We start from the raw sequence: 57,671 nt of genomic DNA, 5'->3' as shown, positions 1-57,671 counted from the left end.
GGCCCTGTGGGATTTGCGCGGCCGGCTGGCCGGCAAGCCGGTAGCCAGCCTGATTGGCGGCGCGCCCGGTCGTCTGCGCGCCTACGCCTCCTCGATGCGCCGCGACATCACGCCGGAGGACGAGGCGATCCGCTTCCAGCGTTTGCGCGACGCCCATGGTTTCGATGCCTTCAAGTTCCGCGTCGGCTCCGAATGCGGGCGCGACCGCGACGAGTGGGAAGGCCGCACCGAAACCATCGTCCCGGCCATCCGCAAGGCGCTCGGCCCGGACGTTGCGTTGCTGGTCGATGCGAACTCCTGCTATTCGCCGGCCCGCGCCATCGAAGTGGGCCGCATGCTCGAGCAGAATGGCGTCGAACATTACGAGGAGCCCTGTCCCTATTGGGAAATGGAACAGACCCGCGAAGTCACCGCCGCCCTATCGGTTAACGTGAGCGGCGGCGAGCAGGACTTCGATATGCAGCACTGGAAGCGCATGATCGCCATGCGCGCCGTGGACATCATCCAGCCCGATATTCTTTACCTTGGCGGCATGGCACGCACGCTGGAAGTCGCGCGCATGGGCGCTGCGGCCGGCCTTGCCTGCACCCCGCACGCGGCCAATCTCGGCCTGGTGACGCTGTTCACCATGCATCTGCTGCGCGCGATCCCCAACGCCGGAAAGTACCTCGAATTCTCCATCGAGGGGCCGGACTACTATCCGTGGCAGCAAGAACTGTTCGTCGAGAACCCCTATGATGTCACGGACGGCATGGTGACCGTCACCGACCGCCCCGGCTGGGGCGTCGAGATCAACCCTGAGTGGCTGGCGACGTCCAGCTATCAGCAAAGCGAGGTCGCGGCATGAACCAGAACGCCGAAACACTGGCAAAGACCTATTTCGCCGAGGGCAAGCTTCCGGGATTGCCGGACGGCCATTTCATCGGCGGGAAAATCGTTGCCGGCAGCGACGGCGAGTTCCTGGAAAGCTACGACCCCGGCAACGGCCAGGCTTTCGCCCGCTTTGCCGCCGGCAAGAACGAGGACGTGCTGCGCGCCGTCGAGGCGGCGGAAAAGGGTTTGTCCGTGTGGAGCGCCACGCCGCCGGCAACCCGCTGCCGTATTCTCAACAGCGCCGCCGTGCTGATCCGCGAGCGCGGCGACTATCTTGCCGTGCTCGAAACTATCGACTCGGGCAAGACGCTCGCCGAAGCGCGCGGCGACGCACAGTCCTGCGCACGGCTTTTCGAATATTACGCCGGGGTCGCCGACAAGCTGGAAGGCCGCTCCATTCCGCTCGGGCCCGGGCTGACGAGCTGGACCGAGCGCGAGCCGGTCGGCATCACCGCGCAGATCATTCCGTGGAATTATCCGACCTCGACTTTTGCCCGGGGCGTCGCCCCCGCAATGGCTGCCGGCTGTGCGGTCATCGCCAAGCCGGCCGAAACGACGCCGTTTACCGCACTGGTGCTGGCGCAATGGCTGCATGAGGCCGGCGTGCCCGACGGCGTTGTCAACGTCGTTACCGGCCTTGGCCCGGATGCCGGCGCGCCGCTGGTGCGCCACCCCTCGATCGCCCATGTCACCTTCACCGGTTCGGTTGCGACGGGCGTGGGCGTGATGCAGGCCGTCGCCCCCAACGTGACGCAACTGACGCTGGAGCTTGGCGGCAAGTCGCCCTTGCTGGCGCTGGCCGACTGCGAGGTCGACAAGGCCGTCGACGGCGCGCTATGGGCGATCTTCTCGAATGCCGGGCAGATATGCTCGGCCGGCTCGCGCCTGATCGTCGACCGCTCCATCCACGCCGAGATGATGGAAAAGCTGGTCGCCAAGGCGCGCGCCCTGACGCTGGGCCACGGGCTGAACAACCCCGATGTCGGCGCGATCAATTCGCGGCTGCATCTGGACCGCATCGCCAAGCATGTCGACGCCGCGCGCGCGCGCGGCTGCTCGATCCTGACCGGCGGTAACGTCACGCACGACCCGGCCTCCAATTCCGGCTGGTTCTTCGAGCCCACGATCATCGACGATCTGGCCTCGGTCGATCCCGCAATCCAGCAGGAAATATTCGGGCCTGTCCTTTCCGTCCAGGTGGTGGACGGGGAAGACGAGGCGCTGGCCATGGCCAACTCGACCGAGTTCGGGCTGGTCGCCGGCATCTATACGCGCGATATCGGCAAGGGCCTTCGCCTGGCCCGCTCGATCGACGCCGGGCAGGTCACCATCAACGATTACTGGGCCGGCGGCATCGAGGTGCCGTTTGGCGGCAACAGGAAATCAGGCTTCGGACGCGAGAAGGGCCTCGAGGGAATAGACGCCTATGTCCGCACCAAGGCGATCACGATCCGGCACTAGGGCCACGGCGCTGCGCCGTACCTGGAAGCCGTCAACCAGACCAAGACGTAACGACGAAACAGGGCAAGAGGGAGTGAAGTAATGAACGAACAAATGAAACGATCGCTGGCACAGGGCCATATGGATCGCCGCAGCTTCATGGCGGCAGCACTAGCCGCCGGCGTCACGCTGTCGGCAGCCTCGCTGATGGCAGGAGAGGCCATGGCCGCCGAACCCAAAAAGGGCGGCAAGCTGCGCGTGGGTTATACGCAAGGGGCGACCTCCGATTCGATGGACCCGGCGACCTTCAACAATGACTTCATGTTTGCGCTTGGCTATGCCGTTTTCAGTTCGCTGGTCGAACTCGGCCCGGATGGCACGGCCCAGCCCGATCTGGCCGAACATTTCGAGGCGACCCCCGACGCCAAGACCTGGACCTTCCGCCTTCGCGACGGCGTGAAGTTCTCGGACGGCAAGACGGTGACGGCGCGCGACGTCGTGGCCTCGATCTCGTACCATATGGGTGAAAACAGCAAGTCGGGCATCAAGCCCCTGCTCGTCCAGATCGTCGAGATGAAGGCGGACGGCGACAACACGGTCGTCTTTACGCTCAACGAAGGCAACGCCGACTTCCCCTACATCTTCAACGACTATCATCTGGGTATCCGCCCGGCGCAGGCCGATGGCTCGATCGATCCGGCGACCACGATCGGCTCCGGCGGCTACACGGTCGAAGCGTTTGAACCCGGCGTTCGTGCCGTGCTCAAGCGGCGCAATGATTACTGGAAGCCGGGCCGGGCGCATTTCGATACCGTCGAACTGATGGCGATCGCCGATGCGGCGGCGCGCATGAATGCGCTGATTACCGACGAGGTCGACCTGATCGACCGACCCGACCTGAAGACCATTCATCTGCTCAAACGCAACCAGGATATCAAGATCCACACGCAGAACGGTACCCTGCATTATGTGTTGCCGATGCAGACGGATGTGGCGCCCTTCAGCGACAACAATGTGCGTATGGCGCTGAAATATGCCATCAACCGCGAGGAAATCGTCAGCAAGGTGCTCAAGGGATATGGCGTCGTCGGTAACGACCAGCCGATCGCTCCGTCCATGCCGTTCTACAACGCCGATCTCAAGCCGCGGGCCTATGATCCGGACAAGGCCAAGTCTTATCTGAAGAAATCCGGGCTGACATCGCTCGACGTCGGCCTGCATACCGCCGACGCGGCTTTCAATGGCGCCGTCGATACCAGCGTGCTGTTTTCCGAGTCAGCCAAGGCAGCCGGCATCAACATCAAGGTCGTTCGCGAGCCGGATGACGGCTACTGGTCCAATGTATGGCTGAAAAAGCCTTTCTGCACTTCCTATTGGGGTGGACGCCCGACAGCCGACCTGATGTTCTCGTCGGCCTATGCGGCAGGCGCCGACTGGAACGAATCGCACTTCAACAACCCACGCTTCAACGAGCTTCTGGTCCAGGCACGTTCCGAACTCGATCAGGCCAAGCGTGGAGAAATGTATGGCGAGATGCAGAGCCTGGTTTCCGACGAGGGCGGCACCATCGTCCCTGCTTTCGGCCAATATGTTTCGGCCATGAACAAGCGCGTGCAGATGCCGGATGCCGTTACCCAGCTTTGGGACCTGGACGGCGTGCGGTTCATCGAACGCTGGTGGCTGGCATAAGGACAGGTCCGGCCAAACAGCAACGCGTATCGGCGAAGATAGCCCGCATCCCGGCTTTGGGGTGCGGGCTTTAGAGCAATTCCAGGGTCCGGAATTGCGTAAGAACAAGGAGGCAGAGCATCTCCGCGATTCGAAGAAAAGCGGAAAGGCTCTAGAGGGTCAGCAGTGTCACGATTGCAAAAACTTATCCTTGGGCGGATCGGGCTTGGCATTGTCACGCTCGCCATCGTTTCGATGCTGATCTTCGTCGGCGTCGATCTTCTGCCGGGCGATCTCGCACAGCAAATCCTTGGCCAGTCGGCTACCCCCGAAACCCTCGCGGCATATCGCCTGCAACTGGGATTGGATCAGCCCGCCTATGTCCGGTACTTTGATTGGCTCGCAGGCGTGGTTCACGGCGATTTCGGGCACTCCCTGGCCAATGGCCGCGACGTTGCCGAATTGATCGGCCCGCGCCTTGCCAAGACTATGTTCCTGGCCGGCTACGCGGCGGTGATCGCCGTTCCCGTGGCCCTGACGCTCGGCGTTCTGGTCGCGCTCTTTCGCGGTACTCTCTTCGACCGGATTACCAATGTCCTGGCTCTCTCGGCGGTGTCGCTGCCTGAATTCTTCGTAGGCTACCTGCTGATCCTCCTGCTTGCCGTGAAGGTTGCAGCGTTTCCCTCGCTTGCTCGCCTTGACGACGCGGCAACATGGGGGGAGGCCCTCTATCGCACTTTCCTGCCGGCGCTGACGCTGATCCTGGTCGTGCTCGCCCATATGATGCGGATGACCCGCGCGGCCATCATCAATGTGCTGGCGTCCCCCTATATCGAGATGGCCAGGCTCAAAGGCATGCCGCCGATAAAGATTGTCCTTCGCCATGCCTTGCCCAACGCGCTGGCGCCCATCATCAACGTGGTGGCGCTAAACCTTGCCTATCTGGTCGTGGGCGTCGTGGTGGTCGAGGTCGTCTTTGCCTATCCGGGGCTTGGCCAGCTTCTGGTCGATGCGGTGGTGAAACGCGACTTCCCCGTGGTTCAGGCCGTCGGGCTGTTTTTCGCGGCAACCTACATCGTGCTCAACCTGATCGCGGACGTGCTTTCAATCCTGGCGAATCCTCGCCTGCGCAGTGGGCGTTGAGGCCATGCTGAACTTCTTCAGGCAAACACCCCCGACAGCCATCTTCGGCATGCTGGTCATCCTGACCACTGCCGTTCTCGGCATCTTCGCGCCCTGGATCGCACCGTTCGGCGAAACCCAGATCGTCGGTGCCGAGTACCTGCCCTGGGGCGACAGCGGCTACATTCTGGGTACGGACAATCTGGGGCGTGATATGCTGTCACGCATGATCTACGGGGCCCGAAACACGGTCGGGCTGGCGATCCTGACCACGGCGATCGCCTTTTCGATCGGGGCCTTCCTTGGCATTTTCGCGGCGCTCAAGGGCGGCTGGATCGATCAGGTCATCAGCCGCACCATCGATGTGCTGATGGCCGTGCCGCCGTTGATCCTGGCGTTGATCCTGCTGGCTATCCTCGGCTCGTCCCTGCCCAACATGGTCGGCGTCATCGCCGTGATCTACGTCGCGCCGGTGTTTCGCTTGTCGCGCGCTGCCGCCATGGACATCGTGCAACTCGACTTCATCCAGGCCGCCAAGCTGCGCGGCGAAGGCGCGCTCTGGCTGATCCGGCGCGAGATACTGCCCAACATCACCTCGACGCTGCTGGCCGAGTTCGGCCTGCGCTTCTGCTTCGTCTTTCTGTTCATCGCGGCGCTTTCCTTCCTGGGGCTGGGCATCCAGCCGCCGACCGCCGACTGGGGGTCGATGGTCAAGGAAAACGCCACGCTGATCTCCTTCGGCGACATCACGCCGCTGATCCCGGCGGCGGCCATCGGGCTGGTAACGGTAGCGATCAATTTCGTGGTCGACTGGATGCTCCACCGCGCCAGCGGCCTGAAGGAATGAGGCGGCGGCCATGAGCGAACTCCTGACCATACGGGGCCTCAAGATCGCAGGCCGCAACGGCTCCAGCTGGAGCGAGATCGTCAAGGGCGTCGATCTCGATCTGAAGCGCGGCGAAGTGCTGGGGCTGGTCGGCGAATCCGGCGCGGGAAAGTCGACGCTCGGACTGGCCGCGATGGGCTATTGCCGCGACGGCTGCCGCATCACCGATGGCTCCATCCTGCTGGACGGCGAGGATTTGCGGCTCGCATCTCAGCGTCGCCTGCGCGACCTGCGCGGCCGCTCCGTCGCCTATGTGGCGCAGTCGGCGGCGGCGTCCTTCAACCCCGCACACCGGCTGATCGAGCAGTTCATCGAAGGACCGCTACAGCACGGGACGAGCAACCGGCAAGCCGCCGCAGCGGACGCCGTGGATCTCTACCGCCAGATGCAGTTGCCGCACCCCGAGGAGATCGGCTTTCGCTACCCGCACGAGGTTTCGGGCGGCCAGTTGCAGCGCGCCATGACCTGCATGGCCATGGCCTGCCGGCCCGACCTCATCATCTTCGACGAACCGACCACGGCGCTGGACGTCACCACCCAGATCGAGGTTCTGGCGGCCATCCGCAAGATCGTCGCCGATTACGACACCGCCGCGATCTACATCACCCATGACCTTGCAGTGGTGTCGCAGATGGCCGACCGCATCATGGTACTGCGCCATGGAGAAGTGGTTGAGGTGGCCGACACGGCGACGATGCTTTCCGCCCCGCAGCAGGCCTATACGAAATCGCTGTGGGCGGTGCGCAGCCTGCATCGCCCGTCGCGGCCGCTGCCGGCCGGCGCGCCACTGATTTCGGTGGATGGTGCCACCGCCCATTACGGCAAGGCCAAGGCGCTCGACGCTGTCAGCTTCAGCATCCAGAAGGGGCGCACGCTCGCCGTCGTCGGCGAAAGCGGCTCGGGAAAATCCACCGTGGCCAAGGTCATCACCGGCCTGCTGCCCGCCACCGGCGGGGCCGTGCGCTGGAAGGACAAGGTCTTGCCGCCGCGGCTGGAAGCGCGCGACCGCGGCCTGCTGCGCCACATCCAGATGATCTACCAGATGCCGGATACGGCGTTGAACCCCAAGCAGACGATCCGCGAGATCATCGGGCGCCCGCTGTCCTTCTACCTCGGCTTGCGCGGCGCTGAAAAGGAAGTGCGGCTGCGCAGCCTGATGGAGCAGATCGAACTCGATCCCGGCATCTATCTCAATCGGCCGGTGACCGCTCTTTCCGGCGGCCAGAAGCAGCGCATCGGCATCGCCCGTGCGCTGGCGGCGGAGCCGGAATTCATCATCTGCGACGAGGTCACGTCCTCGCTGGACCAGTTGGTGGCCGAAGGCATCCTCAAGCTTTTGATGAAACTCCAGGCGGATCTCGGCCTGACCTACATGTTCATCACGCATGACCTGGCCACCGTCAAAGCCATCGCCGACGATGTCGTGGTGATGCAGCATGGCAAGGTGGTCGAGAAAGGAACGCGCGACGAGGTCTTCAACCCGCCGCATCCGCCCTACACGGAACTTTTGCTGTCGTCGGTTCCAGAAATGGACGCCGGTTGGCTGACGCGCCTGCTCGAAAAACGCTCATTCCCAGCCGGCGGTGAGATAGCGCCGCCCCGCTGATCGATACATATCTGCAGACAATGGAAGGCACTCTCATGCATTACGGCTTTATCGGCCTCGGCAATCTCGGCGGACATCTGGCGGCCAGCCTGCTTGGCGCGGGCTTCAAGGTGACGGTCCACGACAAGGACCGCGCGGTGGCGGACCGGCTTGTCGGGCTTGGCGCGACCTGGGCCGACAGCCCCGAGGCGCTTGCCGGGCAATGCGATGCCGTCCTGACTTGCCTGCCTTCGCCAAAAGTGTCGGAGCTTGTGCTGGGCCAAATCCTCCAGACGATGCGGCCCGGTTCCACCTGGATCGAAATGTCGACGCTTGGCCGCGATGAAATCCTGCGGCTGGCCGCTATTGCCGCCGAAAAGGGCGTGCGGACAATGGAATTGCCGGTAACCGGCGGCGTCCATCTCGCGGCTCAAGGCAAGATCACCATGCTGGCCGGCGGCGACACCGATCTGTTCGAACTGCATCGCCCGGCGCTTGAAGCCATGGGCGACAAGATTTTCCACATGGGTCCGCTCGGCAGCGCCTCGGTGATCAAGGTCATCACCAACATGCTGGCCTTCATCCATCTCGTCGCCGATGGCGAAGCCCTCATGCTGGCCAAGCGCGGCGGGCTGGACCTCGGCCAGGCCTGGGCGGCGATCAAGGCCAGTTCCGGCAGCAGCTTCGTCCACGAAACCGAAGGCCAGCTCATCTTGAACGGGAGCTACGACGTTGCCTTCACCATGGACCTTGCGCTCAAGGACCTTGGCTTCGCCATGAATTTCGGCCGCGAATTCGAGGTTCCGCTCGACCTGGCCGGTCTCACCAATCAAACCTTCGTCAAGGGCAAGGCCGCTTATGGCGGCAATGCGCAATCGACACAAATCGTCAAGCTGCTCGAGGACGCACTTGGCACGGATCTGCGAGCGCCCGGGTTTCCCGCCCGCCTCGAATAGGAGTCAAGGAGCACTCGGCCTATCGTTCCGGTAGAATTGCCAGCGCGACGAGCATCAGGACAATCGCCGGGCCGGTCTTGACCAGCGCTCCGAGTGGTTCGATCCAAAGGGCGGGCGTAATCAGCGCAGCACTCGCCATGTAGAGCAGGGACAAACCGATGCCGGCAAGAAGACCGGTTCGGGATGTCCGCCGCAAGGTGATCATCGCGCCAATGAGGATATCGGCCAGGCTGCTTGTGACCGTGACAGCCTGAGCGGAAAGCAGGGTGAAGCCCCGCTCGGTCAGGATCGCGGTCGCTGTATTGAAGGCGACCGTCAGCGCGATCAGGCCGGACAGCATCCAGAATGCCGCAAGGCACCCGAAGATCAGCGGTTTGAGGAGATAGAGCCGGGAAAACCACTTGTCCTGTAGGGTGGCAGGCCGGCGGGCAAGCATCTGCTCAAGAGCAACCGGGTGGACGCCGGTGGCCGCGATCCATGGTTCCGGGTCGCCTTCGACGCCGCGTTGCATCTCGGCCAGTGCGGTGCTGCGTATCGGCGGCGACCAGCCCAGATAGGCAGCGATATCCCCGGCCTTCGCGCCCAGAACCATCAACCATGGCGAGAGGCGCAGAGTGGTCGCCGGCCCGCCGAGATGGCGTCGGAAAATGGCTACGACTTCGCCAAAGGTTGACGGCTGGCGCTCCATGACGTCCCATACGGCATTCCACTGTCGTTCGCCTGCCTGCCAGCGTCGCGCGACCATGGCGACCGCACGGGCGATGTCGGCTACATCCGTTGCCGCGAACGGACGCGCGGTTTGCTGCTCGGGTAAATGGAGCGGCAGGCTGGCCAGCGCACGGATCAACGCGCTGCCGCCATAGGCCGCGTCCGCCACGACAAAGCCGGGGCGCAAAATGACGAACGGTGCGGCGCCCGAAGCAATTGTGCGCTCGGCCTCTCGCTTGGTGCGGCTGAACTCGGTTTTGTCGTCCTCGTCGCGGCCCGGAACCGATAGATGGACCAGCATGCATGGCCTTGCATTCGAGGCGATCGCGGCGACCAGACGTTCCGCGAAGCCTCCATGCACATCCTTGGCGCGGCCGCGCTGAATGCTGTCCTGGAGAACGCCGATGCAGTTCACCACCAAATCTGCCTTACTGTCCGAAATCAGCCTGGCCAGGGCGTCAGCCCCAAGATCGACGATGGCGGTTTCGACGGCCACGCCGGCGAACGCGGTGCGCTGGGCGGCCGTGAAGCGGCGTGCGACCGGGGTGACGGCAAAGCCTTCGTTTTGGAGCAGGTTCGCCACGGCTTCGCCGATCAACCCGGAGGCGCCGATCACCATGATGGTCGGGAGAGGCGCGTCCATCAGCCGAAGCCCGGCTTTGCGATCATCAGCCAGATGATCAGCATGACAGCTCCGAAGCCGGGGAAGCCGAAGGCGAACCAAATTCGGAAAAGGCGGTGATAGGCGGCCGGTAATTGTCCGCCAGTCGCGGCTGCCGAAAGCGCCAGATCGCGCATGCGCGCCTGGATATAGACCACCGGGACCCAGAAGACGCCAGCGATGACGTAGAGGGCGAGGGAGGCGACAATCCAGGGTTCCATCAGGGACAAGCCCGTTTCACGGACCAGAAGGTAGCCGGTGAGCGGCTGGGCTATCACGGCGGTTGCGGTGAAGACCATGTCGGCCAGGACGACGATGGCGGCGGTCTTGCCGATGAAAGCGGTGTCCCGGCTGAGATGCGCCATCAGCATGAAGAACGCGATGCCGATCCCGGTGCCCATGATCACCATGGCGCCGATCACGTGCACATATTTGAGGATCAGATAAGCCAATGGTCGCGGTGGTTCCAACGGGAAGCCTATGCCTAGCGGCAACTCTTATAGAATGCGTAAAGATCGCCCCGCTTCCAACCCGGCCAGCACCTGTCGCCGATCACTGAGAAACTTAGTCGATCGACGAAGTATCGCTTGCCCATGGGTTGCATGCGTGATAGTTAGATACATGGCTAAGCATGATCCGGATCTGTCGCTCCTCTTCCATGCATTGTCGGACCCGACCCGGCGGTCGATCCTGACGCGCCTTGCCGAGGGACCTGCGCCGGTAACGGAACTCGCCAATCCGACCGGGCTGCGTCTGCCGACGGTGATGCGGCACCTTTCGGTGCTGGAGGAGGCGGGTTTGATCGCCACCTTGAAAGACGGGCGGGTGCGCACCTGCGCCATCGTTCCCGAGGCGCTGGCTCCCGTCCGGACATGGCTGGATCAACAGCGGGCCATCTGGGAAAGCCGGCTCGACCGGCTGGACGATTATGTGATGAAGCTGATGAAGGAACGCGCCAAATGAAACTGGACCTGGACCCGACGACCGACTTGAGTTTTACCCGCACGCTGGCGGTGCCCCGCCAATTGATATGGGACTGCTGGACGAAGCCGGAGCATATCCCGCATTTCTTCATTCCCGCGCCGCACAAGGTGACGTCCGTGGATATCGACCTGCGGGTCGGCGGACGCTTCAACACGACCTTCGATGTCGAAGGCGATGTGATGGACAACAAGGGCGTTTATCTGGAGGTGGTGCCGGGCGAGAAGCTGGTCTTCACCGATACCTACACCGAAGGCTGGAAACCCGCGACCGACCCGTTCATGACCGCGATCCTGCTGTTGGCGGACGCACAAGGCGGTGGCACCAGCTACACGGCGATCGCCCGCCACCGCAACACCGACGCCCGCAAGACGCATGAGGATATGGGCTTCTTCGACGGCTGGGGCACGGTGGCGACGCAGCTCGAGGCCTATGCGAAGGGGCTAGTGAAATGAGTGGGCGGTTTGCGACACTGACCTTCGAGCGCGAACTGGCCGCGCCGATATCGGTGCTGTGGCAGGCCTGGACGGCACCGGCGGCGCGGGCGGTGTGGGCAGCACCCACGCCTTCGGTCACGGTGGAGTTTCTGGAGGCCGACACCAGGGTGGGCGGGCGAGAGGTCTCGCTGTGCAAGGTTGCGGGCCAGCCCGACATCCGCTGCGAGGGCGGCTGGCTGGAATTGCAGCCAGCACTGCGCAGCGTCAACTACGAGGTGGTCTCGTCCGAGGGCGCGACGCAGTCGGCGGCGCTGGTGACGGCGGAGTTTGAGGGGGCGGGCGAGCGCAGCCGGCTGGTCGTGACGGTGCAACTCTCCTCGCTGGCCGAGGATATGGAGGCGGGCTACAGGCAGGGTTTCGGCGCGGGTCTGGACAATCTTGTCGGCGTGGCCGAGCGGACCATGGTGCTGCAGCGGGTGATACAGGCACCGCGAGCCGTGGTCTGGGGCGCGTGGATGAATCCCGAGACGCTGCCGCAATGGTGGGGGCCGGACGGGTTCTCCTGCCGGACGCAAAGGATCGATTTGCGGGCGGGCGGCGAATGGGTGTTCGACATGATCGGGCCGGACGGCACGGTGTTTCCGAACCACCATCTCTATGGTGAGGTCCGGGCCGAGGAACGGATCGGCTACGCGCTTTTATGGGGCGAGAACGGCCCCAAACATGCCGATGCCTGGGCCTCGTTCGAGGATAAGGACGGGGCAACCAAGGTTACGCTGGGCATGGTCTTCAGCACCGCGGCCGAGTTTCAGGACGCGAAGGGTTTTGGCGCGGTGGAACTGGGGCTGCAAACGCTCGGCAAACTGGCGCGCTTCGTCGGCTCCGAGTGAACAGGCTACGGAAGTGTTCGGCCCTGAAGGAATGCGCGGTCAGGATCGTGCGATCAGTTTCGCCATCGAACTTGCCGTCTCGGGGTTGGCCGCGAAGAAGGTCTCGATCGTCACTTCCGACAGCGTCACATCGATAGCGGTTCCGAACACGGTCGTGGTGCTGATGAAGGAGAGGGGGCCTTCTTCGCTTGAAAGCCTGAGCGGCACGACGATCCCGCCCTCGACGACCGGACCGGCGCGCGTCGAGACCGCGTGCGGCGGCATGGGGTAGGATTTCAGTTCCTCCAGCAATGCCATCAGGCGAGGGGCGGCCGAGACGTCGATCTCATGGGCAAGGCGCGCAAAAATATGGGCGCGCCATTCGCGGAAATTGAGAATGCGGCTCGCAAGTCCTTCCGGGTGCAGGCTGAGCCGCAGCACGTTGATCTCGCCGGCGACCAGATGCTCCGCGACTCCCGCCATCAGCACGCCGACTGCCTTGTTTGCCGAGAGCAGCGTCCAGTTTCGGTCAACTGCAAGGGCGGGATGCGGCTCATGTCCTTGCAGGATCTGATCGATCGCGGCGCGGGCAGCCCCGAGTTCCGGCGCATCGAGCGGCCGTTCGCGATAGATCGGCGCGAAGCCCGCCGCCGTCAGGATCATGTTGCGCTCGCGTAGCGGAACCGAAAGCCGCTCGGTCAGGCGCAGCACCATCTCACGGCTCGGCTGCGATCTTCCCGATTCCAGGAAGCTCAAATGCCTCTGCGAAATCTCGGCATCGACGGCAAGCGCCAGCTGGCTGAGCCGGCGGCGTTGGCGCCAGTCGCGCAAGAGGTCTCCGGCGGATGGGTGTTCTTTCAGCATGGTCCGAACCTAGCAGCCCAGCCATGCCTCCAGCAATTACCTCGCACGTAATCGACGCCAGATCGAAACCCGGCAAGGATCAGGCATCGCTTCGCCAAAGTTTGCGGACGATCAACAGCAATGAGGAATAGCAATGACAAACAGCAACAAACTTACTTCACTGAAGCCCCTGCTGGCGCTCGACGCTGCTACATGCGCAGCGATGGGGGCGGTCCTTATGCTTGGTTCAACGCCGGTCGCCGGGGTGACGGAGATTCCAGCCGACCTTCTGTTCTGGGCCGGTGCAAGCCTGATCCCGATCGCCGCCTTCATGGCGATCAGTTCACGCACGACGCCGGTGCCAGGCTGGGCGGCCACGTTGGTGGTGGTCGGCAATCTCTCGTGGGTAGCCGCCAGTATTTTCCTGCCGTCAGCGGGATTGATCGCGCCAAACGCTCTCGGATGGGCGTTCCTCGTCGGTCAGGCCGGTGTCATCGCCATTCTGGCCAAGCTGGAATTCGATGCGTTGCGCAGCCGAACCATCCCTGCCTGAACCCTGCAAACACAAGGAACTTGCCAATGACCAGCTATGCCATCGGCCATCTTCGCAACGTCAGGATGGGGCCGGATATCGTCGCCTATCTCGAAACCATTGATGCCACGCTTGCTCCGTTTCAGGGGCGTTTCATCATCCATGGCGGCGAGAAGGAACAACTGGAAGGCAGCTTTCCAGATGACCTGGTCGTAATCGCGTTCCCGGATCTGCAGGCGGCGCGCGCCTGGTACGGCTCGCCTGCCTATCGGGCGATCCTCGCCAAGCGTACAGGCAACTCGCAAGGGGATATCTTCCTGATCGACGGTGTCGATGAGGATCACCGTGCGACCGATATCCTGCTGCCGCACGGCCAACCGGCGCGCCTGTCAAAGTGATCGCTCTGACGCGGGGGAGCTTTTGTGTTCCCCTCAGTCCCGGCCGACGCGGATGACGCGTTTGCCGAAGTTTTTGCCGGTGAGCAGGCCGATGAATGCTTCCGGGGCGTTTTCCAGGCCGTCGATGATCTCTTCGCGGTATTTGATCTTGCCGCTTGCGACCCAGCTGCCCATCTCCCTGGCGAATTCAGGGTAGAGATGGCCGAAAGTGTCGAAGATGATGAAGCCCTGCATCCTGATCTTCTTGCGCAGGATCTGGCCCATCAGCCAACCCATCCGGTCCGGCCCTGCGGGCAGTTCGGTCGCGTTGTATTGCGATACCAGTCCGCATACGGGCACGCGCGCATGCGGGTTCAGTAGCGGAATGACCGCGTCCAGCACCTTGCCGCCGACATTCTCGAAATAGATGTCGATGCCGTCCGGGCTGGCCTTGGCGAGTTGCTCGGCAAAGTCGGAGGCCTTGTGGTCGATGCATGCATCGAAACCCAACTCGCTGACCGCATAGGCGCATTTGTCGGGCCCGCCGGCAATGCCTACCACGCGGCAATCCAGCAGCTTGCCGATCTGCCCAACGGTCGCACCAACCGGACCGGCTGCTGCCGCGACAGCGATTGTCTCACCCCGCTTGGGTGCGCCGATCTGCTTCAGGCCAGCCCAGGCCGTGAAGCCGGGCATGCCCAGAATGCCAAGCGCCCAGGAAGGATGCGCCGGCGATTGGCCAAGGTTGGTCACCCCCTTGCCGTGCGAAAGGGCGTAGTCCTGCCAGCCATTGTAGCTGAGCACCCAATCGCCTGGCGAAAACCCCTCGACATTCGAGGTGACGACCCGCGCAACCGTACCGCCGACCATCACGCCGCCGATTTCGACCGGGGCCGCATAGGACGGCGCATCGCTCATCCGGCCCCGCATGTAGGGATCAAGCGAGAGATATTCGGTACGCAGCAGCATCTGTCCGGAAGCGGGCACGGGCAGGGGGCTCTCGATCAAACGCAGCGTGTTCGCATTGGGCGCGCCCTTCGGGCGCTCGGCCAATATCAACTGGCGATTTGTCTTGTCGGTCTGTGTCATATTTTTACTTTCTAATACAGGTCGCGGGCACTCGAGGCCTCAACTCGCTTTCATTGCTTGCGAAATACAAGCGACAGATTGTTCGCCGGCATTTCATGGATGTCTGGCGGACCGAAGCCATGCAGCATGGCATAGCGGGCGACATCCTCCACATTCCGCAAGCCCCATTCGAGATTGCGTGACCGCAACTGCTCGTCGAACGCTTCGTTGCTCGGTGCCGTTGGCTGGCCCTGCCGCCGATACGGGCCATAAAGGAAAAGAACGCCACCCTGGCCAAGGATGCTTTCCGCGCCCTGAATGAGCCCTTCGGCGGCCGACCATGGCGCGATGTGGATCATGTTGAGGCAGACAATCGCTGCCGCATTCCCTGCCGACCAGGGCCGTTCGGTTACGTCGATACGCAAAGGGGGCAGGATGTTTGGGAGGTTGTCTGCCGCCATCCATCGTTCGATCGATTGAAGGGACGGCGCGTCGCGTTCGCTGGGCTGCCATGTCAGGTCCGGCATCTCGCGCGCGAAATGAACGACATGTTGCCCGGTCCCGCTGCTGATCTCGAGCACCGTGCCATGCTCGGGCAAGACACGCTTCAGAAGGTCGGCAATAGGCCCCTTGTTGCGCTCCGCCGAGGGGCTGACAGGGCGATTATCCGTAGAAACGCCGAGTGTTTCGTTCCGCATTTTTCGCCTTACTCCCTCTACCGATGACCGCCGAGATCAGGAAGGCTTCCCGGTCTTCGACGCGGAGCGCCCGGAAGGCTTTGGCTTCACGCGGATACGCATCGTTCCGCCTTCGGGATGGTTGATTTCGAACTCATTCGTCTTCCGCACAAGGTCGCTCAATTTTCGGGAGCCGAAGGTGCGCGGGTCGAAATCGGAGACGAGGTTGGCCAGTTGATTGCCGACCTGGCCGAGCGGCACCCAACCATCCTCGCTTTCCATCTGCGCAATCACGCGTTTGATGACAGAAGCCCCTGCACTGAGTGGCTGGAGGGGCGTGGCCGGTTGGTTGGCGTCGATCGTGTTTGCCGGAGCGCCCGGCAGCAGGTTCTCCGTATAAACGAACCGGCGACATGCCTGCCGGAAACTTTCAGGCGTCTTTTGCTCGCCAAAACCATAGACGTCGACGCCCTGTTCGCGAATACGGGCGGCAAGTCGGGTGAAGTCGCTGTCGGACGACACGAGACAGAACCCGTCGAACCGACCGCTGTGCAGAAGGTCCATCGCGTCGATGACCAGCGTGATGTCGGAGGCATTCTTGCCGGTCGTATAGGCAAATTGCTGTTGTGGGATGATCGCATGCTTCGACAGGATATCGGCCCACCCCTTCGAGCGGGCGCTGGAGAAATCCCCATAGATACGCCGAACGCTGGCTTCCCCGATCTTGGCGATTTCCTCGAACAGTCCATCGGCAATCTTGGCCGAGGCATTGTCGGCGTCGATCAGGACGGCAAGGCGTGGCGATCGTTGGTCATTAGGCATTGAGGTCTTTCATTCAGGTCGTTCTGCGGGAATGCCGCAACAACACTATCACAGTGTCGTGGTGTCGACGCCAAGCCGTTTTTCAACTCGCTTCCCCTCTTCGAGTGACCTGAACGGCGGAGCAAGGGGAGGGACTCGGCCCGGCCTGGGCTTGGCTGGCTACAAAGCCAGATAGGCAGGCGGCGTGCCTCGCGCCACCGCCTGATCCATCGAATAGCGGTTGTCGTAGGTGTGGACCAGCATGAACCGGATGAGCGGATCGCTGTCCCATGCCGATACTTGCGACGACCCGACGTCGACGAGGATATCGTTGTACTTGTATTGATTTGCGACGAGGCATGCCCAAAATTGGGCACGCCCTTCAATGGGTGGATTTCGCCAAGATTACGCGGCTAATCTTTCCACCTTGAGCCGCATTTCACGCAGCCTGGCTGTTTTCTTCTCGCGAGCGACACGCTCAGCGGTAATATATTCGCGAGCAATCCTGTCAGCTCGGACGTGTCTATTTTCAGGTTTCTCCGATCGTACATTTGTCATGAATTTCGTTCTCCATATTGCACTGTGCATATAGGAATTATTCATGAAAAATCAATGATTTCGCGGCCAAAAGTCGCTCCGCTGGCGGAGCCGGGCGGCTCGGAGCCGGGCTAGCCGCCCCTGTTTTCGACCTGCGTGGCCGTTTGGCCGGCAAGATGTTGCTTGAGGGCGGCGAGGGCCTGTGGCGACCAATCCTGGGCACCGATGACGGCAGACCAGGCCTCGACATAGTCTTTTGCGGCGTAGACATGGCCGTGGCCGGCCGGCGTCGTCGTTGCGACGGCCATATCCAGCGCAAGCTGCAGCATGGTCACCAGCGGATACCAGCTCAATTGGGGGGAAACATCGGGGCCGCGCGGCGCTTTCAACCAGTCCGGCATGCGGTAAGCATCGCGATAGTCGAAGAAGACAATCGGATCGCTGGCGTATTGGAGATAGACGACCCGCAAAGGCCCCCATGGCGTATCTTGAGCGACGGCGGGTCCGTTCTGATTGACGAAGCGAACAAGCCGGCTGTCGCGAAAAACCGGCAGCCATTCAGGGCTCCCCGGGTTCCGTGCATCCGTGGCCGAGCGCCAGATACGGCTTCCGAAGGGCGGCCCACTCCAAAGCGCACCGCTGATCGGGTCGCCCAGTATCTCGAACAGGCTCGCCGACCGTTCCGAATTCATCGCGCCAAGGCTGAGCCCATGCAGATAGAGTTTCGGGCGCGAATTTCTGGGTAGGGCGGTCCAGTAATTATAGATTTCCAGAAACAGCGCGCGTGCGGTCTCGGAGCCATATTCGGGTTGCGCCAGAAGCGACAGCGGGCTGCTCAGATAGGAGTACTGGACGGCAACGCTGGCGACATCGCCGTGGCGCAGATATTCCAGCGCCCCCATCGAGGCCGGGTCGATCCAGCCGGTGCCGGTCGGCGTCAGGACGACGAGCAAGGACTTGTCGAAGCCGCCGACCCGCTTGAGTTCTTCCAGCGCAAGCTTCGCGCGGGCCTGCGGATCGGCGGCCGCGCCCAGGCCGACATAGACCCGGATCGGCTCCCGGGCGGGCTTGCTGGTGAAGGAATTTATCTGCGCGGCATCTGGCCCGTCTGCAAGGAATTCGCGGCCGGCGCGGCCGAGTTCGCCCCATTTCACCAACGAGGCTGCGCTGCCGGTTTTGCGGCTGTCGACTGGTTGGGGCCGCTCAGGCTCGAGCAGCGCATCGAGTTTGCTGTAGGACGAATCGAGAAGGCTGAAAACAGAGCGCGCCAGAACGTCGCTTGCGAGCGACCAGGCCACGACCGCGGCAACGCTGAATCCCACCACGTTTGCGATCCGCCTGGGCACATAGCGTCTGGAAAACCGCACGACCAACCGAACCAGGGCCGCGAACAACCGGGCTACGGCGAGCAGGATGACGAACGTAACCAGGGCGACCGCGCAGGTTTTCAAAGGGTGAGAGCTATCGACGGGCGGCATGTCCATGAGAGTACGGATGGAGTTTTGCCACCCGGCGGACCGCCACAGGAAGACGATGGCGATGGCAAGGCAAAGGACAGACACGACCGTATTGGCGATTGACCGCAACCGTGGCTGGACTTCGGGGATTTCCAAGTAGCGCCAGAGCCAGCGAGCCGCGACCCCGAGCCCGTAGCCGAGGGCGAAGCAGGCGCCGGCAAGGACGCCTTGCGTCAGATATGTCCGGGGAATGAGCGTAGGCGTCAGCGAGGCTGCAAAGAACAAGGTGCCAAGCACCACGCCGGTGCCGGACAGGGACCGAGCCGGCGTATAGATCATCTGCGCCAAGAGGCGGCGAACTTCATTCATGTCTCAGTAGCTGCCGCAAGAGCCAGTCCAGCCAATCAAAACATACTCCGGGGCTTGTCGCCAGTTTCGCACGCGCGCTGACGGGCCGGCCTGTCAAACCATGCCGGAAAGCGCTTGCAGGAAGGCGACGATGGCCAGGTCGAGCGGGTCGTTGACCGGCTCGGGCTGCGACGACATTTTGACGATCACGACCTCGCTGCCAGGGTCGACGTAAAGCCATTGGCCGTGAATGCCGATGCCGCAGAACGCGCCGTCGCCGACCTGGTACCATTTGTTGCGGTAACGGCCCTTGGGGAACAGGGGCAGCATCTCGCCGCGCTGCCAGGCTTGGGTGCTGCCGGTGCTGATCGTGTCGCGCGCCCAGGCTTCGGGAAGCACGCGGCGGCCATCGGCCACGCCGCCCTGCCGCATCATCTCGCCGACACGGGCGAGGTCGCGCGGCGTGACCGACATGCCGCCAGCCGTGCGCGCCGTGCCTTCCTGATCGACGGTGACGAAAGCATCGCCCTTGGCACCGAGCGGCAGCCATAATTTTTCGCGCATGAGGTCGCAGACGCGCTGGCCGGAAGCGCGCTCGACAAGGATGCCGAGCAGGTCGGAATTCGGCGAGCGATAACGGAAAATGTCGCCATGCGGGCCTTCAAGCCTCGGCAAGGTCAGCAGGAACGATTTCAGGCTTTCCGAGCCGCCGCCCGGGTTCCACAGCGTAGCCTTGCGATAGCGGCCATAGGCGCTGTCGGGGTCGAGATAAGATTCCTCGATATCGATGCTGACGACCATGTCGAGCACGTGGCGCACGGTTGCGTCGCCATAGGCGGAGCCTGCCGCCTCCGGCAGATAGGCGATCACCGGTGCTTCCAGGTCGAGCTTGCCCTCGCCGTGCAGGATGCCGGCAAGGATCGCGGTCAGCGATTTGCTGATGGAAAAAATGATGTGCGGCGCACCGGGACTCATGTGCGGCGCAAACCAGTCGCCGACGATTTTTCCGCCCTTCATCACGGTCAGCGCATCGGTATCGGAGCGCGCCATAAAGGCCGCGACGGTTTCGCCTGTGGGGATTTTCTCGGTCAGCAGCCCGCTCATGTCCTTGGCCGGCTGTTCCGCCTCGCCCATAGCCTCGATGCGGGCGCTGGGCACGAGTTCGCCGGCATTCTGGAACGACCAGCGGTTGAAAGGACTGCTTCTCCAGTTGGCCAGATTGACCGCGTCGCGGCGAAAGCCGTAATTTTCCTCGAACGCGGTCGCCTTGGCCATGCTTTTCTTCCGGGAATGTTCTTGATAGTTGCTCGAGTGGAGCCTCGGGGCCGGGCGATCATGCCCGGCCCCGAGGCCCGTGCGGTTATTTCTGAAGCTGGGTCCAGAGCTTGGTGTAAAGCTCCTGGACCTTGGGCTCGCAGGTGGTCAGGAACTCGCCCGCCTTCTCGAATTCGGCCGGGATGACGAGTTCCGGAGCATCCTTCATCTCGTCCGGCATGAACTCCTTCGAACCCTTGATGCCGTTGGCGTATTTCGCGAAGGCCGAAATCATGGCGGCGTTTTCGGGGAGCATGATGAAGTTCATGAACAGCTTCGCGTTCTCGACGTTCTTGGCGTCCTTCAGGATGGCGACGCTGTCCATGAACATCGGGAACCCTTCCTTCGGATAGCCGAACTTGATGTCGGGGTTCTTGATGCGCGAGCGCATGATCGCACCGTTCCAATAGTAGACGGCGGCGTAGTCGCCCGCCGGCAGTTTCTCGGTGACGCTGTAGTCCATTGCCAGCCATTTCGGCTTTGCCTCGACCAGCTTGTCGCGCACCTTCTTGAGCAGTTCGAGATCGTCGGTGCACCAGTCGCCGCCGAAATACTTGATGGTGGCAAACAGCACGTCGGTCATTTCCGGCTCGACATTGATCTTGCCGACCAGTTCCGCCGGCGGATCGAGGAAGATGGCGGACGTGTTGATGTCGCCGCCATAGACCTTGGTGTTCACACCGATGCCCGACAGGCCCCACAGCCACGGCACGGTATAGTGTCGGCCTGGATCCCAGGCAACGTTGACCCAGCGCTCATCGACATTCTTGAAGTTTTCCATCTGGTCGGGACGGGCCTCGAGCAGCAGCCCTTCCTTTATCCAGATCGGCACGTAGCTCGCCGACGGAACCACGATGTCGAAGCCATGGCCACCGGCGCGCACCTTGGAAAGCGCGGTATCGTTGGAGTCATAGTCGGTGATGGTGACCTTGACGTCGTAGGCGGCCTCGAACTTCTTGATCATGTCGGCGCTGGTATAGTCGCCCCAGTTGAAGATGTTGAGTTCTCCCGCCGCGGATGCGCTCCCGGCACAGCCCAGTATCGCTATCGCCGCCGTGGCGGCCATTGTCTTCCATTTCATTGCTGCTCTCCCTTATGATTTGCGTTGTGTTGGTCAGGTTTTTCGTCGGTTGACAAAGAAGAAGACGGTCACGAGCAGGACCGACATGCCCAGGAATACGGTGGCTATGGCGTTGATTTCCGGGGTCGTTTCACGCCGCAACTGGCCGAGCATGTACGTAGGCAGCGTATCCTGCCCGCCGGACTTGACGAATTCGGTGATGACGACATCGTCGAGCGAAATGACGAAGGCGAGCATGAAGCCGGCGATGATGGCTGGCCGCAAAAGCGGCAGCGTCACATAGCGGAACGCTTTCCAGGGCGTCGCGTAGAGATCGGCGGCTGCGCGCTCCATCGTCAGGTCCATGTCTTCCAGCCGGCCGCGGATCGGCAGGTAGGCAAACGGAATGCAAAAAGCCGTATGCGCCAAGATGAGATAGCCGAGGCCGGAATAGCCGGTCCACACCTTGATGCGCGAGAACACGATCAGCAGTGCCACGGCGGTGACGATCTCGGGCACCATCAGAGGCTGGTTGATGAACGCATATTTGAAGGTCAGGCCGGGATAGCGCCGCGTGCGGGTGGTCGCGAGCGCCGCCATGGTGGCGACGATGGTGGCGAGCGTAGCCGCCCAGACCGCAAGCACGATCGAGCGGATCGAGGCATCCTGAACGGCCGAGTTCTGCCACGCCGATACGAACCAGCGCCAGGAAAACCCGCCCCAGTTCGACAGCGATTCGGCCGCGTTGAAGGAGTAGACGACCAGGGCAGCGATAGGCAGGTACAGCGCGAAGAAGGTCAGCAACGCCATGAAGCCGAAACCGGGCTGTGCGCGGACGTCGAAGGTTCGCTTAGCCATGGCCGGCCTCCGAACGCGAAGCGTTGCGCACGTAGAACAGCAGCGCAATCATCACCAGCGCCATCAGCGTGATGGAGATGGCCGCGCCGAGCGGCCAGTTGCGGCCCGCGCCGAATTGCAGTTCGATCAGATTGCCCAGCATCATGTTCTTGCCGCCGCCCAGGACGCGCGGAATGACATAGGCGCCGAGCGACGGGATGAAGACCAGGATCGAGCCGGCGATGACGCCCGGTTTGACCAGCGGGAAGATGATGCGCCGCAGCACCTGCCAGCGGCTGGCGTAGAGATCGTAGCCCGCCTCGATCAGGCGGAAATCCAGCTTCTCCATCGAGGCGTAAAGCGGCAATACCATCAGCGGCAGGTAGACATAGACCATGCCGAGCAGGATCGCGACGTCGGTGTTCATGATCTGGAACGGGCTGTCGATGATACCGGTCCAGATCAGCGCCGTATTGACCAGGCCCTCGTTGCGCAGCACCTGCTGCATGGCGAAGGTGCGGATCAGCAGGTTGGTCCAGAACGGGATGGTGACCAGGAAAACCCAGACTTCGCGCGTCGACGGCGGCCGCGTCGCGATGAAGTAGGCGGTTGGAAATCCGAAGATCAGCGTCAGGAAGGTCGTGTAGAAGGACAGGCGGATGGAGCGCCACAAGATGGTCAGGTGCGCATCGGCCAGGCCCAGCGTGCCGTCGAAGATGTCGCGCTGGAACAGCACCGAGGTCCAGCCGTCCAGGGAAAAGGTCCAGGGCTTCACGTCGCCATAGTCGCCTTTCACCATGAACGAGTAGGCGAGCATGACGAAGAGCGGGCCTGTGGCGGCGACGAAGATGATCAGAAGCGCCGGTGTCGAAAGCAGCCAGCGGTTGCGGATATCGCGCCGTTCGGTCGGGTTAAGGCTCGCGCTCGCCACCATCAGTCCTTCAGCAATTGCGCGGCGTTGGCGCGAATGGCGATGCCGGTACGGTCGCCCTGGACGAGATCGATCCCGCCGCCAAGCGCGTTTTGCTGGCGCACGATGAAGGGGCCGCCATCGTCGAGCCTGATATGGAAATGCGTGTCGGTGCCGAGATAGACGACGTTCTCGACCGCACCGGAAAGCGTGGCCTTTTCGTCGGCGGCGGCAAGCTGCGTATGCTCCGGCCGCACCACGATGGTGGCCTTGCCCTTGGGTGAAAAACCAGACGGCAGCGAGGCCGTAATCTCCGAACCCGACGACAATTTCACCGTTGCGCGCCCGTTCGCCTCGTGCGTCACCATGCCTTCGAGGAAATTGGTCTCGCCAATGAAATCGGCGACGAAACGTTCGGCGGGCCGGTCGTAGATATCGTGCGGCGTGCCGATCTGCAGGATCTTGCCGGCCGACATCACCGCGATGCGGTCGGACATGGTCAGCGCTTCTTCCTGGTCGTGGGTGACGAAGATGAAGGTGATGCCCGTCTCGCCCTGCAGCCGCTTCAACTCGATCTGCATTTCCTTGCGTAGCTTGTAGTCGAGCGCCGAAAGCGGCTCGTCGAGCAGCAGCACCTTGGGTTGCGGGGCAAGCGCCCGCGCCAGCGCCACGCGCTGTTGCTGGCCGCCCGAGATCTCGTTGGTGCGCCGGTTGGCCAGCGCTTCCATCTGCACCAGCTTGAGCATCTCGGCGACGCGTGCGGCGGTCTCGGCCTTCGGCTTGCCCAGCATCTGCAGCCCGAAACCGATGTTTTGCGCCACCGTCATGTGCGGAAACAGCGCGTAGGACTGGAACACCGTATTGACCGGCCGCTTGAACGGCGGCAGCGGCGCGATGTCGTCGCCATAGAGCAGGATTTCACCGGCGGTCGGGAAATCGAAGCCGGCGATCAGCCGCAGCAGCGTGGTCTTGCCGCAGCCCGAGGGGCCGAGCAGCGTGAAGAACTCGTTCTCCCGGATGGTGACGGATACGTTGTCGAGCGCCGCGACCTGCGCCTCGCCATAGCCGAAAACCTTACGAACCCCCCGAACGTCGATAGCGTTTTTATCCGGTGTTTCCGGCACGCAGCACCCCATTTTGTGGACCGCTCTTGTCGGCGGACATCGCCTCTTTCCCGATTGTCACCACATGCGCGATGGGATGGCAACAGAGCAATTGAAACTTGAATCAAAAAAAGTCGGGGCCGTGTCGAGCCGCGATCGAGGCCGATGCAGAGGCTCGTGACCGGAAAACCATGCCAGCAAGCCCCAGCCGCTTGGCACAGCGCTTGTCGAGCCTCGCGGGCGTCGATACGCTGTCACCGCATCGTGCCGGGGGGATTTCATGAAGACTGTATTTTCGCCGCTCCATGCCGGCCATGCCGGCACTATGGAACTGAACGCCGGCGAGATCGTGCCCGGTTTCGAAAAGCCCTCGCGCGCCGAAATCATCAAGGCGCGGGTGGAAAGCGAAGGGCTTGGTTCCATCCTGCCGCCGCAAACGCATGACCTTGCCGCCGCCAAGCGGGTTCACGCCGCCGACTACATCGATTTCCTGCCGACCGTGTGGCCGCAATGGGAAGCGTCGGGGCGGGGCGGTTCGGCCATGCCCTTCACCTGGCCGACGCGCGGTCTGCGCGCCGACGTCGTGCCGCAAAACATCGACGCGCAACTGGGCTTTTACTCCTTCGATGCCGGCGCGCCCTTCGTCAAAGGTACATGGGCCGCGATCAAGTCTTCCTTCGACGTGGCGCTGACGGCGGCAAGCCTCGTCAAGGCCGGCGAGCGGGCCGCCTTCGCGCTCTGCCGCCCGCCGGGGCATCATGCGGGGGCCGCCTTCATGGGCGGCTATTGCTACATCAACAACGCCGCCGTCGCCGCGCAATGGTTTCGCGACCAGGGTGCCGGCCGCGTCTCGATCCTCGACGTGGACTATCACCACGGCAACGGCACGCAGGAGATCTTTTATCACCGCGGCGACGTGCAGGTGCTGAACCTGCATGCCGACCCGATGGTCGAATACCCGTTCTTCCTCGGCCATGCCGATGAGCGCGGCGCAGGTGCCGGCGAGGGGTTCAACGAGAACTATCCGATGCCCTTCGGCACAGGTTGGAGCGGGTGGAGCGCCGCGCTGGAGGATGCGTGCGAGCGGCTCTCCGCTTATGCGCCGGATGTCGTCGTGATTTCGCTCGGCGTCGACACGTTCGAAAAGGACCCGATCAGCCAGTTCAAGCTGGTCAGCACCGACTATCCGAAGATCGGCGCACGCATCGCCAGGCTGGGACTGCCGACCCTGTTCGTCATGGAAGGCGGCTATGCCGTCGATGAGATCGGCGTCAACGCGGTCGGCGTGCTGACCGGCTTCGAGGGGTAGAGCGCGCAAAAGACTTGGCCATTGTCATCTAGCCGTCATCGGCAAGTCATCGCGCTGAAATATCGATCCTGCAAGGCACCGGGGAACTCCTTAATGAGAGAGAACCCCGATGACCAGCCAATCGCGCCTTTTCGTTTTGACCGCCATGCTCGCCGCGTCGGTAGCGCTGCCCGCTTATGCCGACAGCGCGTTCAACCGGATCGCCACTTTTCCGGTAGCCGGGAACCTCCCGGCTGATACCGACGCCAAGACGCCGACCTCGTCGGAGATCATCAAGGCGAGCGAAGACGGCAAGACGCTGGTCTATTCGGACAGCCCGCTGGGCGCGGTCGGCTTTATCGACATTTCCGACCCGAAAGCGCCGAAGGCGGGCGGCATCGTCAAGATCGAGGGTGAGCCGACCTCCGTTGCTATCATCGGCAACAAGGTGCTGGCAGGCGTCAACACTTCGGAGAGCTTCAAGAATCCCTCTGGCAACCTCGCCGTCATCGATCTTGCCACCAAGAAAATCCTCACGACCTGCGACCTCGGCGGCCAGCCCGATTCCGTGGCGATCAGCGCCGACGGCAAGTTCGCCGCCATCGCCATCGAAAACGAGCGCGATGAAGAATTGAACGACGGCGAACTGCCGCAATTGCCCGCCGGCGATTTGAAGATATTCAGCCTGACCGACGGCATGCCGGACTGCGCCACCATGACAACCGTCGATTTCACCGGCATTGCTGAAATCTCGCCGGAAGACCCAGAGCCTGAATTCGTCGACTTCAACGCCGCCAATGAGATTGCCGTCACGTTGCAGGAAAACAACCACATCGCCATCGTCGACGCGGCGACCGGCAAGGTCACGGCGCATTTTTCCGCCGGCTCAGTCGACCTCGACGGCATCGACACCGGGAAGGACGGCGCGCTGAACTTCACCCGCGCGATGAAGGGCGTCGCGCGCGAACCCGACGCGATCAAATGGCTCGACAATGACCGTTTCGTCATCGCCAACGAAGGCGATTACAAGGGCGGCTCGCGCTCCTTCACCATCTTCGACAAGACCGGCAAGGTGCTCTACGAATCCGGCCCGTCGCTGGAAATGAAGATCGCCGCCGCCGGGCATTATCCGGACAAGCGCAACAAAAAGGGCGTCGAGCTTGAAGGCCTCGAAGTGGCAAAGTTCGGCGACACGCAATACATCTTTGTCGCCAGCGAGCGCGCCTCGATGATCGGCGTCTATAAGGATACCGGCGCGGAGCCCGAATTCGTGCAGCTTCTGCCGTCGGGCGTCGGGCCGGAGGGCCTGGTCGCGGTTCCCTCGCGCGGACTGCTCGTCACCGCCAACGAAACCGACCTGGTGGAAGACGGCGGTGCACGCTCGCACGTCATGCTCTATGAACGCGGCGATGGCTCGGCTGTCTATCCGATGGTCGTCTCGGCCAATGACGAGGCGGGCAAACCAATCGGCTGGGGCGCGCTGTCGGGATTGGCCGCCGATCCGAAGGAAGCCGGCAAGCTCTATGCCGTCTCCGACTCCTTCTACCGTTCGCAGCCCTCCATCTTCACCATCGACGCCACCAGGACGCCGGCCGAAATCGTGAAGAAAATAGTCGTCACCCGCGATGGCCAGCCGGCCCAGAAACTCGATCTCGAAGGCATCGCCTCCGATGGCAAGGACGGTTTCTGGCTGGCCTCCGAAGGCGACGCCTCGAAGCTGACCGCCAACGCCATCTACCGCGTCGACGCCAAGGGCGAGATCAGCCAGGAAATCCCGCTGCCGGTCGAGCTTTTGGGCAAGGATGGCCGTTTCGGCTATGAAGGCATCACCACGCTGGGCGAGGGCGATGACCTGACGCTGGTCATGGCCGTGCAGCGCGAATGGGCCGACGACGCCAAAAGCGAGGTGAAGCTTTTGGCCTACAAGCTGGCGTCGAAAGAATGGTCGGCCGTGCGCTATCCTCTCGAAAAGGCTGAAAAGGGCTGGGTCGGCCTGTCGGAAATCACCGCCTGGAAGGACCGGCTCTACGTCGTCGAGCGCGACAATCTGATCGGGGCGGACGCCAGGCTCAAGGCCATCTATGCCGTGGCGCTGGACGATTTCAAACCGGCCAAGCTGGGTGGCGAGTTGCCGCTGGTGACCAAGACGCTGGTGCGCGATCTGGTGCCCGACCTGAAAGCCGCCACCAACGGCTATGTCGTCGACAAGGTCGAGGGCTTTGCCATCGACGCCAGCGGCGACGCCTATGTCGCGACCGACAATGACGGCGTGGACGATTCTTCGGGCGAGACGCTGTTCCTGCGGCTAGGCAGCATCGACGCGATCAACTGAAGCCGGACGAGCGCCGTTCAGGATACGCCGTCTGAATCGTGCTCGGCGATCACCGCCAGGAAGGCGGGGCCGTAGCGATCCAGCTTGGTCTCGCCAACGCCCGGAACCCCCGCCATCTGCGCGCGCGAAGCGGGGCGGGCGGCGGCCAGTTCGATCAGCGTCTTGTCGTGGAAGATCACATAGGGCGGCACGTTCTGCGTCCGGGCGATTTCCCTGCGCTTTTCACGCAGCGCCTGGAACAGGGCTTGATCGGCCTCGGGCAGGGCGGTGGCCGCCTGGTTGCGCGAAGCGCCTTTTTCGCGAACGGTGCGCGACGGTGGCGGCACGCGCAGCATCAGCGTCGGCTTTTCGCGCAGGAATTGTCGTCCGCCCTCCGAGATCGCCAGCCCGCCATGGCCGGCGAGGTCGACATCGATCAGCCGCAGCGCGATCAACTGGCGAAGGATCGCGCGCCAGACGCGCTTGTCGTGCTCTTTGCCGATGCCGTAGGTGGAGATGCGGTCATGCCCGAAATTCGCGATGCGCTCGTCCTCGACGCCCAGAAGCACATCGACGATGTAGCCCTGGCCGAAACGTTCGCCGGTCCGGTGAATGCAGGACAAGGCTTTTTGCGCGGCGATGGTGCCGTCGAACAATTGCGGCGGCTCGGCACAGGTATCGCAATTGCCGCAAGGCTCGCAATCGTCGCCGAAATAGGACAGCAGCACCCGGCGGCGACAGCCCGCCGTCTCGGCCAGCCCCAGCAGCGCGTCTAGCTTTTGCCGTTCCGTGCGCTTGCGCTGTTCGGGTGCGTCGGACTCCTCGATAAAGCGGCTGCGCAGCGCAATGTCCTCATGGCCATAAAGCATCAGCGTGTCGGAAGGCAGACCGTCGCGGCCGGCGCGCCCGGTCTCCTGATAATAGGCCTCGATGCTGCCCGGCAGATCGACATGGGCGACGAAGCGCACATCCGGCTTGTCGATGCCCATGCCGAAGGCGATGGTCGCCACCATGACGACCGCTTCATCCAACTGGAAACGCGCCTGGTTGGCCGCGCGATCGGCCTTGTCCATGCCGCCATGATAGGGCAGCGCGTCATAGCCTTGGCTGCAAAGCCAGGCGGCGGTCTCCTCCGTCTTGCGCTTCGACAGGCAGTAGACGATGCCGCTCTCGCCGTCGTGCCCCTTCAGGAAACGCTTCAGTTGGCTTCGCGGATTGTCCTTCTCCTGGATGGCGTAGCGGATATTGGGACGGTCGAAACCGGCGATGAAGGCGTCGCTTTCGTCGATCTGCAGGAGCGCCAGGATTTCGGCTCGGGTCGGCGCGTCGGCGGTGGCCGTCAGCGCCATGCGCGGCGTGTCGGGGAACAGCCGGACCAGCGCGTCGAGCTGGCGATAGGAGGGGCGGAAATCGTGCCCCCATTGCGACAGGCAATGCGCCTCGTCGATGGCGATCAGCGACAGCTTGACCTGGCCGAGCCGCTCCAGCACGTCGGGCCGGAGCAGCGTTTCCGGGGCGACATAGAGCAGGTCCAGCGCGCCGGAGGCAATGTCGCGCCACAGGGCGTTTCGCTCATCGCCTTGCAGGTCGGAGTTGAGCGCCGCCGCCTTGACGCCCGCCTGCCGCAAGGCCGTCACCTGATCGGCCATCAGCGCGATCAGCGGCGAAACGACGAGGCCGACGCCGGGCCGCGCCATCGCCGGGATCTGGTAGCACAGCGATTTCCCGCCGCCCGTTGGCATCAGCACGAAGGCGTTGTTGCCGGCCACCACATGCTCGACGATTGTCGCCTGAGGTCCACGAAAAGCATCGTAGCCATAAACGGCTTTCAGGATATTTGCGGGATTGGTGTTCAAGATAACCTGCGTTGGGAATCAGGAGAATAGGGCCTCATAGCAGATTTGCGCGGTGCCGGGCGGCGTGCTTGCTCATTAGAAGGCGCGTGGGCGCAATCCGACCATCCGCGCCCTGGCGATGCTCAGGAACCGCTACTGGGACGCCGCCACCAGCCACTCCCGGAAGGCACGCACCTTGGGCGTCAGGGCGTTTTGCGGCGAGGCGAGGAACCAGTAGGCGCCGGAGCTTTGCAGCTTGGGGGTGAAGGGGGCGACGAGCAGGCCGCTGGCGAGTTCCCGCTCGACCAACGCCGAGCGGCCGAGCATCACCCCTTTGCCCTCGACGGCGGCCCGAATCGCCATGATCGACTGGTCGAAGGAAGCGCCGTCGCCGGCGTCGATGCCGGTCACCCCGGCAAAGGCCAGCCAGGCTTCCCAGTCTTCGGCATAGCCCGGCACGTGCAAAAGGTCGGTTCCCTTGAGGTCTTCGGGCGCGCGCAGCGTTGCGGCGAGCACCGGCGCGCATACCGGAAAGATTTCCTCCCGCATCAGCGCCGTTGCCTCCAGTCTCGGCCAGTCGCCCCAGCCATATCGGATTTCCGCGTCGGCCTTGCCCCGACCCTTATCCACGCCGTGGCCGAGCGCCGTCAGCCTGAGTTCGATGCCCGGATGCGAGGCGCGAAACAGGTCGAGCCGGGGCGCGATCCACTGGCTGGCGAAGGACGTCGCCACATGCACCACCAGCAGTTCGCGGCTGCCTCTTCCGACAAGACGGACGGTGGCCTCATCGATCAGGGCAAAGCCACGGCCAAGTTCTTCCGCATAGCGCTTGCCCGCCGCTGTTGGCGTCACCCCGTTGGCATGCCGGTCGAACAGGTTTTTCGACAGGCGCAGTTCAAGCGCGCGGATGTGCTGGCTGATCGCCGAGGGTGTCACGTTCAGTTCCACTGCTGCCGCCGCGAAGCTGCCGAGCCGCGCCGCCGCCTCGAACGCGCGCAGCCAGTTCAGGGGAAGAGACGTCAGCATTTCACGCTTAGTTTTCCTTAGGGTGGCCGCAAGCTAATCGCGTTTGCGGCGCAAGACAAGAAAGCCTTACCTTCGGCGAACCTTTTCCGTGGAGACGCCGCAATGAACGTCCATGTCCTCGATGCCTATAGACGCGGCTACGGCCTGCCGAGCAACTTCTATACCAGCGACGAGATTTTCGCCGCTGAGCAGGAAAAAATCTTCCGCAACAGCTGGTTCTTCGCCGGCCATTCGGTCGAGTTACCGAATTCCGGAGACTACATGACGCTCAATGTCGGCGGCGCGCCGGTGGTGGTGGTGCGCGACCGCGACGCCAAGGTTCATGCCCATCACAATGTCTGCCGCCATCGCGGCTCCATCATCTGCACCAAGGAAAAGGGCAAGGCGACGCGGCTGGTCTGCCCCTACCACTCCTGGACCTATGCGCATGACGGCGCGTTGATCGGCGCGCCGATGATGGGCGAGGATTTCGACAAGAACGCCCACGGCCTCAAGCGTGCTCATGCCGGAGAATTCGACGGGCTGATCTTCGTCAATCTTTCCGACAATCCGTCGCCCTTCGACGAACTGCGCGAGCATCTTTCGCCGATCCTGAAATCGCAGGGCATGGGCCGCGCCAAGATCGCGCTGATCCGCGACTATCACCTCGACCTCAACTGGAAGCTCGTGGTCGAGAACAACCGCGAATGCTACCATTGCGAGGCCAATCATCAGGGCTATGTCTCGGTGCAGTACGACACCGAAAACGATAATCCGGACATGCAGGGCGAAATCTCCGAGCGGCTGGCCGACTGTTCGATCCGCTGGGACAAAGCCGGCCTCGACGTCGCCCGCGTCAACACCTCGTCCGACTACACCGCCGAGTGGTTTCGCGCCAACCGCACGCCGGTGCGCAAGGGCATGGTGACCGAAAGCCCGGACGGCCAACTGGTGTGCAAGGTGCTGATGGGCGGCTTCACCGATCCCGACATGGGCACGGCGCGCGCCAACACCAACATCAACTTCTGGTGCCACGCCAATTCGGACTACGCCCATACCGTGCGCATCACGCCCGTGTCGCCGACGAAGACTATCGTGCGCGGCACCTGGCTGGTCGATGAAAAGGCGGTCGAGGGCCAGGACTACGACGTGGAAAAGATCGCCGCCTTCCATGACGGCGTGATGGAGGAGGACTGGGACATCTGCCGGCGGCAGTGGATGGGCGTGACCTCGCCCGGCTTCCAGCCCGGCCCCTATTCGCCGCTCAAGGAACAGAATGTCGACCGCTATGTGCGCTGGTACGCACGCCAGATGAAAGCCTGAAATTGATGTCGAGCCCAAAAATCCCGTCGCACGCCCGCATCGTCATCGTCGGGGGCGGCGCGCTCGGCACCAGCATCGCCTATCATCTGGCCAAGGCCGGCGAAAAGGACGTGCTGCTGCTTGAAAAGAACGTGCTGACCGCCGGCTCCACCTGGCATGCCGCCGGCCTGATGGGCCAGCTTCGCAGCAAGGTGAACCTGACCCGGCTGATGCAGTACAGCGCCGATCTGTGTGCGAAGATCGGCGCGGAGACGGGCCAGGATGTCGGCTGGAAAAATGTCGGCAGCCTGCGGCTGGCCGCTTCCGACGCGCGCTGGGAAGAGCTGAAGCGCGCCGCCACCGCCGCCAAAAGCTACGGCTTCGATATGGAGCTTGTCGGGCCGGACGAGGTCAAGCGGCTTTATCCGCTCGCCGATATCAAGGATTTGCGCGGCGCGACCTGGATCGCCTCCGACGGCCATGTCGATCCCTATTCGCTGACGCAGGCCTACGCCAAGGGCGCGCGCGCCAGCGGCGTCCGCATCGTGGAAGGCGTCGCCGTTACCGGCTTCACCATCAAGGATCGCCGCATCGTCGGCGTCCAGACCACAGAAGGCGAGATCGGCTGCGAGATCGTCGTCAACGCCGCCGGCCTGTGGGCGCGCCAATGCGGCGAGATGGCCGGCATCGACCTGCCGGTCACCGTGCTCGAACACCAGTATTTCGTCACCGAAAAATCGCCGCTGGTGCCGGACAATTTGCCGACGCTACGCGACCCGGACGCCAATTTCTACGTCAAGCCGGAACCCGGCGCGCTGGCCATCGGCGGCTGGGAAAAGGAAACGCGCGCCGTCTATGGAAACGGCAAGCTGCCGATGAGCTTTGGCCAGGAGCTTTTCGGTGACGATCTGGAGCGCATTTCCGAGGTGATCGAGGGCGCATCGAACCGCATCCCGGTGCTGGGCGAACTTGGCGTGCGCTCCGTGGTCAACGGACCGATCCCGATTTCGGCCGATGGCGAACCGGTGATGGGGCTTGCCGGCGACCTCGACAATTTCTTCCTCGCCTGCGGTTTCACCTCGGGTATCGCCGCTTCCGGCGGGGCCGGCCATGCCATGGCCAACTGGATCCTCGAAGGCGACCCCGGCATGGACCTGTGGGCCTTCGACCTGCGCCGCTTCGGCAAGCCGCATACCGGCCTTGCCTATCTGCGCGACAGCGCCATCGAGGCCTATTCGAAATATTACGCCGTCGCCTGGCCGGAAGAGGAGCGTTCGGCCTGCCGGTCGCTGCGCCGCTCGCCGCTCTACCAGACGCTTACCGGGCAGGGCGCGGTGAACGGGGTGAAATTTGGCTGGGAGCGGCCGAACTATTTTCTCGAGGCAGGCGAGCAGAAGCCGCCGCTCGAAACCTTCGAGCGCGCGCCCTATGCGAAAGTCATCGGGCGCGAGCACAGAACCGTACGAGAAGGCGTGGCGCTGATCGATCAGTCGTCCTTCTCGAAGTTCGAGATTTCCGGGCCCGGCGCGTTTGCCTATCTGCAATGGCTGGCGGCGGCCAATCTGGACCGCGGCACCGGTGCGGTGATCTACACGCAACTGCTCAACAAGCGCGGTGGCATCGAGTCCGACCTCACCATCATGCGGCCGCGCGAAGATGTATTCTACGTCGTCACCGGCTCGGGCTTCGGCACACGCGACGGCGGCTGGATCCGGCACGACATGCCGCGCGACGGATCGGTGACCATGCACGACGTCACCAGCGCGCACTGCGTCATCAATCTGTGCGGCCCGCTGGCGCGAAAAGTGCTGGAAAAGGTCAGCGAGAACGACGTCCGCAATGAGGCGTTCCCCTACATGACCTGTCGCGACATCCGCATCGGCTGGGCGCCGGTGATGGCCGCGCGCGTCACCTATGTCGGGGAACTCGGCTGGGAACTGCATATCCCGACCGAATATTTTGCCTATGTCTACGAGGTGCTGCGCGAGGCGGGTGCGGAATTCGGCATCGCCGATGTCGGCTACAAGGCGATCTCCAGCCTGCGCATGGAAAAGCGTTATCTCTACTGGGGCGCGGACATCACCCCGGACGACACGCCGCTGGAGGCTGGCCTCGGCTTTGCCGTGTCGATGAAGAAGGGCGAGTTCCACGGCCGCGATGCGCTCGCGGCGCAGAAGGAGCGCGGCCTCACGCGAAAACTCGCCTGCTTCCGGCTCGATGATCCGCTGCCGGTCTATGGCGGCGAGGCGATGGCGGCGCAGGGCCGTATCGTCGGCATAACAACGAGCGGCGATTTCGGCCACACAGTGGGCGCGTCGCTGGTGTTCGGCTACCTTTCCGGCGACGACATGGAGCTGAATGAGATCGAGGTCGAGGCCTTCGGTCGCCGCAGCCGCGCCGCGCGGGTCGAACGCTGCGCCTACGATCCCGGCGGCGAGAGAGTCCGACTCTAAGTCAGGGCGCAAAACAGCCTGCACGCAACGCCACATCTTGCAACATCGGCGTTGCGTGGCCAAAGTAGCGCATGCCTCATGCACATCACGCTTCCGGGCGGGCGCTCGCACCCCGCCGTCATGACGAGATCCTGAAGCGCTTGGCGCGCGATGGGTCGGTGAGCATCGCCGACCTTGCCGGCTTCTTCGAGGTTTCGCGCGAAACGATCCGCCGCGACCTGAAATTGCTGGCCGAGCGGCGTCAGCTCGACATCGTTCATGGCGGCGCCGCCCGTTTCGAAGCCAACGAGCCGGCCATGACCGAGCGGGCGCAGGAAAACGCCGCCGGCAAGGCAGCGATCGGCCGGGCCGCAGCCAGCCTTGTCGAGGACGGGATGGTGGTCTTCCTCGATTCCGGCACCACCACGCTTGCCGTGGCGCATGCGCTGAACACGCGTCAAAACCTGACGATCTGCACCGCGAGCCTGCCGATTGCGCTGCATATGTGCCATTTCCCGACCGTCAGGGTTCATATCCTTGGCGGTGAAATCGATCCCGCCGAAGCGGCGGCCGTTGGCGTGGATGTGCTCGATGCGATTGCCCGTTTCCGGGTCGATATCGCGTTCCTCGGCGGTGGCGCGCTGTCGAGCGACGGCGAGGTCACCGACTTCACCCGCGCCGGGGCCGAGCAGCGCTCGCGCATGATCATGGCCGCGAGAAAGGCCTATTTCGTGCTGGACAAATCCAAGTTCGGCAAGCTGACGCCGTTGCGGGTTCCCAACTTCGAACGCGCCGCCGGAATCATCGTCGACGCGCCGCCTTCGGCGTCGACGGTCAAGGCGCTCGGGCAGAAAGGCCCGAAGCTCATCATCGCCAATGAGATGTGATATTATGTGATATTTGATGTTGCATTTTGTGGCATAGCATGCGACCTTTCCTCATTCAATTCATACGATCGAGGACAAGGCCGTCATGGCGAACAATTTTCCAACCCAGGCCCGCGTGGTCATCGTCGGCGGCGGCATCATCGGATGTTCCGTTGCCTATCATCTGACCAAGCTTGGCTGGACCGACGTCGTGCTTTTGGAGCAGGGCCAGCTTAGCGGCGGCACCACCTGGCATGCGGCGGGTCTCGTCGGCCAGTTGCGCGCCCACTCCAACATGACCAGCCTGATCAAATATTCCACAAAGCTCTATGCCGGGCTGGAGGCCGAGACCGGGCTTGCCACCGGCTGGAAGAATTGCGGCTCGCTGGCGGTGGCGCGCACGCCGGACCGCATGACGGTGCTGAAGCGCACCGCCGCATCGGCGCGCGCTCAAGGCATCGAGGTCGACGTCATCTCGCCGCAGGAAGCTTTCGAGCGCTGGCCGGTGATGGCCGTGGACGATCTCGTCGGCGCGGTCTGGCTGCCCGGCGACGGCAAGGCCAACCCGACCGACCTGACCCAATCGCTGGCCAAGGGCGCTCGCACCGGCGGCGCGCGCATCATCGAGCGCGTTAAAGTCACCGGCATTAAGGTCAAGGACGGCGTTGCCTGCGGTGTCTCGACCGACAAGGGCGATATCGCCGCCGAGATCGTGGTCAATTGCGCCGGCCAGTGGGCGCGCAATGTCGGCCGCATGTGCGGCGTGTCCGTGCCACTGCACTCGGCCGAGCATATGTATATCGTCACCGGCAAGATCGAAGGCGTGCATCCCGACCTGCCGGTGATGCGCGATCCGGACGGTTATATCTATTTCAAGGAGGAGGTCGGCGGCCTGGTCATGGGCGGCTTCGAGCCGCACGCCAAGCCGTGGGGCATGAACGGCATTCCCGACGATTTCGAGTTCGCGCTGCTGGAAGACGACTGGGACCAGTTCGAAATCCTGATGGAAAACGCGCTGGTGCGCGTGCCGCAACTGGAGCACGCCGAGGTCAAGAAATTCTACAACGGCCCGGAAAGCTTTACGCCCGACAACAATTTCATCCTCGGTGAAGCGCCGGAACTGAAGAACTTCTTTGTCGGCGCGGGCTTCAACTCGATGGGCATCGCCAGCGCCGGCGGGGCGGGCATGGCTTTGGCCGAATGGATCGTCAACGGCGCGCCGACCATGGATTTGTGGCCGGTCGATATTCGCCGCTTCGCCGGCTTCAACAATAATCCGCGCTGGCTGCACGACCGTATCAAGGAGACGCTCGGCCTGCACTACGCCATGCCGTGGCCGAACCGCGAACTGGATACGGCGCGGCCGTTCCGCCGCTCGCCGCTGTATGACCGGCTGGCCGCCAAGGGGGCCTGCTTCGGCTCCAAGATGGGCTGGGAGCGCGCCAACTGGTTTGCCGGCCCGGACGAAGTTCCGCAGACCGACTATGCGTTCGGCCGGCAGAACTGGCACGACGCGGTGGCGCGCGAGATGAAGGCGACGCGCGAAGGCGTGGCAGTCTTCGACCAGACCTCGTTCGCCAAGCTGTTGATGCAGGGCCGCGACGCCTGCGCCGTGCTGAACCGCATATGTGCTGCTGACATCGATGTCGCCGTCGGCACCTCGGTCTATACCGGCATGCTCAACGAACGCGGCGGCTATGAGAGCGACCTGACCGTCATGCGGTTGGCCGCGCAAAAGTTTTTGATCGTTACCGGCTCGGCGCAGGCGGTCCATGACGCCGACTGGATCGCCAAGAACACGCCCGCCGACGCGCACGCCATCGTCACCGACGTGTCCTCGGCCTATTCGGTGCTGGCGCTGATGGGGCCGAAATCGCGCGCCCTTTTGGGCAAGCTGACCTCGGCCGACCTGTCGAATGCCGGCTTCCCGTTCGGCGCGATCCGCGAGATCGATCTCGGCTACGCCACCGTCTACGCCAACCGCATGACCTATGTTGGGGAACTCGGCTGGGAACTGATCGTGCCGACCGAATTCGCCGTCGGCGTCTATGAGGCTCTGCATGAGGCGGGGGCGGAATTCGGCCTGGTCGACGCCGGCTACTACGCGCTCGACGCGTTGCGCGTTGAAAAGGGCTATCGCGCCTGGAGCCGGGAATTGACGCCGGACATCACGCCGTTCGAAGCGGGCCTCGGATTTGCGGTCGCGCTCGACAAGCCGGGCGGCTTCATCGGCCGCGAGGCGCTGGTGAAGGCCAAGGCGCAGCCCTCGCTGCAAAACCGCATCGTCCAGTTCACCGTCGACGACGCGGCTCCGATGCTGTGGAGCGGCGAACTCATCCTGCGCAACGGCAAGCCGGTGGGCGAGGTACGCTCCGCCGCCTACGGCCACACACTCGGCCGCTCGGTGGCGCTGGGGCTGATCCATAATGCGGAAGGCGTCGACAAGGAATTCCTGGCCGGCGGAAGCTTCGAGATCGATCTCGCCGGCGTGCGCTATGCGGCCACCCCGCATCTGCGCAGCCCGTATGACCCGAAATCGGAAAGGGTAAAGGCCGACGCCATCGAGGTGCGCGCGGCAGCATGACGATGGTAGTGGAATTGCCGTCCGGGTCAAAATTCTGATCCGGGCCCAAATTCTGAACTGGGAGTAAGCGGCCATGTCGGGTTTCGCGCTTGCGCTGGTCCTATCGGCCGCCGGTCTCCATGCGCTGTGGAACGCCTTGATCAAGGCCGCCGCCGACCGTTCGACCGTGCTGTCGGCCGTATCCTCGGTGCATGTCGTCGCCGGGCTGGTGCTGGTCTTGGCCTCACCGGCGCCGACGGTTGAAAGCTGGGCTTTCATCGTTGCCTCGACGCTCCCCACTACGTCTATTACGTCTTCCTGTTCCAATCCTACCGCTTTGGCGATTTCAGCCAGGTCTATCCGATCTCGCGCGGCAGCGCGCCGGTGCTGGTGGCGCTCGGCGCTTATCTTGCCATCGGCGAGAGGCTGTCGGTCACGGCCTGGCTCGGGCTGGCGGGCATTTCGGCCGGCATCGCCATCCTCGCCTTCGCGCGCGGGGCCAACAAGGCAAACCCGAAAGCCGTGATCGCCGCGATGATAACCGGCCTTTTGATCGCCAGCTATTCCATCGTCGACGGCATCGGCGTGCGGCTGGCCGACAGCCCGTTCGGCTATATGGGCTGGTTGTTCCTGCTGGAACTGTCGGTAGTGCTGTTCCTGTTCCACCGCCGTCGCAACGGCGTGCATCGGTTCGGCAGAAAGGCCTTTTACGTCGGGCTGATCGGCGGCGCTTGCGCCGTCACGGCCTATGGGCTGGTGATCTTCGCCAAGACCATTGCCCCGCTTGGCGCGGTTTCGGCGGTGCGCGAATCCAGCGTCATCATGGCCGCGCTCATCGGCGTCGTGACGTTGGCTTTCTCGGCCTGAAGCGCTTTCGCGCATAAATGCGATTTCCGGGATTGCTAGATTGTCGACAATGTGATTGGCTGGCGCCATCCTGAGTGCATGCAGCACGGCCATGACCAAGACCGAGTTCGCCCCGATCGTCGATACGACCCGCCGCGCCGAAATCGTCGGCCGTCTCCGGCACGCCATCTTCACGGGGCAGTTGGAGCCGGGGCAGAAGGTCAACGAACTGCGCATCGCCGAGCAGATGCGCGTCAGCCGCGCGCCCTTGCGCGAGGCGCTGCGGGAACTGATCCAGGAAGGCCTGCTGACCAACATTCCCTATGCCGGCGCCTATGTCATCAATGTCACCGCCAAGGACATCGAGGACGCCTATTCCCTGCACCATGTGATCGAGGATTTCGCCATCGAGCGTGTCTGGCCGCTCCGCGACGCAAGCTTCGAAGCCGAACTCGACCGCCGCCACGACGCCGTCAGGCACGCGACGTTGAACATCGACATCAGCCGGCAGATCGAGACATCGCTACGCCTGCACGGCCTGATCTACGAATGGTGCGACCACTCGCTGCTGCTGGATACGTGGCAACGCCTTGCCGGCCGGCTGCAGATGTATTTCGCGCTGCATCAGCGCGCGCGCGACGAGGTGGTGCCCGACGTGGACATGCACGAGGACTATGTGCGGCTGCTCAAGGGCGACGACATCGCCGCCGCCAAGCGGCACGCGCATGAACATCTCGACTGGAATTTCGATGAACTGCTCACCTATGTCCGTGGGCTGGAAGGAAGCCAAGGCTAAAGCGATGCGTATCAAGACAATCAAGGCATACCGGATGCTGCAGCCCTTCGTGGAGGGGCCATACAAGATGTCCAAGGGGCGGCATGCCGATGCCTTCGACTCCATCATCGTTTCGCTGACGTCTGATGACGGGCTGACGGGCTGGGGCGAGATGGCGCCGCTCGGCACCTTCTATTCGGCGGCGTTCGCGGCCGGCGCGCAGGCTGGCGTCATCGAGATCGCGCCGCATCTGCTTGGCCAGGACCCGCGCGCGCTTTCCCGCATCGGCCGCCTGATGGACACCGTGTTCAAGGGTCACCCCTACATCAAGTCGGCGATCGACATGGCCTGCTGCGATCTGGTCGCGCGCGCCGCCGGCGTGCCGCTGGTCACCCTTCTCGGCGGCCGCGAAAGCGAAACCACCGCCCTCTACAAGGTGGTGACCCACGGTGCCGCCGACGAAATGGGCAAGCGTGCCGCCCGCATCGTTTCCGAGGGTTTTGACCGCATTCAGGTCAAGGTCGGCGGCGACGTGCATGGCGACATCGAGCGCGTCTCGGCGGTGGCGGCCTCGGTGCCGAAAGGCACGGTGATCTTCTGCGACGCCAATGCCGGCTGGACGCCATATCAGGCCAGGCAATTCGCCGATGCGACCCGCGCCATCGACTACACGTTCGAACAGCCCTGCACGACCATCGACGAGTGCATGTCGGTGCGGCGCTCGCTCGACAAGCCGATGGTGCTGGACGAATCCGTGATGTCGCTGGACGATTTGCTCGACATTCACCGCAAGGGGGCCGCCGACGGCGTGACGCTGAAAATCTCGCGGCTGGGCGGCGTGTCGAAGACGCGGCAATTGCGCGATCTCGCCGTCGACCTCGGCCTCATGATCACCGTCGAGGACACCGGCGGCGCCGAGATCGACACCGCCGCGATGGCGCATCTGTCCTTGTCGACGCCGGAGGAGCACCGCCTGCACGCCATCGCCTTCCATGAATGGGTGACGGTAAAGACCGCCTCGAACTGCCCGCCGGTCATCGGCAGCCGCATGGGGCTTCCTGATGGAAACGGCCTCGGCATCGACGTGCTGCCCGACCTGATCGGCAAGCCGTTCCTCGAACTTACCGGCACGCCATGAAAATCCGCAAGATCACCGCCACCCCGATCAATTTGAAGCTGGACGCGCCCTATGTCTGGGCGTTCGGCGAACTGGACGGCTTTTCGCCGACCATCGTCGAAGTCGAGACCGAAGACGGGCTGATCGGCCTTGGCGAAGCGCCGAGCCCGGCGGCTGCCGCCATCATCACCGACGTTCTGGCCCCGCGCCTGATCGGCCGCGACGCCTTCGACATCGCTGGTGCCGAGCATGTCTGCCTGCCGTTCTGGACGGGGGTGCAGAGCATCAATGACGGCACCCGCATCATGGCCTTCGGGGCCATCGAAATGGCGCTCTGGGACCTGCGCGGCAAGGCCTGGAACCAGCCGCTGTACCAGTTGCTGGGCGGGGCGGTGCGCAAGGAAATCCCCTTCACCGACTATTTCTCGCTGCGCGGCGACGGAGAGGTCGTGCGCGGCGAAAAGACGCCGGAAGAGGTCGCGGACTATTGCGTCAAGCTGCACGAAACGCATGGCACCACCTTCTTCGAAGGAAAGTTTTCCACCGAGGACCCGAAGCTGTCGCTGAAAATGGTCGAGCTGATCCGCAAGAAACTCGGCGACGACGTGATGATCCGCATCGATTCCAACCAGGCTTATTCGCTGGCCACCGCGCGCCGATTGGCGCGGCCGCTGGAGGAACTTGGCGTGCGCAACTGGGAGGACCCGGTTGCGCACGTCGAGGCCATGCGCGAGTTGCGCCAGCACTGCTCGATCCCGTTTTCGACCCATAACGCGGATATCGCGCGGGCCATGGAACTCAAGGTTCCGGATGCCATCGTCGGCAACCCGGCGGCGGTTGGCGGCATCGGCCGGCTCGTGCGCTTCGTCGGCGCGTGCGAACATGCCGGCATCGATTTCTGGTGCTACAGCGGCGACAGCGGCGTCGGCAGTTCGGCCTATCTGCATCTGTGCGCGGCGCTGGGCTGGATCCGGGAGCCCAACCAGTCGCTGTTTCGCATGCACCCGGTCGACGTTATCGAAGGCGGACCGTTTTCGCCGAAAAACAATGTCGTGCGCGTGCCGGAGGGACCGGGCCTCGGCGTCACGTTGTCGCGCGACGCGCTGGCATTCTGCCACCGGGACTACATGGAAAACGGACCCTGCAACAAATATCACGACCCGCAAAAGCCGGGCACCTACCGGCGCTTGCCGCTGAACTGAGGAGGATAGGGGCGCGCGACAACACAAGGACGTTAGCGGAAAAACGGGCCGGGAGGCTTGATCGGCAGTGGAGACGCCGTTCATAACAGGATAAACTTTCCAACCAAACGCAGTCACAACACCAAGGGGAGAATCACGCCATGAAAGACTATCGCTTGCTCGACCTGCTCCGGCGTCGCCGGAACCCGCTCGAAAATCACCTGATCGACGGTCTCGTCGCCGGTCGCATCAGCCGCCGCGAATTCGTCCGTCATGGCAGCCTGCTTGGCCTGTCGCTGCCGCTGCTCGGCCAGATCGGCCTTGCCGCCGGCTTCGGCACGATGCCCACCACTGCCCGTGCGGAAGGGGCCGCCGGCGCCACCATCCGCGTCGCCTGCAATGCGCCCAACGGTGCCGTCGATCCGGTGACGGCGCCCGACGTCGGCGGTCTCGTCATGCTGCAGCAGACGGGCGAATTCCTGTGCATGGATGGCCCGGACCTCATCTTGCAGCCGATGCTGGCCGAAAGCTGGTCGCCCAACGACAAGGGCACGGTGTGGACGTTCAAGCTGCGCAAGGGTGTCAAGTTCCACAACGGCGCCGAGATGAAGGCCGAAGACGTGGTGGCGAGCATCGAGCGGCTGGCCGACCCGGCCAACTCCTCCAACGCGCTTTCCGTCTTCACCGGCGTGCTGAGCAAGGGAGCCGTGCGCAAGGTCGACGACCTCACTGTCGAATTCCACCTCGACGCGCCCAACGGCAACTTCCCGTATCTGGTGTCGTCCGACAATTACAACGCCATCATCCTGCCGGCCGACTATGCCGGGGATTTCGAGAAGAATTTCATCGGCACCGGCCCGTTCAAGCTGGAAAAATACACGCAAAAGGTCGGCGCGTCCTTCGTGCGCAACGAAGACTACTGGGGCGAAAAGGCCCTGCCGGCGCGCGTCGAATTCGTGTTCTTCGCCGACATCCAGCCGCAGATCCTGGCGCTGCAGGGCGGGCAGGTCGACGTCATCAACCAGTTGCCGGTGTTGGCCGGCGCTGGCCTGCTGAACGATCCGTCCGTGGTGATCCTCAGCAACAAGTCCTCCACGCATCACCAGATGCACATGCGCAACGACATGGACCCGTTCAAGGACCCGCGCGTGCGCCGCGCCATCGCGCTCAGCATCGACCGCAACAAGCTGACGCAGGGCCTGATGCGCGGCCGCGCGCAGCCGGGCAATGACAGCCCGTTCGCGCCCGTCTACCCCTCGACCGACACCTCGGTCGCCCAGCGCCAGCTGGACCTGATGCAGGCAAAGCAGCTTCTGGAAGCCGCCGGCGTGAAGGAGGGCCAGAAGATCACCCTGACCACGCAGCGCTATCAGGAAATTCCCGAATACGCCCAGCTTGTCCAGAACTTCGTCAAGGAGATCGGCATCGACATGCAACTCGATGTGATGGACTCGGGCACCTATTACGGGGACGCGGTGTTCGGCAAATCCAATTGGCTGGATTCCACCATGGGCATCACCGACTACGGCCATCGCGGGGTGCCGAACGTGTTCCTGTCGGCGCCGCTGAAAAGCGACGGCACCTGGAACGCAGCACACTTCAAGAACGCCGAATACGACACGCTGGCGGCGAGCTATATCGCGGCCCTCGACCTCGAGGCCCAGAAGGCCGACGCCGGCAAGATCGAGCGCCTGTTGCTTGAGGAAACGCCGATGGTCATCGGCTATTTCTTCGACTATCTGTCGGCCACCGCGAAAGGCGTAACCGGCGTCAATCCGACAGCAATGTCGCAAATCTTCCTCGACCGCGCCTCCAAGGCGTGATCGAATGAAGCCTTGAAGCTGCGGCCCGCCGTCCTCGCGACGGCAGGCCGCGACTGTCCATTTTAGGCCGCAACCGGAGGGCCCGGTCATTCTCAGCTTCCTCCTGAGACGCATCTCGCTGTCGCTGGTTACGCTGTTTCTTCTCAGCATCATGGTCTTTTCGGGGGGCCAGGTGCTGCCGGGAAATGTCGGCCGCGCCATCCTCGGCCCCTTCGCCGACCAGCGCGCCGTCGAGACGCTGAACCAGCAGCTTGGCCTCGATCGCCCCTATGTGGTCCAGTATTGGGACTGGATTTCGCATTTCGTGACCGGCGACATGGGCACGTCCTATATTTTCCGCTCGCCGGTCGCGCCCTTCGTGCTCGATGCGCTCGGCAATTCGTTCAAGCTCGCGCTTGTCGCCTTCGTCATGGTGGTGCCGCTCGGCATTCTTGGCGGGGTGGTGGCAGCCCTCAACGTCAACCGCCCCATCGACCGCATCATCAGCCTTGGCGGCCTCTCGGCGACGGTCCTGCCTGAATTCGTCACCGGCATCGTGCTCATCCTGGTCTTCGGCATCTGGCTGAAATGGCTGCCGATCGCGGCGACGTGGCCGGAAGGTGCGGGCTTCTTCACCCAGCTTTACTACCTGATCCTGCCGGCACTGCCGCTGTTTCTGGTGTTGTTTGGCTATATCGCGCGCATGAGCCGGGCCGGCATGATCGAGGCGCTGGATTCCGACTATACGCGAACGGCCGTGCTGAAGGGCCTGCCCTGGCGCACGGTCATCTGGCGTCACGTGCTGCGCAACGCGCTGATGCCGACCATCACCGTGATCGCGACCCAGACCGGCTATCTGATCGGCGGGCTGGTCGTGGTCGAGACGCTGTTTCGCTACCAGGGCATCGGCTCGCTCATTTTCACCGCCGCGCGCGGCAAGGATTTTCCGGTGCTGGAAGCCGGCATCCTGACCATCGGCATCGTCTACGCGGTGGCGACGCTGATCGCCGACCTCACCTATTCGATGCTCAACCCCCGTATCCGGCTGGGAGCCGAGCCATGAGCGCCGCCGAGATCGCTTCGACGCCGGAAGCGGCGCGCAGCCGCGCCAGGGAGACGCTGGCCGCCCTTGGCCGCTCCGGTTCCTTCCTGATTGGCGGCGCGATCGTGCTGTTTTGGGTTGCCTGCGCGCTGTTTGGCGAGCATTTCGCGCCTTATGATCCGCTCGCCAACGACATCATCAATTCGCTGACGCCGCCGACGGCCGAACATTGGTTCGGCACCGACCAGCTTGGCCGCGACGTGTTTTCGCGGGTCATCGTCGGCTCCCGCGACATCCTCACCGTCGCGCCGCTGGCAACGCTGCTGGCCACCATTTTCGGCACGGCGCTCGGGCTGTTGACCGGTTATTTTCGCGGCCTGATCGACGACATCGTCAGCCGTATCCTCGAAGCCTTCATGGCCGTACCGGTGGTCATCACCGCGCTGCTCGCCATCGTCGCGCTCGGCACCTCGAAGGTCACGGTGATCGCGGTCATCGGCCTCAGCTTCTCGCCGATCATCGCGCGCACGGTGCGCTCGGCCGTGCTGTCGGAACGCGAACTCGACTATGTGGCGGCGGCGAAGCTGCGCCGCGAAGGCGCTCTCCACATCATGTTCGTCGAAATCCTGCCCAACGTGCTGCCGCCGATCCTGGTCGAATCGACGGTGCGCCTCGGCTACGCCATCTTCGCGGTGGCGACGCTGAGCTTCATGGGTTTCGGCATCCAGCCACCGTCGCCCGACTGGGGCCTCAGCGTTTCCAGCAATTACGGCATGATCGGCGGCGGTTTCTGGTGGACAGTCCTGTTCGACGCGCTGGCCATCGCGACGCTGGTGGTCGGCGTCAACCTGATGGCCGATGGCGTGCAGGGGGCGCTGGATGACTGACGCTCTATCGGTCGAAAACATCAAGGTCGCCTATCGTTCCGGCGGGCGCGACCGCGCCGTGCTGCGCGACGTCAGCTTTCGCATCGGCCGCGGCGAGGCCTATGGGCTGGTCGGCGAGTCCGGTTGCGGCAAATCGACGATGGCGCTCGCCGCCGTGGCCTACCTGCCGCGCGCCGGCCACGTCACGGCGGGCACCATCGCCATTGACGGCATCGACGTCACGCGGCTCGACCGTGAGGCGTTGCGGCAGTTGCGCGCCAAGCGCGTCTCCATGGTCTATCAGGAACCCGGCAAGGCGCTGAACCCGACATTGCGGATCGGCCGCCAGGTCACCGAGATCTTCGAGATGAATGGCGCTTCCGCCGCCGAGGCGCAAAAACGCTCGATCGAAATTCTCGAGCGTGTGCGCATTTCCGATCCCGAAAACGTCGTCCAGCGCTATCCGCACCAGCTTTCGGGCGGCATGCAGCAGCGCGTCGCCATCGCCATGGCGCTCGCCAAGGACCCGGCGCTGCTGATCCTCGATGAGCCGACGACGGGGCTGGACGCGACGGTGGAAGCCGAAGTCCTCGACCTGATCGGCGAACTTCGGCGCGAGTTTTCCACCTCGATCCTGTTCATCAGCCACAATCTCGCCGTCGTCGCCAAGATGTGCGACCGCGTCGGCGTGCTTTATGCCGGCATGCTGGTGGAGGAGGGGCCGACGCAACAGCTTTTCACCGCGCCGCGCCACCCCTATACCGTGGCGCTGCTGCGCTGCCTGCCGCGCGCCGGCCAGCGCAAGGATCAAAGCCGGCTCGACACGATCCCCGGAACGCTGCCGTCGCCCGGCGCGACGATTGCCGGCTGTCCCTTCGCCGACCGCTGCGCGCTGGCCGACGACCGCTGCCGCCGCGAACTGCCGCCCCTGCACGATATTGGCGGGCGGTTCTCGCGCTGCCATTATCACGAGCGGGCGCAGGACCTGCCGCGCCAGACTCCCGCGCAGGTCAAGTATCGGGCACCGGCACCAGAGGCGGTGCCGGTGCCGGTGCTGCAGGTGCGCGACCTCAACAAGACCTTCGCCTCCGGCGACCATGGCCTTCGCGCCGTGGCCGGCGTCTCGCTTGAGATCGCGGCTGGCGAGACGCTGGGGCTGGTCGGCGAATCCGGCAGCGGCAAGACGACGTTCGCGCGCCTGCTGCTCGGCCTTTTGCCGCCGGATGCCGATGGTGCGATCCTGCTCGACGCCAAGCCGCTGCCGCCGACCATCGACGAGCGCTCGGGCGATCAGGTCAAGGCGATGCAGATCGTCTTCCAGAACCCGGACTCCGCGCTCAACCGTTCGCACACGGTGCGCCATGTCATCGGCCGCGCGCTGAAGCGGCTCGGCGGCCTGAGCGGCGACGCGCTCAACACGCGCCTACTCGACCTGATGCGTTCGGCACAGCTCCCCGAACGGTATCTGGCGTCAAAACCGCGCCAGCTTTCGGGCGGCCTGAAACAGCGTGTCGCCATTGCCCGCGCCTTTGCCGGCGAACCGCGCCTCGTCGTTTGCGACGAGCCGACGTCGGCGCTCGACGTGTCGGTTCAGGCGGCGATCCTCAACCTTTTGGCCGACCTGCAGGCCGAACGGCGCGTCAGCTACCTGTTCATTTCCCACGACCTCGGCGTCGTGCGCTATCTCTCCGACAAGATCGCGGTGCTGTATCTCGGCCGCATCATGGAAGTGGGGCCGGCTGAACGTGTTTTCCAAGGCCCGCACCATCCCTATACCGAAGCGCTGCTGTCGGCGGTGCCGAAACTGGAAGGCGCGCCCGCCGCCCGCATTCGCCTGGAAGGCGATATCCCCAGCGCCCGCAACCCGCCGGGCGGCTGTGTCTTCCACACGCGCTGCCCGCGCAAGATCGGGCGCATCTGCGAGGACAAGGAGCCGCCCCTGGCCGAAGCCGAGCCCGGCCATGCGCTGCGCTGCCACATCCCCATCGACGAACTGGCGCAGCTTCAGGGCAAGCTACACAAGGAGACGGTCGGCTCCTAAAGCAAGTCGCGATCTTTCAGATTCGCTTGCCGTCCTTTAGTTTTCTCGCATGTCTTTACCCCGAAACCGGTGCCCACTTTCGGGAGACATGCTCTAAGCCAAACGGTGACGCAGCAACGAAAAGTCACTGCTTTGGGGGCAAGACATCAGCCGGGTTGGTGCAGCGGCACTGTGACGCCGGTCTTGATCCGATCCATCACGACAAGGGTGCGGCTCGACCCGGTCCAGAAGCCGTTCGGCTTGAACGGAGCTTTCTGGACATGAGGCGCGCAATGGGGCTGCGTTATTCGACCGGCATGCGCTCCCGCCCCGGTGGGGCCGCGACCCGGATCAGGGCGAGGCTGGCCAACAGCGCCGCAGAGATGACGGTGAACATCGCCAGCGCGCCGTAGCCGCCAAGCAGCGGCAGCAGCACGATCGGCACCAGCGCCGACACCATCCGGCCCAATCCCCAGGCTCCGGCAGTCGCGGAGGCCCGCAGATGCGTCGGCAACAACTCGGCTGCATAGAGCCCGAGCACGACACTGTAGACGGCGCTGGCGAGATTGAACGCCACGCCGGCGGCGATCAGCGGCAGCAGGGCGGTGCCGGTTGCGAAGCCGAGGCCCGTCACCATCATCGTGGCGGCACAGGCAAGGAGCATCCGTCGCCGCGGAATCTTGTCGATGAAGGACGCTGCCGCCGAAATCCCGAGCGCCGGCCCGAACATCGTCAGCCCCGCGACCAGCAGGGAATCGCTGACGTGAAATCCCTTGTGCACCATCACGGCCGCGCTCAGCAGCGGAAAGCCGATCGTTGCCCACGGTCCGAGCATGTAGAGCCCGCAGAGCAGCGCTGTGCGGCGCAGGTTGGTGCGATCGTTAGCCAGCGCGCGAAAGCCGCTCGTCCGGGCGCGCTCGAGCGCGGGCAACTCGCGGGTCGGCGCAGATATCATTCCAGCCGACGCCTCGAAACGCCGGCAAGCTTCCTCGGCCATCATGGTGCGGCCAACCGATGCCAGCCAGCGCGGCGATTCCGGCACCAGGAAGAAGAAGGCCGCCGTCAGCGCCGAGCACGCGCTGCCGAAGATCAGGGCCCAGCGCCATCCCTCGATTCCGAAGGGTGCAATCGGGGTCAGCCAGCGGACCATCAGGATGATGACCGGTGCCCCCAGAAAGGCCAGGGCCGCGCACAGCATCATCAGCATGCCCCGGCGTCTGGGCGGCAGCAGGTCCGAAAGATAGGCGGCGGTCAACGGGGGATAACCGCCCAGCGCCAGGCCGGAAACGAAGCGGAAAATGGTCATGGCGGCCATGTCGCGGCTCGCCGCGACAGCCAGCGAACTCACCGTCAACAGAACCAACGCCGATTGCAGCGCGATCCTGCGGCCATGGCGGTCGGCGATCCAACCGAACACCGGCGCGCCGATCGCACCGCCGGCGAAGACGGACGCAAGCAATAACGCCAGTTCGCCACGCGAGGCATGGTACGGGGCTGCGGAGAAAATTCCGGAGAATGCATTGCCCAACGCCACCTCGGCGATATCGGCAAACAGCCCGAATGCGGCCAGCGCGAGCAACGCGACATGCAGCGGGGTCACGGGCAGGCGATCCAGCCGCTGGGCGATGGTCAGATTGTCCGCCATGCCATCCCCCTTCGTGGCCGAGACTTGCTGGAAATCGGAGCCAGGCCGCCCAAGCTATGTGATCGGCAACGAATGTGTCGAGTGCCCACCGCCATGGAAGGTAGCATGAGAACAAAGCGCCGGAAGTGCAGGCGCGATTATTTATTCACATACTTCTCGGGTTTGAGTAATATGTGAATAAAGGGAAGAGATATGGATGAGCTTTGCCGGGATGCTTGACGACATGTTCGAAAAATTGGCCCGCTCGCTGCCGTTGACGGCTCTGTTTGCCCTGTTGCTTGGCTGCACCCAGGCATTTGCCGGGCCTGCCGTGACGGTGAAGCCATTGCGCAGTCCGCCGGGAAAAATCGTCTATCCGCGGCTCGTTGCGGGAGCCAGCGCGGATGTGCGCCGAGCGGCAAACGGGATGCTCGCCGGCCGTGAGAAAGCCGACCGCCAACAGCGCTTCGATTGTCTCGACGCCGTTCGGCAAGCGGGCCAGTCACCGGTCCGTGAAAGTTTCGAGGAGACGGTCCGGGCGAGCTATGTGTCGGCGCGCTATCTTTCGGTCGACGTGCGGCGAAGCTATTTCTGCGCCACCGCCTATCCGACCGAAGATGCCGCCGATCCGCTCACCATCGATCTTGCGGACGGCAAGGCGCTCGACTGGAAGAGGCTCTTCAAGCCGGGCTTCCTGCCGCAGGAGGGAGAGGCCGGCCTGTCGGCGCTGGCCCGCCTTTATCAGACGCGTTACGCCGCCTCCGGCGAGCAGCAGGCGTGCAAGGATGTCGTCTCCGGCCAGGATCCGTTCGCGGAAGGCGCAATCCTCTGGCTCGACGCCGCCAAGGGTGGGCTCGTCGCACAGCCGAACTTTCCGCATGTGATAGCGGCCTGCGCCAAGCCGATCACGCTGGGCTCGAAGGACCTTGCGTCCTATGCCGCCCCGTACTTTTTGCACGACCTTGCGGCGGTGCAGGCCAAATAGGCATGCACCGCCTTAACGGAGGCGGTCGCTGACGACCTCAGGGGTTGAGATACGCCAACACCTCGTTACCGCCGCGATAGATCATCTCCAGCGCGACATAGAGGATGATCGCGAGACCGAGATAGGCGATCCAGCGGAAGCGCTGCAGCAGGCGGGCGATGTAGGTCGCCGCCAGGCCCATCATCGCGATGGACAGGATCAGGCCGAAGATCATGATCGTCAAATGGTCGCGGGCCGCGCCCGCCACGGCGAGCACGTTATCGAGCGACATCGACACGTCGGCGACGACGATCAGCCATGCCGCCTGGGCGAACGTCTTGCGCGGAGCGCCACCGTCGACGCCGCTCTCGCGGCCCTCGATGGCATCGACTTGTTCCTGGCTATGACCGGCGCGCAATTCGGACCACATTTTCCAGCAGACCCACAAAAGCAGGACGCCGCCGACGAGCAGCAGGCCGACGATTTGCAGGAGTTGCGTGGTTATGGCGGCAAAGCCGATGCGCAGCACTGTGGCCGCGATGATGCCGATGAGAATGGCCTTGTTGCGCTGGTCTTTCGGCAGACCTGCGGCGGCAAGGCCGATGACGATAGCGTTGTCGCCGGCCAGGACCAGGTCGATGAAAATGACTTGAAGAAGGGCGGAAAGGGCTTCCGGGGTAAAAAGTTCGCTCATGTGGGACCCGTTGTTCGTTGGGGCGCCCGAATGTGTGGATCGACCGGGCAAAGCGGCGGCGGCACTTTCGTGTCGGAGCCGGTTGCGCTGCAAAAGCTACGGTCGATGAAATTCCACGAACACCAGGCCACCTGTTTTGATATCCAGTCCGACATCACGGTTCATGGGAACCGCCAGAGGGGCCCGGCCTGGTGCGGCTCGTCTAGCCGAACGGGCCCGGAAATTCAAGGGGGCCGTGGACCAGCCTCGAACGGGCGCTGCCGGCGTCGTCGTTTCGCGCGCGAAAAAATCGTCCGGCGGGGATGCTTTTCGGGCACGGCGCTCTTGAAAGTCGATTGCGCCGCGCCCAAATCCCATGCGCGGGCCGGGCCCCTCTGACTGTCGCCTCCGGGCGATCGTGATGTCGGACCGCGTGAAAGGGCCCGTTCCATGGTATTGAAGAACATCAATCCGGTTCGAGTGGGCTCATGTCCAATATCGTTTCGGAGGTCCGCATGACATCTTCCATCCTGGGTCTGGTTTGCCCTTCCTGCCGCGTCGCTCTGGTCATGAGCGAGCGTCAGGGCATCGAGATCGACTATTGCCCGCAATGCCGGGGCGTCTGGCTCGATCGCGGCGAACTCGACAAGATCATCGAGCGCGCCGGCAAGGAAGCCGCGCCTCAGCCGCAGCCACAGCCGCAGCCTTACGCGCAGCCGCAGCAGTATGCACCTCAGCCGGGGCGCGGCCATGATGATGACGATTATGCCCGCTCCAAGGGCCATCGCTATCCCAAGCGCAGAAAATCGTTCCTCGAAGAATTGTTCGACTGACCGCGCACACCCGCGAGACAGGCCATGCGCCTCTCTCGCGCCAAGACCGCTCTAGCAGCCAACACAGCATTCCCAACACGGGATTCATTGAGGAACCGCCGATGTCGACTTCGCCTACCGTCCGATTTGCAGCGCTGTTTTCGGCCCTGTTCCTGGCATTTTCCATGACTGCGATGGATCACGCCGAGGCGCGGCGCGGCGGCAGCTTCGGCAGCCGGGGCGCGCGTACCTTCCAGTCAGCGCCGTCCACGCGGACGGCACCGGCACAGACCGCGCCGGTCGAACGTTCGATGACGCCCAGTACCGGAAACAACACGGCCTCCCGCCAGCAGCCGATGGGCGCGCAGCGTCCGGGCCTGATGAACGGGCTCGGCGGATCGATGATGCGCGGCCTGCTGCTTGGCGGCCTGCTCGGCGTCCTTTTGGGGCAGGGTTTTGGCGGCCTTGCCGGCATGTTCGGTTTTCTCATCCAGATGCTGCTGATCGGCGGCGCGATCATGCTCGCCATTCGCTTTTTCCGCTCGCAATCGGCGCGTACGCCGGCGATGGCCGGGGCCGGTCTTTCCGGCGGCGCGGCGGGTTTCGGGCGCGGCGACCAGCGCGAAGCGGCCAATGCGTCGTCCTTCGGGATTCCGGGCATCGGCTCGGGCTCCGGATCTGGCCGCGCGCCTGAGGCTGTCGCTTCCGAGGACATCGCCTTGACCGAGGACGACCTGGAAACCTTCCAGCAGATGCTGACGCAGGTTCAGGAAGCGTACGGGCGCGAAGATCATGGTGCGCTGCGCCGCCTGGTGACGCCCGAAATGGTTTCCTTCCTGTCGGAAGAACTGGCCGACAACGCCCAGAATGGCGTCCGCAACGATGTTTCGGAGGTCCATCTGTTGCAGGCTGACATTGCCGAAAGCTGGCGCCAGGGCGACAGCGACTACGCGACGGCCGCGTTGCAGTACTCCTCGCTCGACGTGACCCGCGACCGCACTACCGGCAAGGTCGTCGATGGCGATGCCGACCAGCCGACGGAAACCACCGAACTGTGGACGTTCACCCGCCAGAACGGCGCGGAATGGAAGCTTTCCGCTATCCAACAGGCTTGATGCTCTCCACGTGATGGGGTTGGCCGGTGCCTGCTGTGGCGCCGGCCACGCCTGCCCGACAAGGGCGGGGACAGGCTTGCATATCCCGGCCGGCCTTCTTGACGGCCCGACATGCGACGGCTACCTCTATTTCCATGGAACTCGAAAAAGCAACCTCCCAGCTTGAGGCGCTCGGCAATTCGACGCGGCTTCAGCTTTATCGCATTCTGGTGCGCGCCGGCGATGACGGTCTTGCCGTGGGGAGTGTCCAGGAGAGGCTGGGCGTTCCGGCTTCGACCCTGTCGCACCACCTCAAGCGGCTTGTCGACACGGGTCTGGTGACGCAGGAGCGCCAGGCGACCACCCTGATCTGTCGTGCCAATTACCCCGGCATGAATGCGCTGATCGGGTATCTCGCGGACGAATGCTGTGCCGACGCAAAATGCGCGCCGGCCGTTCGGCAGGCGGTCGCGTGACCGTCGTGCCGATGACCGACGCCACCTGTTGCCGGAGTGCCGCGTGACATCCACGGCGCTTGATGACGAGGCGCGAAAGCGCGATGCCGGAGCGGGGGCAGGGGTCGGGCGGCTGATCACCGCCCTCGGTATCGCCCAGATCTGTTCCTGGGGAACGCTCTACTATTCCTTCGCGCTGATGGCCGAGGCGATGCGCACCGATCTCGGCTGGTCGAAGACCGAGATTTACGGTGCCGCGACACTTGGCCTGACGCTCGCGGGTCTCGCCGCCTATCCGGTCGGCGCCGCCATCGACCGTGGGCAAGGCCGCATCGTCATGAGCCTCGCATCGGTGGGCGCGGGCCTTCTGCTCTTCGCCTGGTCGCAGGTGTCGAATGTCTTCGTCTTCTACGCCATCTTCGCCGGGATCGGCTGCCTGCAGGCCGCGACCTTCTACGAGCCGGCTTTCGCGGTGATCGCAAGACGCGTCGGTTCGGGAAACGCGCGACGCGGCATCACGACCCTGACGCTGTGGGGCGGGTTCGCCAGCACCGTCTTCATCCCGCTCATCCAGTTCCTCATCGACGGGATCGGCTGGCGCGGTGCGCTCATGGTTCTCGGCGGCATCAACATCGTCGTCTGCGGCGGGCTCTATTTTCTGGCGATCGATCCCGCCAAGGATTTTGCGGTCCCAGTGCGTCAGCCGCACGAAGCGCCACCCCTGGCTGGCCGCAAGGCGGTCGCCTGGGCCATGCGTCGTCCGGTCTTCTGGGCGCTCATGGTCGCGCTTGTCGGCTATGAAGTCGCCTTCGCCTCGCTGACGTTTCACTTCTATCCGCTGCTGCTCGAACGCGGCCTCGATACCGCCGGTGTCGTCACCGTGCTGGCGGTGATCGGACCCGCGCAGGTGGCGGGGCGCATCCTGATCATGATGTTCGCTCCCAACGCTCCGATCCGCAGGGTCGGTTCCATGATCGTCATCGCATTTCCGCTTGCCGTCCTCGGCTTCGCCTTGGCTCCGCCGAACGTGGCGATCATCGCGGTGATTGCGGCCTTTTACGGCGGGGCCAACGGCATGATCACCATCGTGCGCGGCCTCATGGTACCGGAAATGATCAGCAGGGATGCCTATGGAGCGATCAACGGCGCGCTGGTCGCCCCCATGAACATTACGCTGGCGGTTTCCCCCTTGGCCGCCGCCTGGCTATGGTCGGCGACCGGCAGCTACGATACCGTCCTCATCGCAGTCGGCGTGGGCGCATGCGTGTTGTGCCTGGGTTTCTGGACCGCGGCCGCCTTGAGTTATCGGAATGTGCGGAGCTAGGGCCGGAGACCTTCCGCTCCTGCTCATCCAACAAGAGAAATTGCAGAGCGGGCAAGGCGTCACGAAGCGACGCCCTGCAAATTTGCCCGCCTGCCACACCGCAAGGCGCGAACAGGCGGGCCATTTTATCCGTCGCGGTCAGGCTTCGCCCATGCCTTCGGCGGGCTTCGGAGCGCTGCCGGCGCGGACCTTGTCCTCGATCCGCTTGCCGGTAGCGGCGTCGACGTTCTTCCAGTACTGGAAGGCGCGGCTTAGCACCGGTTCGCGCACGCCGCCCAACAAGGCGCCGGCGACCTGATCGACGAACTGCGCGCGCTGCGCGTCGTTCCAGACTTCACGCACCAACTTGCCGGGCTGGCTGAAATCATCGTCCTCTGCATGCAGCGTGTAGGCGCTGCGCGTCATCTCACCATCGGTTTCCCAGCCATCCTCCACCGGGCCGGTCTGGTCGGCCCAAGGGCGGCCACCACTGTTGGTCGCGTAGACCGGCGCGTTACCGGTGTGATCGAAGGCCATCTGACCGTCGATCATGTAGGTGTTGACCGGCACTTTCGGGCGGTTGACCGGCAGTTGGTGGAAGTTGGTGCCTATGCGGTTGCGCTGCGCGTCGTTATAGGCGAAGGCGCGGCCGAGCAGCATCTTGTCCGGCGACAGGCCGATGCCCGGAACCGTGTTGCCCGGCGAGAACGCAGCCTGCTCGATCTGGGCGAAGAAGTTTTCCGGGTTGCGGTTCAGCGTCATGGTGCCGACCTTGATCAGCGGGTAGTCGGCATGCGGCCACACCTTGGTCAGGTCGAACGGGTTGAAGCGGTATTCCTTGGCGTCGGCATAGGGCATGATCTGGACCGACAGCGTCCAGTTCGGATGCTCGCCGCGTGCGATGGCGTCGAACAGGTCGCGGCGGTGGAAATCGGTATCGCTGCCGGCCATGTCGGCCGCTTCAGCGTTGTTGAAGAACGCCATGCCCTGCGTGGTATGGAAGTGGTATTTTACCCAGAACTTCTCGCCCTTGGCGTTGATCCACATATAAGTGTGCGAACCGTAGCCGTTCATGTGGCGCCACGTGCGCGGCAGGCCGCGTTCGCCCATCAGATAGGTGACCTGGTGCGCGGTTTCCGGGTTGTTGGTCCAGAAATCCCACTGCATGTGGTTGTCGCGCAGGCCGGAATCGGGAAGGCGCTTCTGGCTGCGGATGAAGTGCGGGAACTTCATCGGGTCACGCACGAAGAACACCGGCGTGTTGTTGCCGACGAGATCGTAATTGCCTTCGTCGGTGTAGAACTTCAGCGAGAAGCCGCGCACGTCGCGCCATGTGTCGGGGCTGCCGTTTTCACCGGCGACCGTCGAGAAGCGGGCGAGCATGTCGGTGCTGGCCCCCTTCTGGAACAGGGCTGCCTTGGTGAAGGCGGAAACGTCCTCGCTGACGGTCAGCACGCCGAACGCGCCCGCACCCTTGGCGTGCGGCTGGCGCTCCGGAACTTTTTCGCGATTGAAATGCGCCATCTGCTCGAGGAAATGCACATCGTGCAGCAGGATCGGGCCGTTGGCTCCCAGCGTCAGCGAATTGCGGTCGCTGGGTGCCGGAGCGCCTGTGCTCATGGTGGATCCGGTGCCTGGCTTCTGGTCCGTCATGTCGTCATTCCTTTCCGGGCCGTTTCCGGCTCGTTTGCAAAAAATCTTCGATCTGTGTGGGCGTGGGTTCGCGCCTGTCTCGGCGTCAATTGGACCGATAAAGGACGCGGAACCGCGGCGGTACGGGTTGCCCCATGCCCTGGCCGGGGACGGGCAGGACGGAGATGACCTGCCCGGCATCGATGCCGCTTTCCGCAAGCGCGGCATTGAGGGCCAGGACTGTATCGTCCGTATAAAGTTCACGAACGCCACCGGGCGAATTTGTGGTTTTATTTTCAACGATCATCAGAATACTCCTAACGAATTTCCAGGGGGGTGCCGCCGCGGCCCGTGCACCAATCAGTTGGCGTTCGGCGCTCATGCGACGGCTCTAGGGCCGATTGCCGAAGGGTCATCGGTCTAGTGTCTGTCCCAGTGTACTCGACCTTGACGATCAGGTCCAATAAGATTACCAGCCAAAGTCGATAAGGAAAACTGATTGAAATGATCTCGCTGAAACAGTTGAAATATTTCGATGCGGTAGCCCGCTGCGGGCATTTCGGCAAGGCCGCGGAGCAGTGCTCGGTGACCCAGCCTGCGCTCTCGATGCAGATCCAGGAGTTGGAGAAGTTTCTGGAAGTCCAGCTCTTTGAACGAGGGCGTGGGTCGGTCATGCTGACGAACAGCGGCAGGAGCGTAGCACTTCGCGCCGCGCGGATTCTTTCCGATGCGCGCGACATTGTCGATGTCGCACGCCAGAACGGCAAATCATTGTCCGGGCCGCTGGGATTGGGGGTCATCCCGTCGGTTGCGCCCTACATCCTTCCCGGATTGTTGCCTCTGGTTCGGGAAACCTATCCCGATCTCGACCTGCGCCTGCGCGAGACCCAGACCCAGTTCCTGCTGCGCGAACTGCTGGATGGGAGCCTCGACCTTCTTTTGCTGGCGCTGCCGGTCGACGACCCGGCCATCGAAACGCTTCGCCTTTTCGACGACCGCTTCCTGTTGGCCATGTCGCGATCGAAGCAGATATCGAACCGTGTGCGGGCGACCCCCGATATGGTCGAAAGCGACAAGCTGCTGCTGCTGGAGGAGGGCCATTGCTTCCGGGACCAGGCCCTGACGTTTTGCGGCCTGCGGCAGGTCGAAAACGCGGCCACGTTCGGCGTGTCGAGCCTGTCGACGCTTCTGGAGATGGTAGCCAACGGCTTCGGAATGACGCTGATTCCGGAGATCAGCGTGGGAGTGGAGACCAACCGGCAGGCCATCCGTCTGATGCGGTTCGAGGATCCCGAACCGAAGCGGGTCATCGGGCTTGCCTGGCGAAAGCGTTCTCCCCGCAGGGATGATTTTGAAAAACTGGGAGAAATCATCACGGCCACCAACGAGCATGCGCGGGCAACGAGGCCAAGCATCTGATCGTGGCGATGGCGCCGCGCGGCTGCTCCGTGGCCGCAAAGGGTGGAGGCTCCCTTAATCGGCTACCACGGCAACGAGAAGGTCTTGACGTTGGTGAAGCTTTTCATGGCCTCGATGACGCCTTCCTTGTAGCCGTTGCCTGAGTCCTTGATGCCGCCGAAGGGGGACATTTCGATGCGGTAGCCGGGGACTTCCCAGATGTTGACCGTGCCGACTTTCAGGCCGGCAATGTATTTCTGCATGCGGCGGTAGTCGTTGGTGCAAACGCCCGACGACAGGCCGAAGGCGGTGGAGTTCGACAGCTTGATCAACTCGTCGTCATTGTCCGGCGCACGCACGATCGGGATGATCGGCCCGAACGTTTCCTCCATGACAAGCTCGGACGAATGCGGCA

51 protein-coding genes (1 of these 51 running past the window's edge) are annotated in these 57,671 nt (G+C 63.5%); 32 read left to right on the top strand and 19 right to left on the bottom strand.

Annotated elements, in window-relative coordinates:
• The 7 genes from ACX3P0_RS22910 to ACX3P0_RS22880 form a co-directional block, all read left to right on the top strand.
• Positions 1-847, top strand: partial view of a mandelate racemase/muconate lactonizing enzyme family protein gene (locus tag ACX3P0_RS22910; RefSeq protein ID WP_459092218.1) — the 3' portion only. The gene continues 260 nt to the left of window position 1, outside the view; only the last 847 of its 1,107 coding nucleotides appear in the window; the start codon falls outside the window, past its left edge; it ends in the stop codon at positions 845-847.
• Entirely contained in the window at positions 844-2,334 is a 1,491-nt protein-coding gene (locus ACX3P0_RS22905) for an aldehyde dehydrogenase family protein (RefSeq protein WP_459092216.1), read from the top strand. The genes ACX3P0_RS22910 and ACX3P0_RS22905 overlap by 4 nt, the downstream gene beginning before the upstream one ends.
• Before the next feature lie 81 nt (positions 2,335-2,415).
• Positions 2,416-4,002, top strand: a complete 1,587-nt coding sequence (locus ACX3P0_RS22900) for an ABC transporter substrate-binding protein (RefSeq protein WP_459092214.1) — start codon at positions 2,416-2,418, stop codon at positions 4,000-4,002.
• A gap of 165 nt (positions 4,003-4,167) precedes the next feature.
• Complete coding sequence (locus tag ACX3P0_RS22895; protein WP_459092212.1) at positions 4,168-5,124, top strand: ABC transporter permease; 957 nt, start codon at positions 4,168-4,170, stop codon at positions 5,122-5,124.
• Positions 5,125-5,128: 4 nt separating this feature from the next.
• A complete protein-coding gene (locus ACX3P0_RS22890) occupies positions 5,129-5,950 on the top strand; it encodes an ABC transporter permease (RefSeq protein WP_459092210.1) in 822 nt (273 codons plus the stop codon).
• Between the two features lie 10 nt (positions 5,951-5,960).
• Positions 5,961-7,595 (top strand): ABC transporter ATP-binding protein, encoded by a 1,635-nt coding sequence (locus ACX3P0_RS22885; protein WP_459092208.1) that lies wholly within the window; start codon positions 5,961-5,963, stop codon positions 7,593-7,595.
• A gap of 20 nt (positions 7,596-7,615) precedes the next feature.
• Positions 7,616-8,530 carry an NAD(P)-dependent oxidoreductase gene (locus ACX3P0_RS22880; protein ID WP_459092206.1) on the top strand — a complete coding sequence of 305 codons (915 nt, stop codon included), beginning with the start codon at positions 7,616-7,618 and terminating at the stop codon, positions 8,528-8,530.
• A gap of 19 nt (positions 8,531-8,549) precedes the next feature.
• On the opposite strand, the gene ACX3P0_RS22875 is transcribed toward ACX3P0_RS22880, so the two are convergent.
• Both ACX3P0_RS22875 and ACX3P0_RS22870 read right to left on the bottom strand, forming a co-directional pair.
• Entirely contained in the window at positions 8,550-9,881 is a 1,332-nt protein-coding gene (locus ACX3P0_RS22875; protein ID WP_459092204.1) for an SDR family oxidoreductase, read from the bottom strand.
• On the bottom strand, positions 9,881-10,351 hold the full coding sequence (locus tag ACX3P0_RS22870) for a DUF2269 family protein (RefSeq protein ID WP_459092202.1): 471 nt from the start codon (positions 10,349-10,351) through the stop codon (positions 9,881-9,883). The genes ACX3P0_RS22875 and ACX3P0_RS22870 overlap by 1 nt, the downstream gene beginning before the upstream one ends.
• 169 nt (positions 10,352-10,520) lie before the next feature.
• Here ACX3P0_RS22870 and ACX3P0_RS22865 point away from each other — a divergent pair, with 169 nt between their 5' ends.
• Genes ACX3P0_RS22865 through ACX3P0_RS22855 form a run of 3 tightly spaced genes read left to right on the top strand, consistent with a single transcriptional unit; the run spans position 10,521 to position 12,207 of the window.
• The gene (locus tag ACX3P0_RS22865; RefSeq protein WP_459092200.1) at positions 10,521-10,862 is read left to right on the top strand and encodes an ArsR/SmtB family transcription factor; all 342 of its coding nucleotides are present in this window, start codon (positions 10,521-10,523) and stop codon (positions 10,860-10,862) included.
• A complete protein-coding gene (locus tag ACX3P0_RS22860; RefSeq protein ID WP_459092198.1) occupies positions 10,859-11,335 on the top strand; it encodes an SRPBCC family protein in 477 nt (158 codons plus the stop codon). The genes ACX3P0_RS22865 and ACX3P0_RS22860 overlap by 4 nt, the downstream gene beginning before the upstream one ends.
• Complete coding sequence (locus ACX3P0_RS22855; protein WP_459092196.1) at positions 11,332-12,207, top strand: SRPBCC family protein; 876 nt, start codon at positions 11,332-11,334, stop codon at positions 12,205-12,207. Before ACX3P0_RS22860 ends, ACX3P0_RS22855 begins: the two co-directional genes overlap by 4 nt.
• A 39-nt stretch (positions 12,208-12,246) precedes the next feature.
• On the opposite strand, the gene ACX3P0_RS22850 is transcribed toward ACX3P0_RS22855, so the two are convergent.
• Entirely contained in the window at positions 12,247-13,050 is an 804-nt protein-coding gene (locus ACX3P0_RS22850) for a helix-turn-helix domain-containing protein (RefSeq protein ID WP_459092194.1), read from the bottom strand.
• A 133-nt stretch (positions 13,051-13,183) separates the two neighbouring features.
• On the opposite strand from ACX3P0_RS22850, the gene ACX3P0_RS22845 reads away from it, so the two are divergent.
• Positions 13,184-13,582, top strand: coding sequence for a hypothetical protein (locus tag ACX3P0_RS22845; protein ID WP_459092192.1), 399 nt, complete (start codon positions 13,184-13,186; stop codon positions 13,580-13,582).
• A 26-nt stretch (positions 13,583-13,608) separates the two neighbouring features.
• Positions 13,609-13,959 carry a DUF1330 domain-containing protein gene (locus ACX3P0_RS22840; RefSeq protein ID WP_459092190.1) on the top strand — a complete coding sequence of 117 codons (351 nt, stop codon included), beginning with the start codon at positions 13,609-13,611 and terminating at the stop codon, positions 13,957-13,959.
• Between the two features lie 33 nt (positions 13,960-13,992).
• Here ACX3P0_RS22840 and ACX3P0_RS22835 read toward each other — a convergent pair whose 3' ends face one another.
• From ACX3P0_RS22835 to ACX3P0_RS22795, 9 genes are all read right to left on the bottom strand, one after another.
• A complete protein-coding gene (locus ACX3P0_RS22835; RefSeq protein ID WP_459092188.1) occupies positions 13,993-15,027 on the bottom strand; it encodes an NADP-dependent oxidoreductase in 1,035 nt (344 codons plus the stop codon).
• 50 nt (positions 15,028-15,077) lie between these two features.
• The gene (locus ACX3P0_RS22830; protein WP_459092186.1) at positions 15,078-15,704 is read right to left on the bottom strand and encodes a DUF938 domain-containing protein; all 627 of its coding nucleotides are present in this window, start codon (positions 15,702-15,704) and stop codon (positions 15,078-15,080) included.
• Positions 15,705-15,740: 36 nt separating this feature from the next.
• Positions 15,741-16,505 (bottom strand): NYN domain-containing protein, encoded by a 765-nt coding sequence (locus ACX3P0_RS22825; RefSeq protein ID WP_459092184.1) that lies wholly within the window; start codon positions 16,503-16,505, stop codon positions 15,741-15,743.
• Positions 16,506-17,152: 647 nt separating this feature from the next.
• The gene (locus ACX3P0_RS22820; RefSeq protein ID WP_459092182.1) at positions 17,153-18,847 is read right to left on the bottom strand and encodes an alpha/beta hydrolase; all 1,695 of its coding nucleotides are present in this window, start codon (positions 18,845-18,847) and stop codon (positions 17,153-17,155) included.
• 93 nt (positions 18,848-18,940) lie between these two features.
• Positions 18,941-20,101, bottom strand: a complete 1,161-nt coding sequence (locus ACX3P0_RS22815) for a serine hydrolase domain-containing protein (protein ID WP_459092180.1) — start codon at positions 20,099-20,101, stop codon at positions 18,941-18,943.
• 85 nt (positions 20,102-20,186) lie between these two features.
• Positions 20,187-21,221 carry an extracellular solute-binding protein gene (locus ACX3P0_RS22810; RefSeq protein WP_459092178.1) on the bottom strand — a complete coding sequence of 345 codons (1,035 nt, stop codon included), beginning with the start codon at positions 21,219-21,221 and terminating at the stop codon, positions 20,187-20,189.
• Positions 21,222-21,254: 33 nt separating this feature from the next.
• Positions 21,255-22,058 carry an ABC transporter permease gene (locus ACX3P0_RS22805; RefSeq protein WP_459081972.1) on the bottom strand — a complete coding sequence of 268 codons (804 nt, stop codon included), beginning with the start codon at positions 22,056-22,058 and terminating at the stop codon, positions 21,255-21,257.
• Complete coding sequence (locus ACX3P0_RS22800; RefSeq protein ID WP_459092176.1) at positions 22,051-22,971, bottom strand: ABC transporter permease; 921 nt, start codon at positions 22,969-22,971, stop codon at positions 22,051-22,053. The genes ACX3P0_RS22805 and ACX3P0_RS22800 overlap by 8 nt, the downstream gene beginning before the upstream one ends.
• Entirely contained in the window at positions 22,971-24,071 is a 1,101-nt protein-coding gene (locus ACX3P0_RS22795; protein ID WP_459092174.1) for an ABC transporter ATP-binding protein, read from the bottom strand. Before ACX3P0_RS22795 ends, ACX3P0_RS22800 begins: the two co-directional genes overlap by 1 nt.
• A 259-nt stretch (positions 24,072-24,330) precedes the next feature.
• Here ACX3P0_RS22795 and ACX3P0_RS22790 point away from each other — a divergent pair, with 259 nt between their 5' ends.
• Both ACX3P0_RS22790 and ACX3P0_RS22785 read left to right on the top strand, forming a co-directional pair.
• The gene (locus ACX3P0_RS22790) at positions 24,331-25,359 is read left to right on the top strand and encodes a histone deacetylase family protein (RefSeq protein WP_459092172.1); all 1,029 of its coding nucleotides are present in this window, start codon (positions 24,331-24,333) and stop codon (positions 25,357-25,359) included.
• 109 nt (positions 25,360-25,468) lie between these two features.
• The gene (locus ACX3P0_RS22785; RefSeq protein ID WP_459092170.1) at positions 25,469-27,670 is read left to right on the top strand and encodes an esterase-like activity of phytase family protein; all 2,202 of its coding nucleotides are present in this window, start codon (positions 25,469-25,471) and stop codon (positions 27,668-27,670) included.
• Positions 27,671-27,687: 17 nt separating this feature from the next.
• On the opposite strand, the gene recQ is transcribed toward ACX3P0_RS22785, so the two are convergent.
• Together recQ and ACX3P0_RS22775 are read right to left on the bottom strand one after the other, a co-directional pair.
• Positions 27,688-29,505 carry a DNA helicase RecQ gene (recQ, locus tag ACX3P0_RS22780; protein ID WP_459092168.1) on the bottom strand — a complete coding sequence of 606 codons (1,818 nt, stop codon included), beginning with the start codon at positions 29,503-29,505 and terminating at the stop codon, positions 27,688-27,690.
• A 132-nt stretch (positions 29,506-29,637) separates the two neighbouring features.
• Positions 29,638-30,510, bottom strand: a complete 873-nt coding sequence (locus ACX3P0_RS22775) for a LysR substrate-binding domain-containing protein (protein ID WP_459092166.1) — start codon at positions 30,508-30,510, stop codon at positions 29,638-29,640.
• A gap of 102 nt (positions 30,511-30,612) precedes the next feature.
• Here ACX3P0_RS22775 and ACX3P0_RS22770 point away from each other — a divergent pair, with 102 nt between their 5' ends.
• The 12 genes from ACX3P0_RS22770 (at position 30,613) to ACX3P0_RS22715 (ending at position 47,322) form a co-directional block, all read left to right on the top strand.
• Positions 30,613-31,812, top strand: a complete 1,200-nt coding sequence (locus ACX3P0_RS22770) for an aromatic ring-hydroxylating oxygenase subunit alpha (RefSeq protein ID WP_459092164.1) — start codon at positions 30,613-30,615, stop codon at positions 31,810-31,812.
• A 5-nt stretch (positions 31,813-31,817) separates the two neighbouring features.
• On the top strand, positions 31,818-34,244 hold the full coding sequence (locus tag ACX3P0_RS22765) for a GcvT family protein (protein WP_459092162.1): 2,427 nt from the start codon (positions 31,818-31,820) through the stop codon (positions 34,242-34,244).
• 71 nt (positions 34,245-34,315) lie between these two features.
• Positions 34,316-35,110, top strand: a complete 795-nt coding sequence (locus ACX3P0_RS22760) for a DeoR/GlpR family DNA-binding transcription regulator (protein WP_459092160.1) — start codon at positions 34,316-34,318, stop codon at positions 35,108-35,110.
• An 85-nt stretch (positions 35,111-35,195) separates the two neighbouring features.
• Positions 35,196-37,673, top strand: a complete 2,478-nt coding sequence (locus ACX3P0_RS22755; RefSeq protein ID WP_459092158.1) for a GcvT family protein — start codon at positions 35,196-35,198, stop codon at positions 37,671-37,673.
• A gap of 363 nt (positions 37,674-38,036) precedes the next feature.
• Complete coding sequence (locus ACX3P0_RS22750; protein ID WP_459092156.1) at positions 38,037-38,519, top strand: DMT family transporter; 483 nt, start codon at positions 38,037-38,039, stop codon at positions 38,517-38,519.
• A 91-nt stretch (positions 38,520-38,610) separates the two neighbouring features.
• Positions 38,611-39,294, top strand: a complete 684-nt coding sequence (locus ACX3P0_RS22745; protein WP_459081962.1) for a GntR family transcriptional regulator — start codon at positions 38,611-38,613, stop codon at positions 39,292-39,294.
• A 4-nt stretch (positions 39,295-39,298) separates the two neighbouring features.
• Positions 39,299-40,411, top strand: a complete 1,113-nt coding sequence (locus tag ACX3P0_RS22740) for a mandelate racemase/muconate lactonizing enzyme family protein (protein ID WP_459092154.1) — start codon at positions 39,299-39,301, stop codon at positions 40,409-40,411.
• The gene (locus ACX3P0_RS22735) at positions 40,408-41,592 is read left to right on the top strand and encodes a mandelate racemase/muconate lactonizing enzyme family protein (protein WP_459092152.1); all 1,185 of its coding nucleotides are present in this window, start codon (positions 40,408-40,410) and stop codon (positions 41,590-41,592) included. Before ACX3P0_RS22740 ends, ACX3P0_RS22735 begins: the two co-directional genes overlap by 4 nt.
• A 140-nt stretch (positions 41,593-41,732) precedes the next feature.
• Entirely contained in the window at positions 41,733-43,394 is a 1,662-nt protein-coding gene (locus tag ACX3P0_RS22730; RefSeq protein WP_459092150.1) for an ABC transporter substrate-binding protein, read from the top strand.
• A gap of 88 nt (positions 43,395-43,482) precedes the next feature.
• On the top strand, positions 43,483-44,436 hold the full coding sequence (locus ACX3P0_RS22725) for an ABC transporter permease (RefSeq protein ID WP_459081982.1): 954 nt from the start codon (positions 43,483-43,485) through the stop codon (positions 44,434-44,436).
• The gene (locus ACX3P0_RS22720; protein ID WP_459092148.1) at positions 44,433-45,302 is read left to right on the top strand and encodes an ABC transporter permease; all 870 of its coding nucleotides are present in this window, start codon (positions 44,433-44,435) and stop codon (positions 45,300-45,302) included. The genes ACX3P0_RS22725 and ACX3P0_RS22720 overlap by 4 nt, the downstream gene beginning before the upstream one ends.
• Positions 45,295-47,322: a dipeptide ABC transporter ATP-binding protein gene (locus tag ACX3P0_RS22715; protein ID WP_459092146.1), complete on the top strand. Its 2,028-nt coding sequence runs from the start codon at positions 45,295-45,297 to the stop codon at positions 47,320-47,322. Before ACX3P0_RS22720 ends, ACX3P0_RS22715 begins: the two co-directional genes overlap by 8 nt.
• A gap of 283 nt (positions 47,323-47,605) precedes the next feature.
• On the opposite strand, the gene ACX3P0_RS22710 is transcribed toward ACX3P0_RS22715, so the two are convergent.
• The gene (locus ACX3P0_RS22710; RefSeq protein WP_459092144.1) at positions 47,606-48,946 is read right to left on the bottom strand and encodes an MFS transporter; all 1,341 of its coding nucleotides are present in this window, start codon (positions 48,944-48,946) and stop codon (positions 47,606-47,608) included.
• A 223-nt stretch (positions 48,947-49,169) separates the two neighbouring features.
• Between ACX3P0_RS22710 and ACX3P0_RS22705 the strand changes: the two genes are divergently transcribed.
• A complete protein-coding gene (locus ACX3P0_RS22705) occupies positions 49,170-49,910 on the top strand; it encodes a hypothetical protein (protein WP_459092142.1) in 741 nt (246 codons plus the stop codon).
• A 37-nt stretch (positions 49,911-49,947) separates the two neighbouring features.
• Here ACX3P0_RS22705 and ACX3P0_RS22700 read toward each other — a convergent pair whose 3' ends face one another.
• Entirely contained in the window at positions 49,948-50,583 is a 636-nt protein-coding gene (locus tag ACX3P0_RS22700) for a TerC family protein (RefSeq protein WP_459092140.1), read from the bottom strand.
• Between the two features lie 494 nt (positions 50,584-51,077).
• On the opposite strand from ACX3P0_RS22700, the gene ACX3P0_RS22695 reads away from it, so the two are divergent.
• From ACX3P0_RS22695 to ACX3P0_RS22680, 4 genes are all read left to right on the top strand, one after another.
• Positions 51,078-51,395, top strand: coding sequence for a TFIIB-type zinc ribbon-containing protein (locus ACX3P0_RS22695; RefSeq protein WP_459081953.1), 318 nt, complete (start codon positions 51,078-51,080; stop codon positions 51,393-51,395).
• A 101-nt stretch (positions 51,396-51,496) separates the two neighbouring features.
• Complete coding sequence (locus ACX3P0_RS22690; RefSeq protein ID WP_459092138.1) at positions 51,497-52,489, top strand: Tim44 domain-containing protein; 993 nt, start codon at positions 51,497-51,499, stop codon at positions 52,487-52,489.
• 134 nt (positions 52,490-52,623) lie between these two features.
• Complete coding sequence (locus ACX3P0_RS22685) at positions 52,624-52,944, top strand: ArsR/SmtB family transcription factor (RefSeq protein WP_459092136.1); 321 nt, start codon at positions 52,624-52,626, stop codon at positions 52,942-52,944.
• A gap of 43 nt (positions 52,945-52,987) precedes the next feature.
• On the top strand, positions 52,988-54,247 hold the full coding sequence (locus tag ACX3P0_RS22680) for an MFS transporter (protein ID WP_459092134.1): 1,260 nt from the start codon (positions 52,988-52,990) through the stop codon (positions 54,245-54,247).
• Positions 54,248-54,385: 138 nt separating this feature from the next.
• On the opposite strand, the gene ACX3P0_RS22675 is transcribed toward ACX3P0_RS22680, so the two are convergent.
• Both ACX3P0_RS22675 and ACX3P0_RS22670 read right to left on the bottom strand, forming a co-directional pair.
• Complete coding sequence (locus ACX3P0_RS22675) at positions 54,386-55,879, bottom strand: catalase (RefSeq protein ID WP_459092132.1); 1,494 nt, start codon at positions 55,877-55,879, stop codon at positions 54,386-54,388.
• An 85-nt stretch (positions 55,880-55,964) separates the two neighbouring features.
• Positions 55,965-56,240: a hypothetical protein gene (locus tag ACX3P0_RS22670; RefSeq protein ID WP_459081948.1), complete on the bottom strand. Its 276-nt coding sequence runs from the start codon at positions 56,238-56,240 to the stop codon at positions 55,965-55,967.
• Between the two features lie 122 nt (positions 56,241-56,362).
• Here ACX3P0_RS22670 and ACX3P0_RS22665 point away from each other — a divergent pair, with 122 nt between their 5' ends.
• Positions 56,363-57,277, top strand: a complete 915-nt coding sequence (locus ACX3P0_RS22665) for a LysR substrate-binding domain-containing protein (RefSeq protein WP_459081947.1) — start codon at positions 56,363-56,365, stop codon at positions 57,275-57,277.
• 62 nt (positions 57,278-57,339) lie between these two features.
• Here the strand turns inward: ACX3P0_RS22665 and ACX3P0_RS22660 are convergent.
• Positions 57,340-57,671: aldehyde dehydrogenase family protein (locus ACX3P0_RS22660; RefSeq protein WP_459092130.1), on the bottom strand; the 332-nt coding region annotated here is incomplete at its 5' end.

This window comes from Mesorhizobium sp. A556 (genome assembly GCF_054489545.1).
This window is presented reverse-complemented; position numbering and strand designations above follow the sequence as displayed.

Bases quoted from the DNA above. Each gene is read 5' to 3' on its own strand.
- ACX3P0_RS22905 (WP_459092216.1), top strand. From the start codon at position 844: ATGAACCAGAACGCCGAAACACTGGCAAAGACCTATTTCGCCGAGGGC.
- ACX3P0_RS22900 (WP_459092214.1), top strand. From the start codon at position 2,416: ATGAACGAACAAATGAAACGATCGCTGGCACAGGGCCATATGGATCGC.
- ACX3P0_RS22890 (WP_459092210.1), top strand. From the start codon at position 5,129: ATGCTGAACTTCTTCAGGCAAACACCCCCGACAGCCATCTTCGGCATG.
- ACX3P0_RS22885 (WP_459092208.1), top strand. From the start codon at position 5,961: ATGAGCGAACTCCTGACCATACGGGGCCTCAAGATCGCAGGCCGCAAC.
- ACX3P0_RS22880 (WP_459092206.1), top strand. From the start codon at position 7,616: ATGGAAGGCACTCTCATGCATTACGGCTTTATCGGCCTCGGCAATCTC.
- ACX3P0_RS22875 (WP_459092204.1), bottom strand. From the start codon at position 9,881: ATGGACGCGCCTCTCCCGACCATCATGGTGATCGGCGCCTCCGGGTTG.
- ACX3P0_RS22865 (WP_459092200.1), top strand. From the start codon at position 10,521: ATGGCTAAGCATGATCCGGATCTGTCGCTCCTCTTCCATGCATTGTCG.
- ACX3P0_RS22860 (WP_459092198.1), top strand. From the start codon at position 10,859: ATGAAACTGGACCTGGACCCGACGACCGACTTGAGTTTTACCCGCACG.
- ACX3P0_RS22855 (WP_459092196.1), top strand. From the start codon at position 11,332: ATGAGTGGGCGGTTTGCGACACTGACCTTCGAGCGCGAACTGGCCGCG.
- ACX3P0_RS22850 (WP_459092194.1), bottom strand. From the start codon at position 13,050: ATGCTGAAAGAACACCCATCCGCCGGAGACCTCTTGCGCGACTGGCGC.
- ACX3P0_RS22845 (WP_459092192.1), top strand. From the start codon at position 13,184: ATGACAAACAGCAACAAACTTACTTCACTGAAGCCCCTGCTGGCGCTC.
- ACX3P0_RS22840 (WP_459092190.1), top strand. From the start codon at position 13,609: ATGACCAGCTATGCCATCGGCCATCTTCGCAACGTCAGGATGGGGCCG.
- ACX3P0_RS22835 (WP_459092188.1), bottom strand. From the start codon at position 15,027: ATGACACAGACCGACAAGACAAATCGCCAGTTGATATTGGCCGAGCGC.
- ACX3P0_RS22830 (WP_459092186.1), bottom strand. From the start codon at position 15,704: ATGCGGAACGAAACACTCGGCGTTTCTACGGATAATCGCCCTGTCAGC.
- ACX3P0_RS22825 (WP_459092184.1), bottom strand. From the start codon at position 16,505: ATGCCTAATGACCAACGATCGCCACGCCTTGCCGTCCTGATCGACGCC.
- ACX3P0_RS22820 (WP_459092182.1), bottom strand. From the start codon at position 18,847: ATGAATGAAGTTCGCCGCCTCTTGGCGCAGATGATCTATACGCCGGCT.
- ACX3P0_RS22815 (WP_459092180.1), bottom strand. From the start codon at position 20,101: ATGGCCAAGGCGACCGCGTTCGAGGAAAATTACGGCTTTCGCCGCGAC.
- ACX3P0_RS22810 (WP_459092178.1), bottom strand. From the start codon at position 21,221: ATGAAATGGAAGACAATGGCCGCCACGGCGGCGATAGCGATACTGGGC.
- ACX3P0_RS22805 (WP_459081972.1), bottom strand. From the start codon at position 22,058: ATGGCTAAGCGAACCTTCGACGTCCGCGCACAGCCCGGTTTCGGCTTC.
- ACX3P0_RS22800 (WP_459092176.1), bottom strand. From the start codon at position 22,971: ATGGTGGCGAGCGCGAGCCTTAACCCGACCGAACGGCGCGATATCCGC.
- ACX3P0_RS22790 (WP_459092172.1), top strand. From the start codon at position 24,331: ATGAAGACTGTATTTTCGCCGCTCCATGCCGGCCATGCCGGCACTATG.
- ACX3P0_RS22785 (WP_459092170.1), top strand. From the start codon at position 25,469: ATGACCAGCCAATCGCGCCTTTTCGTTTTGACCGCCATGCTCGCCGCG.
- ACX3P0_RS22775 (WP_459092166.1), bottom strand. From the start codon at position 30,510: ATGCTGACGTCTCTTCCCCTGAACTGGCTGCGCGCGTTCGAGGCGGCG.
- ACX3P0_RS22770 (WP_459092164.1), top strand. From the start codon at position 30,613: ATGAACGTCCATGTCCTCGATGCCTATAGACGCGGCTACGGCCTGCCG.
- ACX3P0_RS22765 (WP_459092162.1), top strand. From the start codon at position 31,818: ATGTCGAGCCCAAAAATCCCGTCGCACGCCCGCATCGTCATCGTCGGG.
- ACX3P0_RS22760 (WP_459092160.1), top strand. From the start codon at position 34,316: ATGCCTCATGCACATCACGCTTCCGGGCGGGCGCTCGCACCCCGCCGT.
- ACX3P0_RS22755 (WP_459092158.1), top strand. From the start codon at position 35,196: ATGGCGAACAATTTTCCAACCCAGGCCCGCGTGGTCATCGTCGGCGGC.
- ACX3P0_RS22745 (WP_459081962.1), top strand. From the start codon at position 38,611: ATGACCAAGACCGAGTTCGCCCCGATCGTCGATACGACCCGCCGCGCC.
- ACX3P0_RS22740 (WP_459092154.1), top strand. From the start codon at position 39,299: ATGCGTATCAAGACAATCAAGGCATACCGGATGCTGCAGCCCTTCGTG.
- ACX3P0_RS22735 (WP_459092152.1), top strand. From the start codon at position 40,408: ATGAAAATCCGCAAGATCACCGCCACCCCGATCAATTTGAAGCTGGAC.
- ACX3P0_RS22730 (WP_459092150.1), top strand. From the start codon at position 41,733: ATGAAAGACTATCGCTTGCTCGACCTGCTCCGGCGTCGCCGGAACCCG.
- ACX3P0_RS22720 (WP_459092148.1), top strand. From the start codon at position 44,433: ATGAGCGCCGCCGAGATCGCTTCGACGCCGGAAGCGGCGCGCAGCCGC.
- ACX3P0_RS22715 (WP_459092146.1), top strand. From the start codon at position 45,295: ATGACTGACGCTCTATCGGTCGAAAACATCAAGGTCGCCTATCGTTCC.
- ACX3P0_RS22710 (WP_459092144.1), bottom strand. From the start codon at position 48,946: ATGGCGGACAATCTGACCATCGCCCAGCGGCTGGATCGCCTGCCCGTG.
- ACX3P0_RS22705 (WP_459092142.1), top strand. From the start codon at position 49,170: ATGTTCGAAAAATTGGCCCGCTCGCTGCCGTTGACGGCTCTGTTTGCC.
- ACX3P0_RS22700 (WP_459092140.1), bottom strand. From the start codon at position 50,583: ATGAGCGAACTTTTTACCCCGGAAGCCCTTTCCGCCCTTCTTCAAGTC.
- ACX3P0_RS22695 (WP_459081953.1), top strand. From the start codon at position 51,078: ATGACATCTTCCATCCTGGGTCTGGTTTGCCCTTCCTGCCGCGTCGCT.
- ACX3P0_RS22690 (WP_459092138.1), top strand. From the start codon at position 51,497: ATGTCGACTTCGCCTACCGTCCGATTTGCAGCGCTGTTTTCGGCCCTG.
- ACX3P0_RS22685 (WP_459092136.1), top strand. From the start codon at position 52,624: ATGGAACTCGAAAAAGCAACCTCCCAGCTTGAGGCGCTCGGCAATTCG.
- ACX3P0_RS22675 (WP_459092132.1), bottom strand. From the start codon at position 55,879: ATGACGGACCAGAAGCCAGGCACCGGATCCACCATGAGCACAGGCGCT.
- ACX3P0_RS22670 (WP_459081948.1), bottom strand. From the start codon at position 56,240: ATGAGCGCCGAACGCCAACTGATTGGTGCACGGGCCGCGGCGGCACCC.
- ACX3P0_RS22665 (WP_459081947.1), top strand. From the start codon at position 56,363: ATGATCTCGCTGAAACAGTTGAAATATTTCGATGCGGTAGCCCGCTGC.